Source organism: Constrictibacter sp. MBR-5, from assembly GCF_040549485.1.
Taxonomy (GTDB): domain Bacteria; phylum Pseudomonadota; class Alphaproteobacteria; order JAJUGE01; family JAJUGE01; genus Constrictibacter.
Genome location: NZ_JBEPTK010000024.1, coordinates 1 through 48,812 on the forward strand (window position 1 = coordinate 1; position 48,812 = coordinate 48,812).

General features: G+C 62.9%; 41 protein-coding genes and 5 pseudogenes. 29 read left to right on the forward strand and 17 right to left on the reverse strand.

Annotated features, from left to right (window positions below):
• Positions 1-472: 472 nt before the first annotated feature.
• Positions 473-679 carry a hypothetical protein gene (locus ABIE65_RS26000; protein ID WP_354081680.1) on the reverse strand — a complete coding sequence of 69 codons (207 nt, stop codon included), beginning with the start codon at positions 677-679 and terminating at the stop codon, positions 473-475.
• A 364-nt stretch (positions 680-1,043) separates the two neighbouring features.
• Here ABIE65_RS26000 and ABIE65_RS26005 point away from each other — a divergent pair, with 364 nt between their 5' ends.
• Together ABIE65_RS26005 and ABIE65_RS26010 are read left to right on the forward strand one after the other, a co-directional pair.
• Positions 1,044-1,343, forward strand: a complete 300-nt coding sequence (locus ABIE65_RS26005; protein WP_354081681.1) for an SWIB/MDM2 domain-containing protein — start codon at positions 1,044-1,046, stop codon at positions 1,341-1,343.
• Positions 1,344-1,468: 125 nt separating this feature from the next.
• Positions 1,469-1,912, forward strand: a complete 444-nt coding sequence (locus tag ABIE65_RS26010) for an SRPBCC family protein (RefSeq protein WP_354081682.1) — start codon at positions 1,469-1,471, stop codon at positions 1,910-1,912.
• A 98-nt stretch (positions 1,913-2,010) separates the two neighbouring features.
• Here the strand turns inward: ABIE65_RS26010 and ABIE65_RS26015 are convergent, their stop codons facing one another.
• On the reverse strand, positions 2,011-3,033 hold the full coding sequence (locus tag ABIE65_RS26015) for an eCIS core domain-containing protein (protein WP_354081683.1): 1,023 nt from the start codon (positions 3,031-3,033) through the stop codon (positions 2,011-2,013).
• 395 nt (positions 3,034-3,428) lie between these two features.
• Here ABIE65_RS26015 and ABIE65_RS26020 point away from each other — a divergent pair, with 395 nt between their 5' ends.
• The 3 genes from ABIE65_RS26020 to ABIE65_RS26030 all read left to right on the forward strand — a co-directional run bounded on the left by ABIE65_RS26020 (position 3,429) and on the right by ABIE65_RS26030 (position 4,582).
• The gene (locus ABIE65_RS26020) at positions 3,429-3,578 is read left to right on the forward strand and encodes a hypothetical protein (protein ID WP_354081684.1); all 150 of its coding nucleotides are present in this window, start codon (positions 3,429-3,431) and stop codon (positions 3,576-3,578) included.
• Between the two features lie 133 nt (positions 3,579-3,711).
• On the forward strand, positions 3,712-4,011 hold the full coding sequence (locus ABIE65_RS26025; protein ID WP_354081685.1) for an SWIB/MDM2 domain-containing protein: 300 nt from the start codon (positions 3,712-3,714) through the stop codon (positions 4,009-4,011).
• Between the two features lie 127 nt (positions 4,012-4,138).
• Positions 4,139-4,582 (forward strand): SRPBCC family protein, encoded by a 444-nt coding sequence (locus ABIE65_RS26030; RefSeq protein ID WP_354081686.1) that lies wholly within the window; start codon positions 4,139-4,141, stop codon positions 4,580-4,582.
• Positions 4,583-4,668: 86 nt separating this feature from the next.
• On the opposite strand, the pseudogene ABIE65_RS26035 reads toward ABIE65_RS26030, so the two are convergent.
• Positions 4,669-5,142: pseudogene (locus tag ABIE65_RS26035) on the reverse strand (IS630 family transposase); the annotation flags it as partial.
• Positions 5,143-5,217: 75 nt separating this feature from the next.
• Between ABIE65_RS26035 and ABIE65_RS26040 the strand changes: the two are divergent.
• Positions 5,218-6,237 carry an IS110 family RNA-guided transposase gene (locus ABIE65_RS26040; RefSeq protein ID WP_354081687.1) on the forward strand — a complete coding sequence of 340 codons (1,020 nt, stop codon included), beginning with the start codon at positions 5,218-5,220 and terminating at the stop codon, positions 6,235-6,237.
• Positions 6,238-6,487: 250 nt separating this feature from the next.
• Here ABIE65_RS26040 and ABIE65_RS26045 read toward each other — a convergent pair.
• Together ABIE65_RS26045 and ABIE65_RS26050 are read right to left on the reverse strand one after the other, a co-directional pair.
• A pseudogene (locus tag ABIE65_RS26045) lies at positions 6,488-7,096 on the reverse strand (IS630 family transposase); the annotation flags it as partial.
• Positions 7,097-7,152: 56 nt separating this feature from the next.
• The gene (locus tag ABIE65_RS26050) at positions 7,153-7,926 is read right to left on the reverse strand and encodes an alpha/beta fold hydrolase (RefSeq protein WP_354081688.1); all 774 of its coding nucleotides are present in this window, start codon (positions 7,924-7,926) and stop codon (positions 7,153-7,155) included.
• 160 nt (positions 7,927-8,086) lie between these two features.
• Here ABIE65_RS26050 and ABIE65_RS26055 point away from each other — a divergent pair, with 160 nt between their 5' ends.
• From ABIE65_RS26055 to ABIE65_RS26075, 5 genes are all read left to right on the forward strand, one after another.
• Complete coding sequence (locus tag ABIE65_RS26055) at positions 8,087-8,302, forward strand: hypothetical protein (protein ID WP_354081689.1); 216 nt, start codon at positions 8,087-8,089, stop codon at positions 8,300-8,302.
• Between the two features lie 452 nt (positions 8,303-8,754).
• Complete coding sequence (locus ABIE65_RS26060) at positions 8,755-8,943, forward strand: hypothetical protein (RefSeq protein WP_354081690.1); 189 nt, start codon at positions 8,755-8,757, stop codon at positions 8,941-8,943.
• A 52-nt stretch (positions 8,944-8,995) separates the two neighbouring features.
• Positions 8,996-11,866: an HsdM family class I SAM-dependent methyltransferase gene (locus ABIE65_RS26065; RefSeq protein ID WP_354081691.1), complete on the forward strand. Its 2,871-nt coding sequence runs from the start codon at positions 8,996-8,998 to the stop codon at positions 11,864-11,866.
• A gap of 1 nt (position 11,867) precedes the next feature.
• Entirely contained in the window at positions 11,868-12,590 is a 723-nt protein-coding gene (locus tag ABIE65_RS26070) for a hypothetical protein (RefSeq protein WP_354081692.1), read from the forward strand.
• Positions 12,591-12,683: 93 nt separating this feature from the next.
• A complete protein-coding gene (locus ABIE65_RS26075) occupies positions 12,684-15,518 on the forward strand; it encodes an SEC-C metal-binding domain-containing protein (protein WP_354081693.1) in 2,835 nt (944 codons plus the stop codon).
• A gap of 641 nt (positions 15,519-16,159) precedes the next feature.
• Here the strand turns inward: ABIE65_RS26075 and ABIE65_RS26080 are convergent.
• The 5 genes from ABIE65_RS26080 to ABIE65_RS26100 all read right to left on the reverse strand — a co-directional run bounded on the left by ABIE65_RS26080 (position 16,160) and on the right by ABIE65_RS26100 (position 18,926).
• Positions 16,160-16,468, reverse strand: coding sequence for a hypothetical protein (locus ABIE65_RS26080; protein WP_354081694.1), 309 nt, complete (start codon positions 16,466-16,468; stop codon positions 16,160-16,162).
• A 379-nt stretch (positions 16,469-16,847) separates the two neighbouring features.
• Entirely contained in the window at positions 16,848-17,309 is a 462-nt protein-coding gene (locus ABIE65_RS26085) for an SDR family NAD(P)-dependent oxidoreductase (RefSeq protein ID WP_354081719.1), read from the reverse strand.
• A 10-nt stretch (positions 17,310-17,319) separates the two neighbouring features.
• Entirely contained in the window at positions 17,320-17,814 is a 495-nt protein-coding gene (locus tag ABIE65_RS26090; RefSeq protein WP_354081695.1) for an SDR family NAD(P)-dependent oxidoreductase, read from the reverse strand.
• Between the two features lie 333 nt (positions 17,815-18,147).
• A complete protein-coding gene (locus ABIE65_RS26095; RefSeq protein WP_354081696.1) occupies positions 18,148-18,459 on the reverse strand; it encodes a hypothetical protein in 312 nt (103 codons plus the stop codon).
• 116 nt (positions 18,460-18,575) lie between these two features.
• Positions 18,576-18,926: a hypothetical protein gene (locus tag ABIE65_RS26100; protein ID WP_354081697.1), complete on the reverse strand. Its 351-nt coding sequence runs from the start codon at positions 18,924-18,926 to the stop codon at positions 18,576-18,578.
• 617 nt (positions 18,927-19,543) lie between these two features.
• On the opposite strand from ABIE65_RS26100, the gene ABIE65_RS26105 reads away from it, so the two are divergent.
• Both ABIE65_RS26105 and ABIE65_RS26110 read left to right on the forward strand, forming a co-directional pair.
• Positions 19,544-19,714 carry a hypothetical protein gene (locus tag ABIE65_RS26105; protein WP_354081698.1) on the forward strand — a complete coding sequence of 57 codons (171 nt, stop codon included), beginning with the start codon at positions 19,544-19,546 and terminating at the stop codon, positions 19,712-19,714.
• 146 nt (positions 19,715-19,860) lie between these two features.
• Positions 19,861-20,160 carry an SWIB/MDM2 domain-containing protein gene (locus ABIE65_RS26110; RefSeq protein ID WP_354081699.1) on the forward strand — a complete coding sequence of 100 codons (300 nt, stop codon included), beginning with the start codon at positions 19,861-19,863 and terminating at the stop codon, positions 20,158-20,160.
• Here the strand turns inward: ABIE65_RS26110 and ABIE65_RS26115 are convergent.
• A complete protein-coding gene (locus ABIE65_RS26115; protein ID WP_354081700.1) occupies positions 20,140-20,343 on the reverse strand; it encodes a hypothetical protein in 204 nt (67 codons plus the stop codon). The genes ABIE65_RS26110 and ABIE65_RS26115 overlap by 21 nt on opposite strands.
• A gap of 112 nt (positions 20,344-20,455) precedes the next feature.
• A complete protein-coding gene (locus ABIE65_RS26120; protein WP_354081701.1) occupies positions 20,456-21,349 on the reverse strand; it encodes a LysR family transcriptional regulator in 894 nt (297 codons plus the stop codon).
• Between the two features lie 114 nt (positions 21,350-21,463).
• Between ABIE65_RS26120 and ABIE65_RS26125 the strand changes: the two genes are divergently transcribed.
• From ABIE65_RS26125 to ABIE65_RS26145, 5 genes are all read left to right on the forward strand, one after another.
• A complete protein-coding gene (locus ABIE65_RS26125) occupies positions 21,464-22,558 on the forward strand; it encodes an NAD(P)H-dependent flavin oxidoreductase (protein ID WP_354081702.1) in 1,095 nt (364 codons plus the stop codon).
• Positions 22,559-22,802: 244 nt separating this feature from the next.
• Positions 22,803-23,030 (forward strand): hypothetical protein, encoded by a 228-nt coding sequence (locus ABIE65_RS26130; RefSeq protein ID WP_354081703.1) that lies wholly within the window; start codon positions 22,803-22,805, stop codon positions 23,028-23,030.
• 368 nt (positions 23,031-23,398) lie between these two features.
• Positions 23,399-24,310: a hypothetical protein gene (locus ABIE65_RS26135; protein ID WP_354081704.1), complete on the forward strand. Its 912-nt coding sequence runs from the start codon at positions 23,399-23,401 to the stop codon at positions 24,308-24,310.
• A gap of 248 nt (positions 24,311-24,558) precedes the next feature.
• Positions 24,559-29,778 carry a phosphorylase family protein gene (locus tag ABIE65_RS26140; RefSeq protein WP_354081705.1) on the forward strand — a complete coding sequence of 1,740 codons (5,220 nt, stop codon included), beginning with the start codon at positions 24,559-24,561 and terminating at the stop codon, positions 29,776-29,778.
• Between the two features lie 787 nt (positions 29,779-30,565).
• The gene (locus tag ABIE65_RS26145; RefSeq protein WP_354081706.1) at positions 30,566-30,853 is read left to right on the forward strand and encodes a hypothetical protein; all 288 of its coding nucleotides are present in this window, start codon (positions 30,566-30,568) and stop codon (positions 30,851-30,853) included.
• 354 nt (positions 30,854-31,207) lie between these two features.
• Here ABIE65_RS26145 and ABIE65_RS26150 read toward each other — a convergent pair whose 3' ends face one another.
• The gene (locus ABIE65_RS26150; RefSeq protein ID WP_354081707.1) at positions 31,208-32,296 is read right to left on the reverse strand and encodes a hypothetical protein; all 1,089 of its coding nucleotides are present in this window, start codon (positions 32,294-32,296) and stop codon (positions 31,208-31,210) included.
• A 424-nt stretch (positions 32,297-32,720) separates the two neighbouring features.
• Here ABIE65_RS26150 and ABIE65_RS26155 point away from each other — a divergent pair, with 424 nt between their 5' ends.
• The 5 genes and pseudogenes from ABIE65_RS26155 to ABIE65_RS26175 all read left to right on the forward strand — a co-directional run bounded on the left by ABIE65_RS26155 (position 32,721) and on the right by ABIE65_RS26175 (position 39,756).
• The gene (locus ABIE65_RS26155; RefSeq protein ID WP_354081720.1) at positions 32,721-33,386 is read left to right on the forward strand and encodes a carboxyl transferase domain-containing protein; all 666 of its coding nucleotides are present in this window, start codon (positions 32,721-32,723) and stop codon (positions 33,384-33,386) included.
• Between the two features lie 399 nt (positions 33,387-33,785).
• Positions 33,786-36,323 (forward strand): DEAD/DEAH box helicase family protein, encoded by a 2,538-nt coding sequence (locus tag ABIE65_RS26160; RefSeq protein WP_354081708.1) that lies wholly within the window; start codon positions 33,786-33,788, stop codon positions 36,321-36,323.
• A 1,366-nt stretch (positions 36,324-37,689) separates the two neighbouring features.
• Positions 37,690-38,151 carry a DUF1281 family ferredoxin-like fold protein gene (locus ABIE65_RS26165; RefSeq protein WP_354081709.1) on the forward strand — a complete coding sequence of 154 codons (462 nt, stop codon included), beginning with the start codon at positions 37,690-37,692 and terminating at the stop codon, positions 38,149-38,151.
• Between the two features lie 327 nt (positions 38,152-38,478).
• Positions 38,479-38,694: pseudogene (locus tag ABIE65_RS26170) on the forward strand (transposase); the annotation flags it as partial.
• A 498-nt stretch (positions 38,695-39,192) separates the two neighbouring features.
• Positions 39,193-39,756, forward strand: a complete 564-nt coding sequence (locus ABIE65_RS26175; RefSeq protein ID WP_354081710.1) for a recombinase family protein — start codon at positions 39,193-39,195, stop codon at positions 39,754-39,756.
• A 31-nt stretch (positions 39,757-39,787) separates the two neighbouring features.
• Here ABIE65_RS26175 and ABIE65_RS26180 read toward each other — a convergent pair.
• The 4 genes and pseudogenes from ABIE65_RS26180 to ABIE65_RS26195 form a co-directional block, all read right to left on the reverse strand.
• Positions 39,788-40,545: pseudogene (locus tag ABIE65_RS26180) on the reverse strand (IS5 family transposase).
• A 119-nt stretch (positions 40,546-40,664) separates the two neighbouring features.
• A pseudogene (locus ABIE65_RS26185) lies at positions 40,665-41,443 on the reverse strand (IS256 family transposase); the annotation flags it as partial.
• Positions 41,422-41,973, reverse strand: coding sequence for a transposase (locus ABIE65_RS26190; RefSeq protein WP_354081711.1), 552 nt, complete (start codon positions 41,971-41,973; stop codon positions 41,422-41,424). The pseudogene ABIE65_RS26185 and the gene ABIE65_RS26190, both read right to left, overlap by 22 nt.
• 278 nt (positions 41,974-42,251) lie before the next feature.
• Positions 42,252-43,201, reverse strand: a protein-coding gene (locus ABIE65_RS26195; RefSeq protein ID WP_502918579.1) for an IS630 family transposase whose coding sequence is annotated in 2 segments (ribosomal slippage) — positions 42,252-42,853 and positions 42,853-43,201 — 951 coding nt in all. Because the reading frame shifts where the segments join, the coding sequence is not laid out codon by codon here.
• 913 nt (positions 43,202-44,114) lie between these two features.
• Here ABIE65_RS26195 and ABIE65_RS26200 point away from each other — a divergent pair.
• The 6 genes from ABIE65_RS26200 to ABIE65_RS26225 all read left to right on the forward strand — a co-directional run.
• On the forward strand, positions 44,115-44,975 hold the full coding sequence (locus ABIE65_RS26200) for a hypothetical protein (RefSeq protein WP_354081713.1): 861 nt from the start codon (positions 44,115-44,117) through the stop codon (positions 44,973-44,975).
• Positions 44,976-45,022: 47 nt separating this feature from the next.
• Positions 45,023-45,988 carry a DNA adenine methylase gene (locus ABIE65_RS26205; RefSeq protein WP_354081714.1) on the forward strand — a complete coding sequence of 322 codons (966 nt, stop codon included), beginning with the start codon at positions 45,023-45,025 and terminating at the stop codon, positions 45,986-45,988.
• Between the two features lie 532 nt (positions 45,989-46,520).
• Positions 46,521-47,006 carry a hypothetical protein gene (locus tag ABIE65_RS26210; protein WP_354081715.1) on the forward strand — a complete coding sequence of 162 codons (486 nt, stop codon included), beginning with the start codon at positions 46,521-46,523 and terminating at the stop codon, positions 47,004-47,006.
• A gap of 189 nt (positions 47,007-47,195) precedes the next feature.
• Entirely contained in the window at positions 47,196-47,351 is a 156-nt protein-coding gene (locus ABIE65_RS26215; RefSeq protein ID WP_354081716.1) for a hypothetical protein, read from the forward strand.
• Positions 47,352-48,108: 757 nt separating this feature from the next.
• On the forward strand, positions 48,109-48,363 hold the full coding sequence (locus ABIE65_RS26220) for a hypothetical protein (RefSeq protein ID WP_354081717.1): 255 nt from the start codon (positions 48,109-48,111) through the stop codon (positions 48,361-48,363).
• 264 nt (positions 48,364-48,627) lie between these two features.
• Positions 48,628-48,812 (forward strand): hypothetical protein (locus ABIE65_RS26225; protein ID WP_354081718.1); only part of this gene is annotated, 185 nt, incomplete at its 3' end.

Here is a 48,812-nt window from a genome sequence, read left to right on the forward strand (position 1 = left end):
CCGCTGCGCGGCTGCTCCCGAGCTTCCGCGATGGTCCGCTTGCGCGGGGATCTCGTTCCGAAATGGGCGCAGCCGCGCCCCTCGGTCGAAGACCAAGTGGCGATCCTGGAACCTGAAGACGCTTCCAGCTTCGCAGCGTTCGAGGGCTTCTCATATCGGCCTGGAGTCGGCTCAGCAGCGCCGCCAGGCGCGTCGGGTAGGCTGGGGGTCACCTCGGATCAGTTCGGCTCCCAGCGTGGCTCCCAGTGCGTCCTATCTGGATAAGGAACCCGAAGGTTCGCGATCTATTTGAACGAGCAGCCCGAAACGTCGAGACCGGATCGTTTGAGCGCACTGCATTCCCTCGGACGATAGACGGTGCGAGCCGATAGGCGAGCAACCGTCTCAGTCACGAACGGACGCCCCGCCTCGAAATCCATCTGGCTCGCGTGTATCCTGGCCTCGTCATCTGGTCATCGCTGCACCTTGACCGTCACCCGGTCGAAGCCGACGGTAGCGACCGCTTCATCTGGCGGACCGCCGTTCGAGCAACCCTCGGCGACCTCTTCGAGCGGAAGGTGTCACGCTGGCTGACCATGAAGGCGGCACCTGAAGCAGAATAGTTGAGGGGCGCGTTGGCACGCTGGCGCTCTACCGTCACCTCGTAGCCGGCGAGGACGTGCTTGACGAAGAAGCCCATCCACTCGCCGACCGCGAGTTTCCACCAGCGTCGCCCCGGCGCCCCGTGGTCATGGTGCCGATCACCTGGCTACGCGCCGACTTGGGATTGAGTATGCGGCCGGCTGCGCAGACGGCCGGCACCCGGCACGGTCGGATCTCGGCGGGAATCGGACATCGAGGCAGGGAGGGCCGACGTTCGAGAGGTCGGTGCGTCTTGCTCAGGTCGGCGAACCCGATCGCATTCTCGCCTCCGATCCGTGATCTGATCGGCGAGGCGGCCGAGCCGCTTCGTGATGGTCTCCCCCGATTGCCCCCGTCCTTGTCCGCCTCGACCCGGCGCATAAATACGTTGCAGACGAGCAGCTTAGGTTTCTGGAGGAAACATGGCGAAGAAGCCGGCAGGCGCGAAGACTGGCGAGGCGGGTTTGACCGAGAAGAAGGTGAACCCGGCGCTGATGAAGCCGCTTCAGCCGTCGAAGGAACTTGCTGCGGTCGTGGGTTCCGACCCCCTGCCGCGCCCGCAGGTGGTCAAGAAGCTCTGGGAGTACATCAAGAAGAACGATCTGCAGAATCCGGAGAACCGCCGCGAGATCATGAACGACGAAAAGCTGCGGGCCGTGTTCGGAAAGGACAAGGTCACGATGTTCGAGATGAACAAGCATGTGGCCCAGCACCTGAAATAGGGTGCGGGTTCGGCCGCGTCTTCCCGGAAGTGCGAGGGCGTCAGCCAGAAAGGGAGACGACCAAAGCCGCTGCTCAACCCGGAGGCCACCGAGCGGTCGCACCGACCCAAACGAAAGAGTGCATCATGCCGAACACCGTCCGCCTGCACCGCGTTATCGCCGCCAAGCCGGAGAAGGTCTATCGAGCGTTCCTCGAACCGGATGCTGTGGCCAGCTGGCTTCCGCCGTTCGGCTTCACCTGCACCGTCCATGAACTGGAGGCCAAGGTGGGCGGGAGGCACAGAATGTCGTTCCGGAACTTCACCACCGGCGACAGCCATTCCTTCGGCGGCGAGTACCTGGAACTCGTGCCGGGCCAGCGGCTCATCTACACCGACAGGTTCGACGACGCCAACCTGCCCGGCGAAATGAGGGTGACGGTGACGTTGAAGGCCGTATCGGTCGGCACGGAGATGACCGTCGTCCAGGAAGGCATCCCGGATCTAATACCGTCCGAGGCCTGCTACCTCGGCTGGCAGGAAAGCCTTCGGAAGCTGACGAAGCTCGTGGAGCCCGAAATCAACCAGTAGCGTGGGGCTATAGGTGAGGCGGCCCGCGCAGATGCTTGAAGGTCATGCGTCTGCCGCGGCGTTTGATGTCGTCCTCCTGCGTCGGAGCATCATGCTATTCACGAGACGGTGGGTGGGCCGCAGGCGGCGGAGCGTTTGGCGGCTTCCTCGCAGCTTCGCCGAGCCCGTTCACAGGTCGCCTGCGCTGCTTCATCGTCACCGAGTTCGTCAGCGATCTGGCAGATCCGGCCTGCATTGTCGCAAATGGCATCGGTCAGTGTCTGGATTTCGACACACACCTCAGCGGACGGCGGCATTGGCTCCGGAGGCTGAACTTGTGGTGTCGGAGCTGGCGTCTCGGGAACCCGCTCCTGGACCGGCTGCTGATCCTCTTCCTCAGATCCGGCAGCGTCCGTGTCCCAACGGCGCGTGACCACATCGCCCTTCGGGTGCACCCACCATTCATGCACCGAGTCACGTTGTGCCAGACGGTAGCCGCGACCGGTCAGCTTCCGTGGCGTCACCCAGTCTATTCCCGGTCCATAGTAGTAGTTCACGGACTCGGCGCGCTTCTTCTGCTCCGTCGTCGCCTTGAAGGTGCCGGCGAACTCGGTGCCGTACCGCGCCGCGATCGCCAGCACGATCAGCATCCGCTCTGTGCCGTTGAGCATCGGCCAAGCCCGTAGCGCCTGATCCGGCCACTTGGCCAGTTCGTCAAGATCGAAGTCCTTCGGCTTATCCGGGCTGGGCGTCCTCTTGAATTGCAGCACACCGTGCCCGGGGCCGACGCCCGCCCTCGGACTATGCAGCAGATCCACGGCAGATAGACCATGAACCACCCTGGTCGCTACGGCGTCGGCATGCCGCTCCTGTGCGGCCTCGCTCCCGATAATGTCGACGCCCGCACGTTGCTGCACGACGTGCGCCGCCTCGTGCGCGGCCAGATGCAGGCTCGGAAACCCACGGAAGACAATATGGCGACCGAACGTGAATGCCTGCGCTTCCAGCGTCTCTGCGGCGAAGTCGGCAGAGGGGCCGAGGTGAGCGCGCACATCGCCGAGATCGTGATGCGCGCCGAACGCCCTTTGAATCCGGTCCAAATACGGCAATGGCCGCGCCGAATGTGCGAAGACCTCCTGCACGGCGTGCCGATGCGAATGCGTCAACCCCGGACTACACGAGGAACACCGTCCGCCGCATGCGCAAGGACTGGATGATCTCGGGCCGAGAGGGAGTGATCTTCGGGCCGTTCCAGCAGGCTCAGTGAGCGAGGCGAGCGCTGCCTGATTGCCGGCAGAACGCAGCGCTGGCCGAGCGAGACTCCCCTCGCCGTTGGCTCGGTACCCTGCTTCAGACGCGGTTACGGGATGGCGGGTCTTACTGGTCGTTCGGCTGCTCGCCACAGGCTCGGGCCGGGCCGGAGCTAACGCACTGGCTACTGCGTGGGACATGGCGACACCGTTGCCTGACTGCCGCTACACTGGAGAATGCTGCGCTTGTTCATGGCCCAAGGTCAACGGCGCACCGCTGGCGGCGCATGCTGGAGACGGGCGTTCACGCCACGATCGGCCAGATTGCCGCGGCGGAGCGGATCAATCCGTCCTACGCCAGCCGGGTGCTGCGGCTGACGCTGCTGGCGCCGGATATCGTCGAGGCGTCCTTGATGGGCGGCAGGGGCCGGAGGTGACGCTGGACAGGCTGCTCAGGCCGTTCCCGGTGGGGTGGGAGGGGCAGCGCCGCGAACTGGGCAGTCGCGCTTGCCCTTCTGGCTAGCGGGCATAGTGTGACGGCGCCACGAAACGCAGGATACCGGAGGAACCATGGCGAAGAAGCAGACTGCCGCGAAGGCAGGTGAGGCGGGTTCGACCGAGAAGAAGGTGAACCCGGCACTGATGAAGCCGCTTCAGCCGTCCAAGGAACTGGCGGCCGTCGTCGGTTCCGACTCCCTGCCGCGGCCGCAGGTGGTCAAGAAGCTCTGGGACTACATCAAGAAGCATGACCTCCAGAACCCGGAGAACCGTCGGGAGATCATCAGCGACGACAAGCTGCGGGCGGTGTTCGGGAAGGACAAGGTCACGATGTTCGAGATGAACAAGCATGTGGCCCAGCACCTGAAATAGGGTGCGGGTTCGGCCGCGTCTTCCCGGAAGTGCGAGGGCGTCAGCCAGAAAGGGCGGCGACCGAAGCCGCTGCTCAACCCGGAGGCAACAGAGCGGTCGCACTGACCCCCAGACGAAAGGCTACATCATGCCGAACACCGTCCGCCTGCACCGCGTTATCGCCGCCAAGCCGGGGAAGGTCTATCGGGCATTTCTCGAACCGGATGCTGTTGCCAGCTGGCTTCCGCCGTTCGGCTTCACCTGCACGGTCCATGAACTGGAGGCCAGGGTGCGCGGGCGGCACAGGATGTCGTTCCGGAACTTCACGACCGGCGACAGCCATTCCTTCGGCGGCGAGTACCTGGAACTCGTGCCGGGCGAGCGGCTCATCTACACGGACAGGTTCGACGACGCCAACCTGCCCGGCGAAATGAAGGTGACCGTGACGTTGAAGCCCGTATCGGTCGGCACGGAGATGACTGTCGTCCAGGAGGGCATCCCGGATCTGATCCCATCCGCGGCCTGCTACCTCGGTTGGCAGGAGAGCCTGCGGAAGCTGGCGAAGCTCGTGGAGCCGGAAATCAACCAGTAGCGTGGCATCTCGTGGACGCGAATCCTTGTCGGGCGGCACTCGCGGAAGTCCGCCGGCAGGCTGCTGAGCATTATGGATGTCAGCGTCTAGTGGTCTGAATCCAACGTTTGATGCCCGCGCCTGACGGCGGCGATGATGGCGTCGGGATCTGCGGTCCAGGTGAAGGGCTTGGGTTCGGTGTTGTGCTCGCGCACGAAGCGGTTGATGGCGGCCTGAAGGTCGACGACGGAGTGGAAGACGCCACATTGGAGCCTTCGCCTGGAGAGTTTTGCGAAGAAGCCCTCGACGGCATTGAGCCACGAGCAGGAGGTCGGCACGAAGTGGAAGGACCAGCGCGGATGGCGGTCGAGCCAAGCGCGGACCTTCGGATGCTTGTGCGCGGCGTAGTTGTCGAGGATGGCGTGAACGCTCCTGTCCGCCGGGACGGAGGCCTCGACGGCGTTGAGGAAGCGAATGAACTCCTGGTGGCGATGGCGCTGCATGTTGCGGCCGATGACCGTTCCATCGAGGACGTTCAGCGCGGCGAAGAGCGTCGTCGTCCCATGCCGCTTGTAGTCGTGTTGGGGTGGACGGCCCCACGGCATCGAGTGCCAAAATGTTTGGTCTTCACAGCACAAACAAGAGGGCCGTCCGCCATGGAGATTAAGCGCGTCGCCATCGACACGTCCAAGCATGTCTTCACTCTGCACGGCGTCGATGAACGAGACCATCCGGTTCTGCGCCGCGAGGTCAAGCGCACTCAGGTTGAGCCATTCTTCAGCAAGCTGCGGCCGACGGAGGTGGTCCTTGAAGCCTGCGGCGGCTCGCACCACTGGGGGCGGATGCTGACGGCGATGGGCCACCGGGTGCGGCTGATCCCGCCACAGTATGTCAAGCCGTTCGTCAAGCGAGGCAAGAACGACCGCAACGACGCGGAGGCGATCAGCGAGGCGGCGGCGCGGCCGTCGATGCGCTCGGTTCCAGTCAAATCGGCCGAAGCACAGGCCGAGGCGATGACGCTGTCCGTGCGCGAGCAACTGGTCAAGCAGCGCACGCAGCTGATCAATGCCTTGCGCGGCCATGCATGCGAGTTCGGCGTGATCTCCGCCAAGGGAGCGGCCAACGCCGGCAAGCTGGTCGAACGCATCGAGGCCGATGTCACGCTGCCAGCGGCGGCTCGGGAGATGTTTGCCGTGCTTGGGCGGGAGATTGTGCGTCTGGACGAGGCGCTGGGCGACATCGACCGCAAGCTCGCGGTGCAGCACAAGGCCAATCCGATCAGCCAACTGCTTGTGGAGGTTCCGGGGGTCGGGCCGATTGGCGCGCTCACCCTCGCGCTGACAGTGGATGCGACGCAATTCAAGTCGGGTCGGCACTTCGCCGCTTGGATTGGATTAACGCCGAAGGACAAGTCGACCGGCGGCAAGCAGCGGCTGGGCGGGATTAGCCGACAAGGCAATGAACGGCTACGGCAGTTGCTGGTGCTGGGTGCGACATCGGTGATCAGGGTTGCCAAGCCAGGCAGCAAGCATGCGACGCCATGGCTTTTGGGATTGCTGGGGCGCCGGCCGCGCATGGTCGCGGCGGTGGCTTTGGCTAACAAGATGGCCCGCATCGTGTGGGCCATGATGACGAGCGGGGAAGCCTACCGGCTTGCGCCGGTGGCTGCTGGCTGAACCGTTCGTCGGCGCCGAGGGCAAAAGGGCGACAGCAGAAGATGGCGATCGGTCGAACCGACGAACAAGACACCCCGAATGACTCACAGGCACGCTCGATGCCGCAGTCGTGTTGTGGGCTTGTTCGCGGACCCCATCTGGGCCTGCGGTCAAGTGCTGGCCGCACTATCGAGGCCGGACACATGACCGCACTCGCACCGTCCGCCAATTCTCTGCGGCAGACCCCTTGTGTTCAAGGGGCCGTCCACACATGGGTCATGGTGCCGGCGCGGCCCTTCTTCATGGGCAGGCCGGGCTGGGTGCGGTCGAGGGCCTGGATCTGGCTCTTCTCGTCGACCGAGAGGACGATGGCGTGGGCCGGCGGGTCTACGTAAAGCCCCACCACGTCGCGCAGCTTCTCCACGAACTGCGGGTCGTTGGAGAGCTTGAATCGTTCGACCCGGTGCGGCCGCAGGCCGTGCGAGCGCCAGATGCGCTGCACCGAGGAAACGCTGATGCCGGCGGCCTGCGCCATCATCGCGCCGGTCCAGTGGGTCGCCTCGGCCGGCGGATCGGCCAGGGTGAGCGCCACCACACGCTCCGCCACATCCGGCCCGAGTGGCGGGATGCGCGACGGTCGCGTCCTGTCCCGCAGCAGGCCCTCCACGCCTTCGGCCATGAATCGTGCCTGCCAGCGCCAGACACAGGGCTTGGACTTGCCCGTGCGACGCATGATCTCGTTGGTCCCCGCGCCGTCGGCCGTCGCCAGGATGATGCCTGCCCGCCAGACATGCTTCTGCGGGCTGTTCCGGTCCGCGACGACCGCTTCCAATCGGGCACGGTCTGCGGCGCTTACCTCGACGGTGATACCTTCGCGCATCCGCCGAGACTCGCACAGGCTGATCCGCCTGGGAATCGTTTGTTAGGTTCTAACCGCTAGGTCTGGCTGAGCATCTCGACGAGTGCAGCGTTGACGGTGTCGGCCGCCTCATACGGGCTCCAGTGACCTGCATCGGGAATGACGCGGAAGTCGATGTCCTGTTGGAACTGCCGGAGACGCCGCTCGCGTTCGCGGACATCACCGGTCATCGCATCGCGCCCGCCCCAGATGCCGTAGAGGCGGCTCCGTACGCGAGGAAGTGCCCGCACGAGTATATCCGTGGACGGAATGGCGCCAGCCCTGATGCGGGCTTTCCGCGCGTTGCTCATTTGAAGTTCGACCGCCAGATCATCTGCCTTGGTCGGATCGGCGATCATCAGCGCTGCGAGGTTATGCCGATGCACTTCCGCCAGCTCTTGCGGGGTCATGTCTTTAGCGGGGCGCCGAAGATCCGGCAGTGCTCCCGGAGGGCACCCGAAACCGCCGGGGCCGAGCAGGACCAGCTTCGGGATCCTGCCCCTCTCCTGGGCGGCCAGATGCGCAGCGATGATGCCGCCGAAAGAGAAGCCGGCCACGTGATACGTCTGGCCCGCCGATAGCAGCGACGTCAGTCCGCCGGCCAGCAGCGCCGCAAGGCTGTCGGGCGACCACGGTTCCGGTGGGAGATCGGAATCGCCATAGCCGGGCATGTCGGGTGCAAACACCCGAAAACGCTCCGACAGCGGTCCGATGTTCCGGATCCAATGCGTCCACGACCCGAAGTCGCCATGGATCAGGACGAGCGGGTCGCCGTGTCCCCAGATCCGCCAGACCATCTGCCCCGTCGGCATGGAGGTCGTCCGCCTCTCGGCGACCAAGTCGGGATCGGAAGTGCTCTCATGATGCCTTCGCACGTGTACAACCCTTTGGCTCCGGACCGATCTAGGTCGCCGCAAGAGCCAGACGCAGTCAACCCGACAGGCACTGGCGCGGGCGCACCGCTGGCGGCGCATGCTGGAGACGGGCGTTCACGCCACGATCGGCCAGATTGCCGCGGCGGAGCGGATCAATCCGTCCTACGCCAGCCGGGTGCTGCGGCTGACGCTGCTGGCGCCGGATATCGTCGAGGCGATCCTCGACGGGCGGCAGGGGCAGGAGATCACGCTCGACAGGCAGCTCTGGCCGTTCCCGGTGGAGTGGGGCGGGCAGCATTCGTGCCCCAGCTAAGCAGATGCGACAAAGAATACACGTCAAGTCGCGGAACAAATCACTTCAAATCCGGTTCGAGTGGGACTGTAACCCGCCTCCCTGCAAAGGCAGGATGAAGTCGGCGGGTATGGTGACAACCCATAGTTCAGCTGGATCGAGCGCCACCCTCCGAAGCTGTGAAGCGCGCGTTTTTCTCAGGTGAAGCAGCAGTTTAGGTCCAGTTGGGGCGCTCTTTGGCACGTGTTGCAACCATATTGCAGCGAACTCCGGGGCATTGGCTGTAGCGCTTGGGCGTACAGGGTCGCGCTCGGCGTCACCGGATATCGAAAGTCGCTAGCGGAGGCGCGCCCAGCCTCAGCATTCCCAGAAATCTGTATTTCGTTAATTCCGGCTTTCGGGATTGTAAGAAATCCAGAAATCGGTATTTTCTGAAGGAAGGGCGCGGAGCGCCGACGACGGGAGGCGCGCCAGTGGTCAGCCGGAAAGCGGAAGTACGCCAAGGCGACCAGGCGGAAGCGGACAAGGGCGTCTCTCTCAATTTCAAGGTCAGCCCCGAGTTCAAGAAGGCCTTTAAGGGCTTCGCGGTCGCACAGGGGATCAGCATGACCGACCTCCTCAAGGAAGGCTTCGACCTCTCCAAGACCCGGCCCCGCAAATGATCACCCTCAACAGAGTGCGAAGCGGCGCTGCTGCCAGCATGCAGGGCGGCCGGTGACCTTCGGCGTCGCCGACTCCATACAAGACGGCCCGGATTGGCTGTTCGCCATCGGTAAAGGCCATCAGCTTCCCGCGCTCGATGGCCTGGTTGCTACGGCGAGCTTCACCCCTGACGGCCAGCCCCCCGAGCAGGTCGCAGTCATGGAGAAAGCTAAGGCCTACGGCGCGCGTGCCGTCTTCTTCGAGGCAGGAAGACATGGCCGAGCACCTGTCGCACAAGCCTTCATCTTCGGCGCCAACGACTTCGCCGACGATTTGGCGTTCGCCGAGCTTCATAAGCGCTTGTGGAGCTGGGGCGGCGTTCCGATCGTCTACCGCACTGCGCCCGGAGTCATCCAGCTCTTCCGTTGCGCCCACGAACCCGACTTCATGGGCGCGGACGGAGTGCCGGTGTGCAACCCCATACGCACCCTGCGGTTGGGCGCGGAAATCGCCTCGCGGGATGTCTGGTGGGACGCGGCGCGCATCCGCAACGGGACGATATGGGACCATCCCGAGGCCTGCCGGGTCCTGCTTTCGACTACCAAGTCGGCGCACCGCAAGCTCGTCGAAGAGGTCAGTCATCTCGCGGAGCAACTGGCTGCGAGCAGGTTGCTCCCTGCATCGCTCCGGCGCCGCCTGCTCATCCTGTCGCTGCTGATCGCCTATCTCGAGGAGCGCTCCGTTCTGCTCCCGAGCGACTTTTCTGCCGCGCTTCCCGGTGCCGAGCATTTCTTTCAGGTGCTGGCAAACGGACCAGCGCTCGTCGCGCTCCTCGATAGATTGGAGGAGCGGTTCAACGGCCATGTCTTCCGCCTTTCCGCCTCAGACCGAACCGTCCTCATCGAGACAACCGAACTCTCGCGCTATGCGCGTCTGGTCGAAGGCTATGAGGACTCGACGGGTCAGCTCAACCTTTGGCGGCTCTATTCCTTCCGCGATCTCCCCGTCGAGCTGATCAGCAACATCTACCAGCTGTTCGTGAAGGACGCCGGGAGCTCGATCTACACGCCGCCCGCGCTGGTGCGGCTGATGTTCGACGAGGTCCTCAGTTGGAGCCGTCTTGACGAGATAATGGCGAGTGACGGAGTGATTCTCGACCCAGCTTGCGGTTCGGGCGTGTTCCTCGTCGAAGCCTATAAGCGGATCGTCCTTCATTGGCGCTCGCACCACGGTTGGGCTCGACCCAACGTGGACGATCTACGTCCGCTGCTCGGCAAGATCTGGGGTGTGGACGTTGAGGAAGGCGCGGTGGAACTTGCCGCGTTCAGCCTCTGCCTCAGTCTTTGCGATGCCCTCGAGCCACAGGAGATCCGGGCAAGCGTGCAGCTGTTCCCGCCGCTCGCCGGGACAACACTTCATTGGAGCTGCTTCTTCGAGGCCAAGGAGCAGGGCCGCCTGCAGGCGCCCGTCGCGGCGATCATCGGTAACCCGCCATTCGAGTCAAAGCTGACCACCGATGGCGCTCGGCGCGCCTATACGCGCTACCGCAAGCAACACGGCACGCTCGCGGACAATCAACTCGCCTATCTCTTCCTGCACGAAGCGGCTGCGCTCCTCCGCGAGGGATGTGTCCTAGCGATGATCGAGCCTGCGGGCTTCCTCTACAACCAGAATGCAGCCGCGGTTCGACAGAGCTTCTTCGCGCGCTGGACTGTTCGCGAGATCCTGGACTTCGTGTCAGTTCGGGGCCTGTTCAAGAGGGGCGAAGCCGATCCTAAGATCGTCGTCGTCATCGCGGAGGCGAGCCCGCCGAAGCCCGACGGCCGCCTGCTCCATGCCGTCTTTCGCCGCAATGGCCGAGCTACCGCCGAGCAGGGTTTCGACATCGACTACTATGATCTGCACTGGCTAAAGAACGCGGACGCGCGCGAGGAGCGCGACGTATGGCGCGCCAACCTTCTGGGCGGTGGGCGGATGCGCGATTTCCTAGCCCGCTTGCGCGGCTTTCCGACGCTCGGGGAATATGCAGAGAGGGCCGGCTGGGATGCCGGCGAGGGCTACTTCGGCGGGCAGAAAAACGCATCTAAAAACGTCGAGCATCTGATCGGCAAGCCGCTGCTTCCAACCCACGCGCTGGGTCCCCACGGAATTGAAGAGCTGGAGATCGGCGTCGTGCCAGATCTCCCAATTAAAGACCCGAAGGCTGCCCGGCGCTTCACGGGCCCGCTCCTCCTGATCAAAGAGCATCAGGACCTCTACAGCGACATCTGGCGCGGTGACTACCTCGTGTACAAAAACGAGATTGTCGGCTTCTCAGCGCCTGGCGATCTCGCCCGGCTGGAGCAGCTTGCCGCTTGGCTGCGGCGGGAATCCGTCACCTTGCGGGCCTACGTTGCCGGCATCAGCTCGAGGCTCTTCACACAACGCGCGACATCGGTGTTCAACGCGGATGTCTTCGCTCTGCCATTCCCGGAGGATGGCGACCTCGACATGAGCGCTAACGAGCGCATCCTTGCCGAGGACGTCGTTGAGTATCAGCGCGATTTCATCCGTCTCGGCACCCGCGCGAAGCTGATGCAGCAGGCATCGGCGCCAGTGCTCGACATGTTCGATGAGATTTTTACCGCTCAGATCAACACGGTCTATGATCGCAAGCCGCTCGTCGCACTCCAGGAACAGAGCTGGTCAGGCGCGATCTGCAAGGCCTATGCGTTCGGTGACGGGCAGGTCGACTGGGCCGGCGCTGACGCGTTACGCACTCGACTTGATGCGCTCCTGAAGGAACGGCGGGGCGCCAACCTAAATGTCACTCGTATCGCACGGCTCTACGACCGGAACTTCCTTTTCCTCCTGAAACCAGATCGACATCGGTTCTGGACCCGCTCCGTGGCGCTGCGCGATGCAGACGACGTGCTGGCTGATTTGCGATCGCAGGGGTTCTGACGTGCTTGCCGATGAAGTCGGCGAGGTCGCGACCGCCGGAACGCTAGAGGCGACGCTGCATCTACCCGGCGAGTTGATGAGCCGCATCATCAGCTTCATCGCCTCGACGCTGCCGGGGTGGCGTGATGACCCGAAGCGACCGGTGGAGACGTCGGAGACCAAGCTTACCGCCCAGCTCTGCGCACGGCTGAATAGCGCCAGCCGCCATTCAGCCTGGGACTTCCTGCAGTTCAAGCAGGAAGAGCCTGATGCGGTCGCCGGCGGTCGGACGGTCGACCTTGCAGTCGCGCCAAGGGGGCACATCATTTCGATCAGGGGTCGGCGTTACTCGGAATACGAAACGATGCTGCCGATCGAGTGCAAGCGACTACCAACCCCTTCTGCGAAGGATCGGGATCCTCGCGAGTACCTGTATAGCCAGTTCCATACGGCCGGCGGTGTCGACCGGTTCAAGCGCGGTCACCATGGCGCTAATCACACGCAAGCGGCCATGATCGGCTATATTCAAGTGCACGATGTCGCGCATTGGCGCGCCGAGCTCGACGCCTGGGTCGACGGACTCGAGAAGGACGGAACGACCGGATGGGCGGCGGCCGACAAGCTCGGCCTCGTCTCCCATGACTTGGTGGGCCGCGCAGCGCGGATGCGGTCAACCAACAGCAGGGTCTCGCCGCTGGACCCGATCGTCATCGAGCACCTCTGGATCGAGATGGCATCAAACTGATGCCGCTTCACGCGCGCCTGCTTTAGGTCAATGCTATTCTTCTGCCCGGAAGTGCTCGAATAGGCGAGTTGAGAACGCATGACAGACAGTCGAGTGACAGAGAACGAGGAAGGCGCGAGCCGAGAGGCGGACACGGCTTTCGAACTGCCGCCTGTGCTCGACCCGGCGCAACTGGTCCGCATCGAAGCCGTTCACCGCGGCTTCCTCTACCAGCATCTCTACGCTGTCGGGGTCATCCTGCTGCTCGGCCGCGCGTCAGGCGCTACGATCGTTGTCGAGCGGGACGAAGACATCGAGTTCCGCACAGCGACGCAGACAACCTACATCCAAGTGAAGACCCGGCTGGAGGCTCTCCGACGGGGCGACATCGTTGAGGCGCTGGAACGGCTTGATGCGCTGCGTGCTGCGCACGCGGAGGGCGGTGGTCGAGCGGGAGACGCGAGTTTCGCCATCGTCTCCAACGCCGAGCCAGGAGCGGGGCTCGCCGCTGAGGTCAACGGCGCCGACTGGCCCGCGGATGTTGCTCTTGTAACGCCCTTACGGGCGTCAACGAATGGATTGCCGGGCGCGGGCTCGACGGTCGAGTCGATGTTGACCATCTGCCGCGAAGCAGCAGCGGCGGTGCCGTTCGGAGGGCTACGGGCAGATACGCTCGTCCTAAAGCTTGCGAGCCTCGTTCAACGCGCCGCCAGTGGCGCTCAGGACCACACATTTACGGCCGCGGGCATGCCGGAGCTGCTTGAGCAACTCGTTATCCAGCTCCAGGATTTCCCGAACCCGCCCGCACCGTATCGTCCCCAGCGGCACGAGCCACCTCTGGTCAGCGACAACCGAGCCCGGCTGATCATCGGGTTCTCAGGGGCCGGGAAAACCGCTTGGGCGGCCGAAGGCGCTCGACTGGTCTCCGAGCCGACGCTCTACTTCGACATTGGCGATCTGCCCTCGGCCGCGGTTCCGACGAACCTCGCCCGCGAGATTGTCGCCCGTTTCATCGGTGGCGGCACGGGCGGGATGCAACTCCCACCAGGTGGCGGCCTCGACGTTCTTCGCGCGAGTGATCGCATGCTCGACCAGTCGGGTCAGAGCGTCGTCATCGTGCTCGACAACGTCCACCGGCTCAGGCCGGACGATTTTCGTCAGATCATCGAGAGCGCGCCGCACCAGCGCTTCGTTGGCCTCGCACAGCCTTGGCCGGAGCGCGCTCTCCTCGAGGCCACCTTGCAGATCGAGGGCGAGACCTTGAGCGGCCTCGATGAGGACGGAATCGCGTCCTTCTTCCGTGCCGACGACGTTGCCATGGACTACGACCGATCACGTCAGGTGGGGAGGCTGACCGGAGGCCTGCCGCTGTTCGTGATCAACGCGGCGAAACTCACCGCCAGTCGCTACGGCGGCGATGTCTCCGCATTCTGCGCCGCGATCGAGGCGCGGGCTCAGGATCAGGATACCGCCCAGGATCTGATCCTTGAAACGATCTTTGAGGCCTTGCCCGCGCCCGCCCGAGATGCCGCGGCTCTTCTGGGTCAATGCGACGTGCCCCTTCTGCGAGACGAGATCGACGCTTTCCTTACTCCCATCGGTACGCAGGCCATTGTTGCCGGCGCGCTTAGAGCGCTCCGGCGAGCATCGCTTCTCACGGAGTTTGCACGAGGGGGGCTTGGCCTGCACGATGCTGTGCGGCCGCTCGCGGCGGGACATTCTGCGATGCTGGCGCCCGAAATTGTCTCGAACGCCCTTGAGGCGCTGCACCTTCGGCTGATCGCCTCGTTGCATGCGCATCGCGACATCCCTCGCTTGACCTTTCTTGTGCGCTTGCTGCCTCGCGTCGGGCGTACCGATGTGTTGGTCGACCTCGCCACCAGCGAGATGTTCTACGAGCAGGGCAACATGGCGATGATGTGGGACACCCTCGTCACCGCAGCCGACAATCCTGATTTCAGCCCACGCGACCGGTTCTGGGCCTTGGACGCGCTCGCATATTGGGAAAGTCGTGACGGCGGTACGCCCAACCCAGACCGCATCGCGCAAATGGCGACGCTCGTCGCGGAGCATCAACTCGAAGCCCGCGAAGCTCTCAACCTGATCTTCAAGCAGCTGATCATCGCCGGCACCAACCAGAATCGTACCGCGATCGAGCGGTTCGCGGCCGCTGGCAGGAAGCTCGCGACCGATCCAATAATGCGGCGGATCCTGCGGTACAACCGCGCTGTCGCGCTGTTCCGGATCGGCGCCTACTCGGCGGTACGCACGGCCTTGGAGCCGCTGATCGACGAGAGTTTTACTGCGATAGGCGTCCGCGAGCAGCAGATGCTTGGAGCCAACGGCGAGGCGCTTGTGCGTCTCTTCGCAGACGTGCCGGACCGCGAAGAGATCAAGCGGACCGCCGATGCGCTCAATCTCTGGGCCACGACGATGACCAATCTCGATCAACCGCCCATGCTGCGGCGCGTTCAGGCATCGAAGCTTTACGCCCTAGCGGGCGCTGGCCGATCCGCAGCCGCCGCCGCCTGCGACACCGCGGACGACATGCTCGCCTTCGTGGGCAGTCCGGAGGGCGCCCGCGAAGCGATGGAGCAGCATGCGCTGCCCCTGATCCGCCGTTATCAGCTCACGGATCTCTTACTCCCGGCGCGTGGCCAATACGCGGTGATTCTCGCCTATTGTGGCGACTTCGCCGCTGCCGACCGGGAAATCGAGCAGCTGCTGAACTATGGCGGTGAATCAGCGCGAGAACACGAGCTGGCGAACCAGATCATGCTGATCGAGGGAATTCGCGCTGGCGTCGTGCCTCCGCCAGTGCCCCGTCGTCCTCCTGGCGGTGCTGCGATCTTGTTGAACCCGAACCAGGTGGGCCGACAGCAGCGCGCCGATGACCCTTGCCGCTGCGGTTCGGGCCGAAAATACAAGCGCTGCCATGGCAAACGATGAGGCTGATCCCGGCGCTGTGGCCGAGATCGACGTCAGCGCGATGTGTGACCCGTCGATCTAGCTTTACAGACTTACCGGTACGGGTGCGACGTACACATTCTACTATGACGACACGAATAATATCCGACGGCCGTCGGTGAGTACGGACGGTCTCAATGTATCAGAACCCAAGACCTTCGTCCTGGGAGGTGTCGTTCACACAGAGGGCGAGCGTAGCGTAGATTTAGCGGGCCTGCGTGTTGCATTGCCGCTTTAGCCAACCGTCAAGGAGTTAAAGTTCCAGTCCGTCGCACCCGCAGACTTACCCACCGTCCTAGGCTCGCGAAAACTAGCAGCATTTTTGGATTGGGTCGCGTCGCAGGACCTCAACCTCCATTAATTCGTGCTCGATCCGCTATTCTGGGCGACGGTGGACATCATCGACTCGATCGCCGCCCAGGACGCTCTGCAGCTCGGCTTGATTGCGCCCCAGCTAAACAACGATCTTCATCGGCTCCTCCGGAGCGATCTCACCGCGACCGTCGACCTCTTCCATTGCTATGCCTACCCCGACATAGATCCTTTATAGCGAGTGTCGTTCGTGCGCGAACTGATCGACTTCCTGGAGTGCGGGACTAGGACTAGCAAGCCGAATCGTTCAATCACCAGATGCTGAAGGGCGTGCTCCAGATGGGTGTGCGCGCGCCGGCGCTACCTTTCATTGAGGCGGAACGCCGCGGGTCCACGTAGAAGAGTTCAGAACGTTCTTCGTGCATCGAATTTGCCTGTTCAAAGCGAGCCGGCACATCCTTGATGAGGAGCTCCACGGTTTCCGCCCCTTCCAGGACCAGCCTGACCCCCGGCGGCAGCTTGAGAGCCGCGTCGTCACCCGAGCCCTCGCCGACAACTCTGACGCCCTGGTCGTCACGCTTCAGCGCACACGCCTCGAACCCGAAGCCCAATAAAATCAATGCACCGGTTAGAATCCTGCCCGCCCCCGGTTGCCAATTGTTCTCCCAAAAATACGAAGTTTAGACGGCAATAAAATGACGCGTTATCAGTAATTTACGAGTTCCATACTGATTGACAGAAGTCATGAGGTCCAGAGAGAGCCACCTCGATAGAGAGGAAAACGCCTGTTCGGCGGTGCTGCCCAGTCATCAGCTTTCGCCCGAAACAGCGCACTTCTGCGGGCTTTTCGGCCCCGCCACCGGCGACGAAGAGAGTCGCGCCGGGGCGCTTTGGCGGAGGGAGAGGGGATTCGAACCTGCGGTACTGAACGACCGCTGAACTCCGCGTCCCGCCAACGGAACCGGCTCGCCCAAACCTTCCAATCGGCGGAACCGGCTACTATGGTATGATGCCGCCATCCATGTTGTAGGACTGCCCCGGTATGGTCCGCGCACTGGGCGAGGCGAGAAGAAGCTGCCGTTGCGGCGATATCCGACGGTTCGCAGCGGCGCCCTCGGGGATCGCCTCGTCCCGGCGCTTTTCCATGACCTCGATGTTCACGCTGGCCTTTTCGGCGCGCGCCAGCAGGGTCGCATCCGACAGTTCCGTCCTGGTGACGCCGGGGCAGATGGCGTTGACGTTGATGTCATGTTTCGCCGGCTGCTGGGCGGCGGCTCGGGTGAGGCTGATTACGGCTCCCTTGCTCGCGGCGTAGGCGGCGTTCGACGTGCCGGCATTGGCCTTGCCGACGATCGACGCGATGTTGATGATGCGGCCGCTCCGTCGCGGGATCATGACCCCTGCTACGGTCTGAAGGCAGAAGATGACGCCTTTGCATTGACGTGGTGGATGCGATCCCAGTCGGCTTCAGTCAGGTCCATGATTCGGCGCGACGGGTAACCCCGCCATTGTTGCCCAGGATGTCCACTCGGCCGAAAGCCGCCATGACCGTGTCGACCATCGACCGGATCGCGGCGACGTCGCCGATATCCACCGCGAGCGCCAGCGAGCGGCCGCCCCGGCGGGCAATTGCATTGGAGGTGTGCGTGACGAGATCGCTCTCGATGCCCACCGCTGCCACGGTCACACCGGCGTCCGCGAGCGCCATGGCGGTCGCAGCGCCTATGCCGCGTCCGGCACCCGTGACGATGGCGACCGGATCTTTCAGGATCATGTTGAAGGCTTCTCTTAGGCGTCGGCCGTTGCGCCTTGAGCCCGGCTGCGCCCTGTCCACATGATGATCGTGCTCAATCCGCCACGTGACGCAAAGACCGGCGGATGGAGCGACGCCTTCGCCCGCCGTCGATCCGAAGCGACGAGCGCGTTCGGCTCGGGCGATCTCTATTTCGAGCAGTTCGTCCGGCATGCGCCAAAATATCGAGGCCCAGATGATCGGCGACGGCGCCAGTGTCGCCCATCTCTGGACCTGGTGGAGATGCACCTCCGGCTGGCGGGCGGCGCGACGCCCGGCGACCCGAGATGTTTCCCGGGAAACGTGAGGACGAGGAGGGGAACCCCGCGTTTCGGTTGCCGCCCTGCCAGGAGGCCCTTCGACGCACTATCGGCGGACCAGCCATTCAGTTGACAGAAGATCGAACCGGGTATGAACGCCTCTTGTGGGGCGGTGTCCCTTCAGGGCGACGCCGTCCGAATATCCCGCGACAGGGGGTTCGCTCAATCTCGTTTATGGGTTGGAAGCCTACGATGCCACGTCCCAATAATCGCGACCGCGCTTCAACGGCTCGCGCAGCGCGCCGACCGGCTGTAGCGTCCATTGACCGTCCGTCTCGGTGGCGATAAAGCCAAGACAGCAGTGTTGGTGCGCAAGTTGGCAAATCGGATCGCGGAGCCGCTGTCGCACGCGGTTCTCGTGCATTTCCGGCAATGCATCGAGTATCGCTTTGCGGAGAAATTCTAGCTCGGGATGGATGTAGGGCCGGCAACGCTGCCACTCGTAATGACGTGACTCCTGATTTTCGCCATGCACATCCAGCGTAACCAGATCATTCATTTCGTCCTCCTCGCTTCGGGTGGTGTTGATCGCGTCCCGGATGACATGTCCTGGGACGCAACCCAGCGTGCGGGACAGGGGACGTGAAAACGTCCATTTTTTGCAGCCTGTCAGCGTTAATCGGCAGCCGGAGCAGTGCGCCGTTTTAGGCTATGATAGATCTTGCTATAGGAGTCTTCGCCTGCTGCGGAAATCAACCAAGGCGGCTCGTTCGGTAAAATGGCACCGCCGAAGCGTGCCGCCCAGGCGCCGGCTTCATCGCGATCATTGAACGTAGCCATAACGTAGTACTGCAGTAAATCGTCGAATTCGTCCTGGCACAGTTCAAAGTCGACGCGGCGACCGTAATAGTGAGACAGCCAGCCGGCAATGTATCCGCCCGCAAAGGGCATTTCATCGCCTTCGACCATATCATCCACTTCTTGTTCCATGCCGAGAGGCAACTCGGCCAAGACACGGTATCTCATTTTCTATCTCCTCCTTGATCGTTCGCTCAACGCCCACAACCCGATAATCGCGGCGATCCGGATCACGCCATGGCCCTCTGCCGGGCCATGCGATTCAAGTGCCCAACCCGCTGAATCCTGCCCACGGGCATGTGGAGCTCTAGCGCTTCCATAGCAGCCGAGATCGATTTGGCAGGGTATCAGCATGCAGTATTTCTGAGCTCCCGTCACTATTTTTTCTCAGTGAACAGAAATTTTGTACTCGCCACATGCGTGTATATTGTTATTCAGGTAGAATGTGCCGTGGACAGAATCGGCTGTCGCCGTCTGTGGTATAAGAAACTTGATGGAAAAGCCCGATCTACAATTTATGTCGGCGGACGTGGAAAGGTATGCCACAGAGAATGTCGCTGCGAGCTGCTACATGCAAGGCGATATCAGCGACACGCTCGTCTCGAGTTCGCGCGTTTGCTTCGAGATTTTCGTATAGATTGCTGCCTAGGCCAATCTGTATGACACCGCGCGTCGCGCCAATGTTCGAAAATTCATTCCGCTTCATCCGTATCTTCCCTCTGCCAGCCGATATTTCTCCGCGATGCAATCCGAGCACTTTGTCGCTGCGGCGGCGACTTCCAAGGGTGTCGTTCGACGTTTCCGCGAAACATCGCCGGCGGCGGCTAAACTGCGTCCACGCCACCATCGGCGATATCGCGGCGGCAGAGCGGATCAATCCCTCCTACGCGAGCCGGGTGCTGCGGCTCACGTTGCTCGCGCCGGAGATCGTCGAGGCGATCCTCGATGGGCGGTAGGGGCCGGAGGTCACGCTCGACAGGCTGCTCAGGCCGTTTCCGGTGGCGTGGGAGGGGCAGCGCCGCGAACTGGGCAGTCGCGCTTGCCCTTCTGGCTAGCGGGCATAGTGTGACGGCGCCACGAAACGCAGGATACCGGAGGAACCATGGCGAAGAAGCAGACTGCCGCGAAGGCAGGTGAGGCGGGTTCGACCGAGAAGAAGGTGAACCCGGCACTGATGAAGCCGCTTCAGCCGTCCAAGGAGTTAGCCGCCGTCGTCGGTTCCGACTCCCTGCCGCGGCCGCAGGTGGTCAAGAAGCTCTGGGAGTACATCAAGAAGCATGACCTCCAGAACCCGGAGAACCGTCGGGAGATCATCAGCGACGACAAGCTGCGGGCGGTGTTCGGGAAGGACAAGGTCACGATGTTCGAGATGAACAAATACCTAGCCCAGCACCTGAAATAGCCGGTGCGCCCGGACTGTTACCGGCGTCCATGACGCCATCTTCCATCGTGTCGCAAGCGATATCTTCGATGCGCTCGTCGCGCTCGCGAGCAAGGCGGCGAGCCTTTGGTAGAGATAGTGACCCAGGCGGATCCGGATGATGCCGCGGGCCGTATCGGGGTCTGTGATTTCTTCGCCGTTCATTAGAGCGGCCTCCTTCTGTACACCTTTATTTATGCTGGCTTGGCGCGGAGTGAAGCGGAGACAAGCCTGAGGCTGACCCGAGCCCCGATCACGACACTGTCGACCGCTGTGCCTACCCGGGAGATGCCTGGTTATCCTCCGGCAGCCCCGGGAGAAGCGCGTCCAGAGCGTCGAGGTTGGCCGAACTGTAGCCCGGTCGGCGGGCAAGCATCGTGCGTATGGCCGCATGCTTGCCCGACAGCGGATAGCGGCGCACCTCGTCGCCGCACCGCACGGTAGCCAACACCGACTGCGGAACGACGGCGTAGCCTGCGCCGGCCGACACACAGGCGATCATCGCGAGATAGGAGCCGACCGAGAGTGTGCCGCCCGGCGCAATCCGCTGTTCCAGCAGCCATTCGTGCAGATAGCGCCGATAGGCGCAGCCTTCCTCGAAGGCGATGATGGTGCGGCCGTTCAGATCCTCGTTACGATAGGTGGAGGGACCAGTGGCCGGTCCGATCAGGATGAGGCTCTCGAGGAACACCGGCCGCTGATCGAATGCTGCGTCGGGAACGGGTTCGGCGATGAACGCCGCGTCGATGTCACCGCGGGCCAGGCAGTCCATCAGCCCTCCGGCGGTATCGGTGTGGAGGTGCACCGTCACCTCCGGGAACTGCGCATGGTAGCCGGCGAGGATTGTCGGCAGCCGCGCAGCCGCCGTGCTTTCCATCGTGCCCAGGCGCAGCACGCCGCGCGGCCGGCCGTCACGCAGCGCGTCCGACGCTTCGCGCGACAGCGCCAGCAGTCGCTCCGCATAGTCCAGCAGGGTCCGCCCCGCCTCCGTCAGGGTCAACCCGCGCCGCGTGCGCAGGAACAGCGCTGCTCCCAGCGTCTCCTCCAGCTGCTTCAACCGCGTGCTGACGTTGGACTGGACCCGGCCGAGCCGGGCGGCGGCGCCGGAGATGCTGCGCTCCTGCGCGACGCAGCGGAAGATCTCAAGGGCACCGAGATCGAGCGAGGCCATATCTTCTCCAAATGAGATGCTTGGTATCGTATTAATTCATTATTGATGATTCTGGTGCCGCCGTACACTCCGATGTCCGAACCGCTTCTGAACACGAGACGAAGGAGGGCAACCATGGCACCAAGGGCAATCTTCGATCGAACGCGGGCATTCATGGATGCGTACCGGCTGCGCATTCCCGTCCTGCTCGCGCCGATGGCGGGAGCTTGCCCGCCGGGGCTCTCGGTCGCAGTCGGCCGTGCCGGCGGCATGGGGGCATGCGGCGCCTTGCTGATGCAGCCGACCGAGATCGCGGCCTGGGCGCAGGAGGTCTCGGCCGGAACTGACGGAGCCTTCCAGATGAACCTCTGGATCCCGGACCCGCCACCGGCGCGCGATCCCTCGGCCGAGGCTGCCGTTCGGGCCTTCCTTGGCCAATGGGGGCCGGAGGTCCCAGCCGACGCGGGCGACGGCGCGCCGCTGAACTTCGCCGCCCAGCGCCAGGCGCTGCTGGACGCGCGGCCCGCGGCGATCTCCTCGATCATGGGAGTCTATCCGGCTGACTTCATCGCGGCGATGAAGGCGCGCGGCATCCGCTGGTTCGCTACCGCCACCACGGTGGAGGAGGCGCGCGTGGCTGAGCGGGCCGGCGCCGACGTCATCGTCGCCCAGGGGATGGAGGCGGGGGGCCATCGCGGCGCCTTTGAAGTCGCCTCGGCCGAGGCGGCAATGGTCGGCCTGTTCGCTCTTCTGCCGGCGATCGTCGACGCGGTGTCCGTGCCGGTCGTCGCCACGGGCGGCATCGCCGACGCGCGCGGCGTGGCGGCGGCACTGCTGCTCGGCGCCTCAGCTGTACAGATCGGGACCGGCTTCCTGCGCAGCCCGGAGGCGGCACTCCCGTCGGCCTGGGCCGACGCGATCGGCCGCACCCTGCCGGAGCACACTCTCATCACCCGCGCCTTCTCCGGCCGCCCGGGCCGCAGCGTCGCCACCCGCTACGCCCGCGCCGCGGCGGCCCCCGAGACGCCGCCTCCAGCTCCGTATCCGGTGCAGCGCGGCCTGACCCAGCCTATGCGCAGTGCCGGGATGCGTGCAGACGACATTGATCGGATCCAGGCATGGGCCGGCCAGTCCGCCGCCCTCGCACGCGCCGTTCCGGCCGAGGAGATCGCGCGTGAGGTTTGGGAGGAGGCGCGAGCGATGCTTGGGGGTGACGAGCTGCTCCACTGACATGGGTGACAGGGCTGAAGTCCCATTATCCCATGATGACACGCCCCGGGCCGTTTGGAGGACAGTTCGCATCCGGTGGACGTGACCGCTGGAACGTTTGCAGCAACGTCGGCGCGTTCCGGTCGAACGCCGAAGCCGCCGGGAGCCCCTCATCGAACGAGACGCAAAATCAGGGCTGGCCGCGGAGTAGGCGGCATCTGGACATGAGCCCCGCCTGTAGTTGCGGCGCATGCTGGAGACGGGCGTGCACGCCACCATCGGCGAGATTGCGGCGGCGGAGCGGATCAACCCCTCCTACGCCAGCCGGGTGCTGCGGCTGACGCTGCTGGCACCGGACATAGTCGAGGCGATCCTTGACGGGCGGCAGGGGGCGGAGTTGACGCTCGACAGGCTGCTCAGGCCGTTCCCGGTGGAGTGGGAGAGGCAAGCAGAGGCGATCAAAGACCATCCTGCGTGTTGTAGGCCTGTCTGAGCGGGTGCGCCTGTTCGTTCATTAGCAGTCGATCCGTGCCCATCCCGATCATCCGAAGGTTGCTGGTCACATCTCAGAAGCGGAGCAGCCTCTTATGCTCACATCCGGCCCTCTGGGGCGCTCGCCACACAACAGAGGGCCCCAAGAAAACCACCGCCCGGCTCCACCGAGGTGCAAGTCGGCAACAATTTAAGGGAGACTTCGATTTAGCGATTGGCGGATCATACTTGGCCATGGCTGCTGGTCAGGGCATCTGCCTCTGCAGGAGCCAGGATCAAGAGAATCGGAAGTTGCACCTCGATGCACCGAAGGGAAGCCAACGTCTGTATGATCCAGCGCTTCACAACGCTGTTCCCGAGTCGCTAACGATGGCCGTCTCTGTCGACTTCGGCTGGTATCCCGAACCGCTCGATGGTGGCGTCGGGCCAGTCACGCTTGCCACCCTGCCCGACCTGGGGAAGGCTGTCTCCGGGGTGCGCGACGGTCCTGGGGTGGAAGGTGACTGGGTTTATGCACCGCTGGCCCGTACTCACATCATGGGCCACGGCATAGTTGAGCGCGCCTTTCCTAGCCGGGTGTTCGGGCTGCCCATGACGTATCGGCTAAGTCACGCAGCGACCGACGGGCGCGAGCATCTGGACTTTCTGGTCTGGGGGTTGAGCTTTTTCGTTGGCATGAGATTGACTACGACCGAAGCGGGATTCCTGGACGCCGCAGCGATCAAGCCGCGAAAGCTGGTGGACTTTGTGCTCAGCCCACGCGAGACGATGAAGGCGCTCGGACTGGCCGAGGCCTTTTGGCAAGCCAACAAGTTCGCACCCTTGCGTGCCCGCCGCTGGATCGCGGCCTTGCATGCACTCTACATCGCCCAGGCTCCTCAGGCGCTGCAGTTTGAGCGATTCCTCTATCTCTATGGCGCGCTGGACGCATGTTTCGCTCTGGCGAAGGATTTCCATCCGCTGCCCAGAGGCGGGGTGAGACACCACAGTCGGGTGCGGTGGCTCTGCGACCTGTTCAAGATCCCGGTCCCCGCCTGGGCGGAAGACACTGCCGGCGCTTCGCCGGTCTCCGTGATTCGCAATGCTACGGTCCATGAGAGTTTGTTCATGGACGCGCCGCTCGGCTTTGCCGTGCACGGTGTCGGCACGAACCAGAACTTGCCGCTGGAGATGCAAGCCTTGGCCTGTCGGCTCTTGGTCGCACTGCTCGGCGATCCAGGCACCGACTACGTCCGTTCCCGGGTGGATACCCGCCAAATGCACCGTTGGTTGCCACCGTGAGTTTGGGGCATTCAAATGAACGAACGGACGTGCACCCGCTGAGCCGGGTGATGGCGGAGCACGCGATGTAGCGGGCGGGACACCCAATCGCTATCCTCAGCGGGGGCCGGTCGCTGCGTGGAGGGCGCCCGCCGCAAGCGATTGACCAAAATTTTGAGATTCGTGATCGGATCGCGCCGGGGGCAAAGTTCTGATCCATGTTGTATCGCAGTGCGGCGGAGGTGCTGGAGGAAGCTAGAGCGCTCGGGATGCGACGCGCTTTCTTCGTGACTGCGCTGCTCCTCGAAATGAAGGCCGTCCGCGCGCATCTCGCGGATTTGGGCTCGGTGCAGGGCCACCACGGCACGATCTACGAGTGCGGTAGCTTCTCTGATCGAGGTCAGGAATGGCTGGTCGTGGTCGCCGAGACCGGCGCCGGAACCCATAACGCCCACAGCGTGGTCGCCGAGGCTCATAACCTGTTCGACGCCTTCGACGTGCAGATCCTGGTCGGCGTGGGCGGTTCGCGCAAGAAGGATGCGCCGCTTGGTTCGGTCGTCGCTTCCGAAAAGCTTTATTGGCCCTATGGGGGCAAGGCAGGAGCCGGCGGATTCTCCCACCGGCCAGCCGCCTATCCGCCCGATCTGCGGCTTGTCGGTATCGCCAAGAAGATCCGCCGCGAAGATGACTGGCTAACCCGCATAAGACCGCCGCGCGGCGGCACCTTACCCGCCTTCGATGCCTATCCGGTGGGCTATCCGCCGCTGGGCCTGGTCGCACCCATCGCCTCCATCGAAGCGATCCTCGACAATCCCAAGAGCGAGCTCGAAGCCCTGCTCGCCCATGGCTATGGCGACACGCATGTCGTCGAGATGGAAGGCTATGGCGCGGTCTATGCTGCGTTCGCCGAGCGGACGCCGAGCATTGTCATACGAGGCGTCTCGGACATGACGCAGAAGAAGTCCGCGCGCAAAGACGCACTGCTTCAGCCGATAGCCGCCAGCCATGCGGCCGCCTTTGGCTTCGAAATGCTGAGTCATTGGGGGCAGCTCGAACCGGCGCCCGCGCCGATGCGCGTTGATGGTTCGCCGACTGGATCGTTCGAGCCGATCACGCCGCACGCTGACACGGATAAGGCAGCCGCCGAGCCAGGGGACGAGCCCAAGTCCGGGACGCCGGCTCAGCCGCGCTTGTCGCTGGTGATGAGCCTCTCGGCCGATTTCGGCCCGGGCGACCGCGAACGGATCGTGCGGTTCGAGGCATCCTTGCGTGCGATCGCGGCCGACGCCGACATCGCGATTGTCAAGGCAGAATTCGGCTCGCCCCACCTTTTCATTGCCGACTCGAACGGCGCTCTCGCCAGGGCCGACACGGGTCGCTTGCGTAAGGAGCTGGCCGAGCGCGAGGGCGTCGAGCTGCTTGGTCTTGTGCCGCTCGCCCGGTTCGAGACTTTAGAGCCGATCCGCAAGGCGCTCCAGGCCGCTTCCGGCGACTTGCTACACTGGCCGGCGACGCTGCCCGGCGGCGAGCGCATCGCTCGTCCCGAGCATGACCAGCTTCGTGCGCGGCTCGACGGCTATACGTCGACGACCACCGCGCTGCTCGGCGAGCCCGGCGCGGGAAAGTCGGCGCTGTTGGCGACGCTGGGCAGCGAATATACGGCGCGGGGCTGGCCTGTCCTCGCCATCAAGGCCGATCTCCTCGAAGCCGACATTCAGACCGAGGCGGACTTTCAGGCCTGGCTCGGGCTCGACGACCTGCCCAGCACATTGATTCGCAATCTCGCCGGCATCGGGCCCGTGCTGCTGCTGATCGATCAGCTCGACGCGCTCGCCCAACATCTCGATCTCCGCGTCGGCCGGCTCAACACCTTGCTCAACCTCGTCCGCAAGCTCGGCGGAACCGACAATGTCCATATCGTCCTCTCGTCGCGGACGTTCGAGTTCCGGCACGATGTCCGCCTGAAAGCGGTCACCGCGGAAAGCGTGGTCCTGCACCTCCCGGCCTGGAGCGACATCCTGGCGCTGCTGGAGGCACGCGGCGTCAATGCGGCGGGCTGGCCGGCCGACGCGCAGGACGTGATGCGGCGCCCGCAGGCGCTCTCCATCTACCTGCAGCTCAACGGCCGCTACAGCTCGGAACCCTTCACCAGCTATCAGGCGATGCTCGAACGCCTATGGTCGGAACGCGTGCTGGTCGGCGAAGGCGCCGCAGCGCGCGAACAGCTCGCGGCCGACATCGCCGATCAGATGGCGGCGAAGGAAAGCCTGTGGCTGCCGGCCGCGCGGTTCGCCGAGCGCATCGCCGATCTTCGCAGCCTCGAAGGCGCCGGCGTACTGACCAGCTTCGATGGGACGGTTGGCTTTTCCCACCAGACCCTGTTCGAGTTCGCGCTCGCCCGCGGCTTCGCGCGCGAGCCGGGTCGGCTGTCCCGGTTCGTGCTGGAACGCCAGAGTTCGCTGTTCCTGCGTCCCAAGCTCTGGTCGGGCCTGACCTATCTGAGAGCGGTGGACCGCGACGGCTATCATGACGAGATCGAGACCATCTGGCGCACCGACACACTGCGTCCGCACCTGCGCGTGCTTCTGATCGACTTCCTAGGCGCGCAGCACGAGCCAACGGATCGCGAAGCGATGCTGATGGATGACGCGCTGGCGCACGACAAGACTAGGCTGCGCGGCTTCCGGGCGCTAAGCGGCAGCGAAGGATGGTTCGGCCGCTTTCACGCCAGCTTCATCGCGCACGCTATGACGGCCTCGGAGGAAACCGCAAATCTTCAGATCGAGGTCCTGTCGCGGGCGATGACGTTCGCCCCGGAGGAAGTGTTGCGACTGCTCCGGGCGAATTGGCTGCCTGACGCGCGCCACGACAGCCGCGCCTGGTGGGTGCTCCAATCGGTCCAGCGCTGGACACCCGACGTGCTCGACATCGCGCTCGTCATCGTCGGGCGCAGCGACATCGGTCCGCACATGATTGACCATGTCGCCGGCACGATTGGGGTCGCGCAGCCCGACGTGGCGTTGAAGCTCGTCCGCGCCCGGCTGAACGGCGATCTCTCGGCCGCCATAGAGGCAGCAGAGGCCCGCGCCGCCAAGCCCAAGCCGGCCTTCGCTACCTCAGAGGACGAGATGGCGTGGCGCATACGCGAGGATCCGCGCGAACCGATAAAGCGCCTGATCGAATATGGCGACGACTGGGACAGCCTGCCGGCGCTCGCCGAGGAAGCGCCGGTAACTTTCTTGGACGAACTCTGGCCCTGGTATGTCGAGGCGTTCGAGGCGCTGGCCCGCGTCGCGGGCGATCGCGACTTCCGTGTCGGCTACGCGCTGACCTACGATGCCGACTATCGGTTCGAAGGCGAATCTGACTTGGAGTTGCGCGAGCATGCCCTGCTCAGCGCGGCGCGCATCGCGGTCGAAGAGGCAGCCGAGCACGAACCGGATCGCTTTGCTCTGTGGGCGGCGGAGAATGACGCGATCCCGTTGACTCCCGTGCAGCGCCTGATCGCGCATGGCTTGGCCCATCAGCCGGAACGCTTCGCCGATGCCGCACTTGACTTCATCTTGGGCGACGAGCGTCGCTATTATCTCGGCTCGATCCACGATCTGCGCGGCACCGCCAAAGCGCTGGTCGCTGCCGTCGCGCCCTATTGGCTCGCCGAGCGGGTCAAGCGCTTCGAGGAACGGATCCGCGCCTACGGCCCGCCAGCGCCCGCGGATATCAGCGACCCCAAGGGCAAGATGGTCTGGCGCCATTCCGCCCGGCGGACCCAGCTGGATCTGCTGCGCTCGCTTCCCGCCAATCGGTTGTCCCCGGCGGCCCGGCGCCAGGTCGACGAGGACCAGCGTCGCTTCGGCACGCGCCGTTCGGGTGCGACCTTCACCGGCCCGCAGTGGATCGGCTCGCCGCTTGAAGCCGACGCGATGGCCAAGGCGTCTGATGCCGACATCGTCAACGCGTTCCGCGAGCTGCCCGACGCCACCGGCTGGGATCACCCGCGCAACTGGATGACCGGTGGCAACATCCAACTAGCGCGCGCGTTCGCGACCTTCGCCAAGGGCCATGCCGAGCGGGCTATTGGCATCCTTGCCAAACTGGACAAAGACAACGGAACTCGCGCGGCAGCGTATACGCTCGACTCGCTCGCCGAGGAGGGCGACCCTGAGGTGGTCTTCGGTCTGCTCAGCGACGTCGTTATGCGTGGGTTCGATGGCATTGAGTTCCGCCAATCGGCCGCGCGCACGCTGGAGCGCCTCCAGCGGCGCGATGTCCCAATCCCCGACGCGTTCCTGGCGCTGCTCGAACAATGGATTGCCACGCCGCTCGAAGACCCGGACCCCGGCGACGATGCCGAAGACGGGAGTGTCGGCGAATCGGTCGTCGAAGCCGCTGAAGCGCCCGGGACAGGGGAGGAGCACGAAAGCACATTGGAGCGCAGCCTGCTCTGGGGCTATGGCGGCTACGCTGTCGTTCCCGGCGGCGAATATCCGGTCGTGGAGGCGCTGGTCCACTTCAGGCTGGTGCGCGGGGAACCGCTCGAGGCGCTCGCCACCCTCTCCGCTTATCTCGCGCGTGAGAAGAGCCTGGAGATCTGGGACGGCCTTGCTCGATTCCTCCCCTATCTGCGCGACGACGAGTTGGGCGACCGGGACACCTTTCTCGATCGACTCTTCGCCGAAGTGCCAGAACTGGTCGGCAGCCGCTCAGTGTCGCACTATCTCGCCAACGCCCGAAAGCAGGATCGCGCGCTGGTCAATCGGCATCTCGAGGCATGGCGGACGGCCCCGCGCCGCCAAGCGCGGCAGGCCTATGGCGAGATCGTCGGCCTCGCCGCGATCGCCGATTCCGACCTACCATGGGCGCAGCGGCGTCTTGACGGCATTCTCGGAGATGAAGCCGCAAGCGACGCGCGAGCCGGCGTGGCGCTGTCGGCGGCCAATCTGTTCGCCAACGGCCCCGATCGCACCCGCGCCGCGCATCTGCTCATCCGTCTGCTCGAATTCGGCGGCAAGGGGGTGTGGCAGGCGACGTTCGACATCTTCCGCATGGTCGACAAGCTCGCGCCCGACGAGCCCATGGTCTCGCTGCTTCGCGCGATCTCGGAGAGGATCGCGGAGGCGCCCCGCCTCGATGCAACCTTCGTGGTCGAGCGCCTATCGACGATGCTGCCGCACCAGGCGCCGCTCATCGCCGAGCTGGCGCTGCGCCTGGTAGGCAAATGGCGGTCCGAGCTTGGCGATGTCCACACCGCGACCGCGATGGCGACCGCGCAGCTCATCGACTTGGCGATCACGCTTCACCGGCTCGGCCCGGACACTCGCGAGATCGGGACCGAGCTGATCGAGGCGCTGATCGACACCGATGCCTATGAGGCGCGGCAGATGCTCAACGACATCGACAGCCGCTTCCACGAGACCGCGCCGGTCATGAACCGGCGGCGGCTTCGCCGCCGCCGCGACGTCTCCCCGCGCAGGAAGCGCCGCTCATGAGACGCCAACGGCTGACCGCGCATTCGCGCAAAGATGACGAACGACTTCGTCGACCATGTCCACAAGCTGCCCTCGACGTAACCACTTCTGGTCGACGGCGAGCGACGTGGACCGCCAGGCCAATCGTCCCGTCTTGCGCCTCGGCTGTGTGCGCCGTTTCGGGACGTACACACATTGAATCTGCCTGTCTGATCACGGCCAAATGCAGTCACCGCGACGAGATATCTCGAATCGCCTCAGCCGCGTGATGCTGCGCCTCAACCGGCGGCGACACGTTCCTCCTACCGTGGCGCGAAAAGTTGCTAACTCTATGGACGGTTGAATCCCAGGCGTTCTCCGTTTGCCAGTATCTCCTTCGGAAAGTACGGAGCTTCAGCGGCAATAAAATGACGCCGTATCAGTAGCTTACAAGTTTCGTACTAAATGGCCGAAGTCATGAGGTCCGGAGAGAACCGCCCCGAGAGAGAGGAAAACGCCCCTCCGGCTGGGCCCCGCAGTCATGAGCTTTCGGCCGAAACGGCGCAGTTCTGCGGGCTTTTCGGCCCTGCAACCGGCGACGGAGAGAGTCGCGCTGGGGCGCATTGGCGGAGGGTCGAGGCGATGTTGACGATGCGCTCACTCTGCCGCGGCATCATGACCCTCGCTACGCGGTCTGAAGACAGAAGAAGACGCCCTTCGCACTGATACGGTGGCTCCGATCCCACTCGGCTTCCGCCAGGTCCATGATGTCGCCCATAGGGTGACGCCGGCGTTGTTGACCAGGATGTCCACCCGGCGGAAAGCCGCCATGCCCCTGTCGACCATCGACCCGATCGCCGCGACGTCGCCAACGTCGACCGCCAGGGCCAGCGAAGGGCGCCCGGCGGGCGATGGCATCGGCGGTCTGCGCGGCGAGATCGCCGTCGATGTCCCCCGTGACCACGGCTGCACCGGCGTCCGCCGGCTCAGCGGCACCTATGCCGCGTCCAGCACCTGTGACGATGGCGACCTGAACTTTCAGGAATATACGAGGTGCTCCCTCAGGTGTGGGCAGTCGTCATGCCTCGCCCCTGGCCTCGCCCCGTCCGCAAGGTGATCGTGCACAATCCGCCACCCCACGGAAAGGTGGGCGGATGCAGCGCACACGGGAGCGCCGCCACAAGACGGGTCGGCCTTGCACGGATCCGCAAGCTGTCCAAGGATCCTCCCCGCCCCGATCGGGCGGCATCCCAGCCGGGACTATGATACTGCCGAAGGCGCCGCCCTACCCTCGCTACTTTCCAGAGCATCCCAATATGACCGGACAGAAGCTGCTCGTCGCCAATCGCGGCCCCGTAGGGAGCCGGATTGATGCGCCTCAGGAGGGTGGCAGCGAGTGCTCGGCTGCCAGCGCGTTGCACCGGGACCGCCCGCCACCTTCGCGACACACACCTCGACCGGCAAGCCCCCACTATGCAGCGACCGCCTGCGATAATAAGTCGGCCCATCCGGGTGACAAATCCCGTTTACGCAGCATCCCACGAAGCTTCTCCACCGGAGTCCTGGCAAGCTGACTCCAGCGCGCAACCCATTTCTCCTTTTGGGCTGGCAACGCGGTCCCCTGGGCAAGGCCGAGCAGCATGCAGATGTGTCCGTCCTGGATGCCGTACCCCTCGCTGAGGACCAGCCAAAGCTCGCGATCGACAGGGGAAGGAGCGCGATCAGTCTGCCGGATGCGTTCTTGAATAGTAGCCGGGTCCAGCTGGAGTTCGCGCAACGCCTCGATCTCCGCGTCATCAAATACCCCCAACGCCTGCGCATGCGTGGCGGCAGGTCGAGAAGCATTCTTCCTCGGCAGCCTTGCCTCCTCAGGAACCACGTGCCCGTGTTGGGCGACATACCGCTCGAGTTTGTTCACCACCTCCATCGGCAGCGGATCGCGGAGTTCGGAGAAGCGGTTGAGCTGTTGCTCGGAGATGCCAGCGATCGCAGCGACAGCGCGGCGCCAGCAATTGCGTGAAAATCCGGCCGTGACGTTCATGATGAGATTCCAGCGATCAAGGGCCGCATCATCGATCGGTAGCAGCCGAGACCTCTTTGTCCGCGCGACGCGGTCAGCCAAAGCCGTCCGGTACTTTTCGGCTTCGCCGACGGCGGCTTCCCGGGCAGCGTTCTCTGACGCGAGAGCAGCTTGGTACCGCTTTTCCGCCCGTGAGAGTTCCTGCTGGTGGCGCCTCGCCTCAGCCTCAGCTTCCTTGATGGCGATCGCGCGCTGCCGCGCAAGCCGATTATTCTCCGCCTGCAGCGACGCATACCGCTCTTCCAGCGCTTCGAGGCGAGACTCCAGCTCCTGCGCTATCAGTTCATAATCATCATCCTCTTCGTCCGAGGGTAACCCAAACTGCACTTCGCTGGGATGAAGTTCGGCCGCTTTCAGATGCCTGTCGAGCCGATCGAGTGCGATCAGGCGCTCCTGATCGGTGCCGGCGGCAAGCGCCATGGTGAATAATTTTCCCGTCTTGTTAGTGAAACTTCGGGCGGCAGCAGGGTTCGAGGCCATCGCGGACTCCTCTCGATCAGGCATACGGACAGGCTAATCCGGTGTGATCGGGAATGTCGAAATTGAAATTATGGCAGACTCACTGCCATATGCTTTCGCCCGCAGGAGCGTACGAGAAGGAGTGCCGGCGCGGTGCGCTGGGTCGAGCAACTGGTCAAGCGATTCCAGCGACTTATCGCACCTGATTGGACAAGCGCGGCAAGCAGCGGCACTCCTGCCGCGCTTGTGGACACGCGCGTTGTGCAATCGCCTCAACGAGATCAGCCGTCTTGTCGCCGCCGCGCCGAGGTGGCGGAGGATCTATCGATCTGCAGGTGCTGATCGCCGACAAGAGCCATGATTCCAGGCGAACCGGCTGCGCCCCCTCTGGGGTGCGCGGCGTGACCCGTATCCTCGCCAAACGCTCGCTGCCGAAGGCGTCGTCCTGGAGCTGCGCCGGGATTTCGGGCGCACGATGGTGACGGCGTTGACCCGGCTGGAGGAATGCACGGTCGGCGTGCTGGCCAACGGTCCGAAATATCTCGGCGGCGCGGTCGATTCCGACGGGTCGGACCAGGGCGCGATTCATGCAGCTCTGCGACGGATTCGACATCCCCGTCGTCAATTTCTGCGACACGCCCGGCATCATGGTGGGGACCGGAGGCGTAGAAGACCGCCCTGGTCAGGCATGCGGCCCCGCATGTTCCTGACCAGCAGCAACATGACCGTGCCGTATTTCACGATCGTCCTGCGCAAGGCCTACGGCCTCGGGCAAAGCGCTATGGCCGGCGGCAACTACCGCGCGCCTTACTTCTACGTCTCCTGGTCGACCGGCGAGCTCGCGCCGATGGGCATCGAGGGACAGGTCAAGCTCGGCTTTCGCGCCGAACTCGCGGCGATCGAGAACCCGGAGGAGCGCCTGCGGTTCTTCGAAGAGATGGTCGCGAAAGCCTATGAGACCGGCAAAGCTCTGCACCGCTCGACCAATCTCATGGTCGACGACGTGATCGACCCGGCCGAGACGCGGACATGGGTGGTGAACCGGCTCGCCGCGATCCGGCCGGCGCCGGCACGTACGGGCAAGAAGCGCCCGATGATCGACGCTTTGTGACGCCTCCCTGCGGCGCATCGTCCGCGCCGAGGATCGTCTTCACTTTAACACGACAGGAAGTCGCCGTTGAGCGGCCGAGAGCATTGAGCGCGCGGCAAGGACGTTGGAGGTAGCCTGCGCAGAACCATTGGCCGAACGGTGCCGGGCAGACGTCGGCCAAGGCGCCACTGCTGAGCGACAAAAAGATTTGAACTCAGCGCGCAGACTGGCGGTCACCAAGGGCAGCGTCGTTTGATAAATATCCCGTCCGCAACTTGCCGGTTGCTATGGGGTCGGAATGAAATATCGACAACGCATAAATAGCTTCGTAGCGAAGATTTACGACTGCGATGTCCAAGAGGAAACCGTCCGCGTGCCCCCGGCAAGTTCGCGCGGGCGGTTTTCATTTAAGGACATCGCATGCAATTTTACAAAGTCAGCGCCGTAGCCAGCGCTGGGAAAACCCATATTGCCGAAGACGTCGCGCTCGAGAACGCCATTAGAGCAGACCAGAAATCCATTATCGCACCACCGACAAGACGATGCGCCGCTCAGATTGAAGCGTCGCTGAAGCAGAAGCTGGCCGACCGGTCGAAACGCAGTATCAACGTTACACGCATTGACCGCGATACGACCGGTCACGTCGGCCGTACTGTCATGGACCACCTCAAGCAAGCGGCAGGTGCTGAGCGCCATGACAAAGGCGAGATCCTCATCGTCACCCAGGCCGGTTTACAGCAGTGTCCACACTTCATCGGGGCAGGGCAGTGGGATCTGTACATCGACGAGATCCCCGCAGCCCATGCGAATTGGTCAAAAAACCTTCCTCATACCCACGGGTTGCTCACCGACCTGTGTCAGCTATCACAGTCAGACGGCGCGTATGCTCGGGTAGAGGCCAAGCCGGGATGCGCCGCCGCCTTGCAAAGAATGGCGGATAACCGCGAGCGCGACGAGGTCTACCATTTGTACCGCGACATCGTCGGCAAAATCACCTCCCCCCACTGGGCGGTGTCGGCACTCGTCGAGAACTGGTACCGCACGATTTCCGCCGACGTTGAGCCATACCCGGTCAATGATCCCATGCCGGCTCGGTATCCCTTATGGCTATTCGCCCAGATGCTTCCCTCGATTTTCGACCAAGGGTTTCACTCGGTCACGATCATGGGAGCGGCTTTCGACGAAAGCGTGCTCGCCAAGACTTGGTCGGCAATGGGTGTGGGATTCCGCGATCAGCCACGCATTTGCGCTCGCCTTGCTCGACAGAGTCGTTGCGCAGGTTGGACCAACAGCGATCGTGAACACCCGAACGGACATCGGCTTCGCATCTCCTACTGCACCGACGGCGCTTGGTCGAAGACCGCAGGGTCGAAGCAAGTCAGTCCCACCGATGAGCGTCCATGGCGCGCCGCGATCATGGATACGGCCGAACGCGAATGGTCGGGTCCGGACTATCTGTATCTCGTCAATCTCGCGGACAGTGAGTTGGCCAGTGAGCGGATGCCCCACGGCACAGCGCTTCCGCACAGTCCCCACGGCCTGAACTGCTTTGTGCACATTGACCGAGTGGTAGTGCCGGCGGCCTGCCTTCCCAGCCCTGAACAAGCCCGCTTCATGGCAAATGGGGGCATCAGTCATGAGGAACTGGTCACGGCCCAGCATCGCCAGACCGTCTATCAAGCTGTCTGCCGGTCGAGCATCCGTGACCTTGGGTGCGATCGCCCGGTCGAGTTCATCGTGCCGGACAAGGAGACGGCCGAATGGCTGGCCGACTTCTGGCCCGGCTGCACCGTTGGCGCCGCCGGCTTCTTCGGCCAGATCTGGCGGCGAAACCGGCGACACGCCGAGCTCACCTCGACGGCGCGCATGCGGCAGGTGCGGGCCATCCGAGCCGAGTTGGCCCAAGAGGTCGGAGATCAAGCGGTGTGCGACTTACTCGACCAGATGAGCGAAATCCGTCCCGGTTCCGGCGTGACGGATGCTCTTTATATTAAGAGCATCCGTCACGCCAATTATGGGACGGATGACGACCTGATTTTCGCCGGTACCGCCTTCGAGACGCGGCACGACTCCGATATTGCCCGGTACCGGCAAGTGCCAGTCCGCAAATGTGATTTCATCGCGACCTTGGCCGAGCTGGCCCAGCAGGGGGAGGTGGAGAAGCACCAACAAGTACTAATCAGTCCGGCTTACTTCATGGACCGGCCCGATCCCGATCGGCCTGACAAACCCCGTCGCCGAGGCCGACATAACGTCGTGGTAGTCGGCTCCATCGTCATGATCGACGTCGACAAGGGAGCGCTATCCTGGCGCGAGTGGGGCAAGTTCTTCCCGAACGTCGAATTTCTGCTGCACCCGTCTAACTCAGCGACCGACGAGTACTCCTACCACGTCATCTTCTTCTTAGACGGGCCATGCACGGCGACGCAGTACCAGCACATCGCCCGTCGCATCAAGCGGCTCATCGAGCGGCGCGGCTACGGTGCGAAGCGACGACCGAATGGGAAGCCCTTCCACGGAATCGATGCAACGAAGCTCTCGCCCGAAAATCTGATGTACCTCCCGTCAAGACCGAAATCGATCGACCCATACTTCTTCCACCATAAGGGCGATCCAATCAACGTTGCTGCGTGGTGCGCTGTCGATGTCGTAGTATCGATGACCGTGACCGAACCGGAACCACAGCCGAACGTCAGCGTGAGCAGCCTCTGTTCAACCGATACCGCTTTGCTCGAACAGGCGAAGCAGGAGTATCGGGCGCTCGCTGACGGGGAGGGGCGGCACCAAGCATTTTACCGATTAGGTTGCCAGCTATATGGGCTGGGACTGGCTGCGGCAGAAGTCCGACAACATCTTGCCCATGCGGATTACGACGGCCACCAGCGGCGCAAAGGGGAGGTAGACCAAGTGGTGAACCGGGCTGGACGGCATGCCTATCGCCCCAAAGCGGTCGCCTGAGCGTCAGGATCATCGATCCACGCCAATCTATGTCGCAGCAGCCTCCGGCTCCCATCCCATGGAAATGTCCATCCATTATGCGTTATGGAGTTGGACGATGCGGACCCTATAGCGTCGGTACCGCCGTGCTGTTTCGATTTTAGCGGCGGCAGAATAACTTTTTTTGCAGACAATTAATGAGAAGTTTAATTTTTGCATTAGTCGCTAGGAGGCGTAAGGTAAGGAGGTCGCGCTAAACATGGTCAGCAACACACCAAACCTCGCCTAGATGCGCGGCGGCTATTTACGATGACGGATAAGTTATTATCAATCAAAACGATGGTGAAAAATGCAAAAGTTGAATTCTTGGTCGCCTACGAGGCCCGCGTTGTCAATAAATACGGAAAATTTGAGCACGGCGAAGACGTCAGAATTGAGTGAACGATATCCTGGCGCCTTCGATTATGCAACCGATCCGGAGTGGACGACGCCAAAAGCGGTCGGATATGACATGTTCCATCTCATCAATCCGATGCCCGGTGATTCGGAATTGGAGGAGCACAAGGCTGCAATAAAGCGCTTCCCCGTCCTTGTTGCATTTCCTGCGCCTTTGCGGACGTACCGATATGATCCCTTCGCTGATCAGTCACTGCCGCCGACGAGTTGGTGTCCGCTCGAGGAGAGGCGAGAAATGCTCATCCTTGTCGCTTCTGAGGTACCAGTTGTCTCTGATGACAACGGGTTACGTTTCCGAACGACGGAGGACGCCGAGGCGGCGCAGGTACTTATCGATCGCGAGTGGCCAGCCCTGCGGAGCGCGTTTCGGGCATCGGTACCGCGTCTTCTGAAACGGTATCACGATTAGCCAGAAGATCGACGATGCATAACAATGTTTGTCCGTGAGGCGGCGTGAGATCGGTTGGACGGTTTGCGAAACCGCCGACCTCCCGCGCCTCGATTTGATTCCCTCACGTGATCGGCGAGGGAGGCGTTGGGATGGCGGGGCAGGCTGGTTTCTTTGACCTGGACGATCGCTATGCGGGCCTGAGCGCCAGCGGCGATCCGCTGGAGCGGCTGTCGCGGGTGGTTGCGGTTGATCGTCGTCCCCTCTGGTCATCTGGGCCGTAGTCTCTTTGTGCAGAGAATGTACCCTTCATTTCCGACACTGCGGTCTGCATCATTCAGGCAATGAGGGCTGCTCGTTCAAGGCAGCGGCTGACAGAACCCGATCGGCAATTGTCTATATAAAGGTAAAAGGCAATCGGGGCCGACGCATGTATTTGAGATATTAGCGTGCGAAAAACAGAAGGAATATCGTATTATGTCTAACTAATGTTTCAACACAATTAACATTGAAACCGATGGATCAATTGCGGGTGACGGCTTTTTGGCGATACTTCGGGGTCGATCGCAATGCCCATCGAGATCGTTTAGCCTTACGAGCTGCGCGCCGGTACCCGGAGACCTTTCTGAAGAGCTGTTCGGCCCGCGCGGAGTATGGAATTGGAAGCTGCTCAACTGGGGTACAATCTGGGATATTGCGTTTCAGACACGTGAACCACGTGTCGATTGCTCCGCAGACGGAATCACCATCATCGGCGAGACACCATGGACTCCACCATCCGCAGCTCTTGACGGGCTAGCAGCGGCGTTTCCACACATATCAATAACACTATTGTGGGAAATGGTGGACATCGAGGGTGGTATAACTTGGCGAGACGCCCTGCGCATCCACGATTGGGAGACTTCGTCTACACATGATGTCGAACGGGAACATGCCGACTTATTGCAGCAGGAAGGCGCTGCGCGGCTGTCGCGCTACTTCCGGATTCCCGGCGGAGGTTTTTGAACTTCACTGCAGGTTTCCGAGTGCTCACAAGGTCACGTCTATTCGGGTCGCGCCTGGTCAACGCGAATGGATCAATACTCGTGTCAGCTGAGGAAGTCGGTTCGACGCCTTCCGCGGCATTGGCTCCGGTGGGCGCCCGTGACGAATTTTTCTTGGGAACATCAAACCAATTGTGCCTAACCCGGATTTTTCACGAGCAGTAGGCATGCAGTGGCGGGCGCGACTTAACCGGCTGATTTCGTGTATGATTCTGGTGCTGACGCAGTCTCATCACGGATCGACGGAGTTCGCGCCCGCCATGGAGAATAATAGCCGGAGTTTCCGGGGCTGTCAGCGGTCGCAGGCAAGCTGGTGCGTGCCGCCTTCGACGGCGGGAGCCTGACCTCGGACCCCGGCGTCCTAGTGCTGGCGGAGATCGTGCGGCGGCTCGGGATCGCCGATCGCCTGGCCGGCTGCTTGTCGGACCTGCGCGATCCCGACCGCATTCGGCACACGCTGGCGGAGATCATCCGCTTCCGCACGTTGATGATCGCCGCCGGCTACGTCACCAAAATGGTCGCCCTCATCAAGGTCTCGCTTCCCGCGGGCTTCGTCTACCGCGACAGCCTCGTCATGCTCGCCGCCCGCGCCGGCAAGCTCCCGCTCTGCCCGCCGGGGCAGCGTGCCCCAGAACGAACCTGTCCCGGCAACTTTCAAATCCCGACTGCATGGGCCCAAGGCGCCACACGCCCACGCGCCTGAATAGGCTGCTCCGGACACCTCATGAATGATCCGGGCTAGGCGGCATTTGCTCATACGCATTCCTGGCGGTCTCGGAGCGTCATGGGAGCAAGGAGCCCATGGTTGGTCATCGCGGCCGCTCCGGCCTGTGTAAAGAAAACGGCACTTTGTTTGCCAGGGTCTACCGGTACCTGCCGGTGTTGCCAAGGTCCGCCTCTGCGGGTAAAATTACTCGGTAAAGAAAACTAAGGCAGGATAACACCGTCGTATGATGAGTTTTCTGACGAATTGCCGTCATCTGCGTACCAGGACTTGTCCATCATGAGGATCGGATACGCGCGGGTTTCGACAAACGACCAGAACGTAGACCTCCAAAAGGATGCGCTGCTGGAGGCAGGATGCGAGAAGGTCATCACCGATAAGGCGTCTGGAGCGACGGCTAGCAGGCCGGGGCTAGAGAAGGTGAGGGAGCAACTTCGTCCCGGCGATACGCTAGTCGTCTGGCGGCTCGACCGCCTCGGTCGATCGCTACGCGACTTGATCGGCTGGATGACGTACCTCGAAGAGCATTCGGTCGGGCTGCTGAGCCTCCATGAGGCGATCGATTCAACTACAACCTCGGGCCGGCTCACGTTCCATCTGTTCGGCGCTTTGGCGGAATTCGAGCGTAATCTAATCCGCGAGCGGACCCAGGCGGGTCTCACTGCGGCCCGGGCTCGCGGCAAGAAGGGCGGACGGCCGCCCGTGCTGAACAAGGATAAGCGCGACTTGGCTGTCCGACTTTACCACGAGAACACTATGTCGATCGCTAAGATTTGCACAATGCTGGGTATCTCAAAGCCTACTCTGTACTCCTACGTGCGCTCGGCTGAAGCAGCTAGTTAGGTTCAGTCTCGGAATTAGGGTCCAGAATCATTCATAGCCAGAACGCGACGGCTGCGGCGAGTGCGACGGCCGAGAGGAAGTTCTTCGCGAGCTTGTCGTAGCGGGTGGCGATGCGCCTGAAGTCTTTCAGCCGGCAGAACACGGCCTCGATCCGCCAGCGGTCCCGGTATCGGCGCCGGTCGTGCCGGATCGGCCGCTTGCGGTTGGCGCGGCCCGGGATGACCGGCGTCGTCCCCGCCTCTCTGAGGGTGGCGCGGAAGTAGTTCGCGTCGTAGCCGCGGTCTGCCACCAGGCGCTTGAAGCGGGTCGCTTCCTCGACCAGTTCGCCGGCCGCCTTGATGTCGGAGGTGTTGCCGGGTGTCAGCCGGAGTGCGACGGGCCGCCCGAGGAGGTCGCAGATCGCGTGGATCTTGGTCGTCCGGCCGCCGCGCGAGACGCCGATCGCCTGGGCCTTCGCCCCCCTTTTCCCCCGTGCGCCGACCGGTGCGCCTTCACGTAGGTGCTGTCCAGGTAGCCGACATCCTCGACCGGGCTCTGCTCCGCGAGTGCCGCCAGCAGGCGCCGGAACACGCCGCGCCGGCTCCAGCGGTTCCACCTGTTGTAGACGGTCGTCGCCGGGCCGTAGGCCGCCGGCACGTCCTGCCAGCGTCCGCCGCACTTCAGCATGTGAATGATGCCCGAGATCACCCGGCGGTCGTCGACCCGACGCGCGCCGGGCTGGTTCTTCGGCAGGTGCGGCTCGATCGCCGACCACGCTTCATCCGACAACCAGAACAACGATCCCGACATCGCCACCTCCCTTGCCTCCGGGAAACTACGAATCACGCCAGCGACGTCATTTCAAGAGGATGATTGGGTTTGGAGCCTATAGTCACTGGATCGGCAATGGCGTTTTGAACCGCCCCGGGCTGGTCGGCGACGCGGCGCCACTGCTGGCTGGCACTGTCGGCGCCGTTCTGCGCGAAGGCGGTGGCGATGAAGGCGGAGACAACGCGGCGGCCGCTCCGGCCGGCGTGGGCCAGGGCGTTGCGCATGAAGTGGACGCGGCAACGCTGCCAGGTCGCCCGAAACATCTTGACGACGGCGGTCTTGATGCCCTCGTGGGCGTCGGAGATCACCAGCCGGACCACGGCCAGGCCGCGCCGCTTCAGCTTGCGCAGGAACTCCACCTGAAGGTCTCGGCCTCGGAAGCACCGATGTTGATGCCGAGCGCCTCGCGCCGGCCGTCGTTGTTGACACCGACCGTGCCGATCACCGGTACCGAGACGATGCGACCGTCGCTGCGCACCTTCACGTAGGTGGCATCGAGCCACAGATACGGCCACTCGCCGTCGATCGGCCGCTGCAGGAAGGCCTGCACGCGCTCGTCGATCTCCGCACACAGCCGGCTCATCAGGCTCTAAGGGATGCCGCTCATGCCGAGCGATTTGACCAGATCGTCGACGGAGCGCGTGGAGATGCCCTGGATATAAGCTTCCTGAATCACCGACGTGAGTGATCGGTCGGCGATCCGGCGCGGTTCCAGGAAGCCGGGAAAGTAGCTGCCCGTGCGCAGCTTCGGGATACGCAACTCAACGGTGCCGGCACGGGGCTCCCAGTCGCGCTCACAATAGCCGTGACGCTGGGCCAGCCGGTCGGCGCTCTTCTTGCCATAGCCGGCGCCGGTCAGCCTACCGACCTCCAAGTCTGATCGCGCCGGTGTCCAGGTCCACCGCGTGATCCGGCTTGTTGGCGAGGTGCGTCGTGCCGTTCTTCGTGCGCGCGATCCGCGTGCCCAGATCTCGGTCGGGCTCTCCCAGTCTTTGTTGGAGAACTTCTTGCCCTTGCCCTTGCGGTCGAGACGGACGAGGTCCTCGGCACTCGGCGTCGCGATGCCGCTCTGCACCGCCATGCGCTCCAGCATCTCGCGGTACGTCTCGCCACTCGCCCGGCGCATGATCGTGCGCGGGGCGGCACTGGCCTCCATGGTCGAGACGTTGACGCCGATCCGCCCCCGCGCAAAAGCCCATGCTCCGACAGGTGTTTCAGAATCCAGGAGAACACCGCCGGGTGCACCTCGACCGGCAGGCGTGCGCGCGTCCTGCTCGGCCAGGAATGATCCGGCACCCGCTCCGTCCGCCCGATCCGCAGGAACTCACGCAGGGACAGGCTGTCGGCGCAGCGCCACTCGATCCCGCGCTCGCTGGCGGTCCCCTCGAAATACCGACCCAGATGCATACCGCCCCTGCCGCGCCGCGTAATACGGCGCGCACGCCGCCTCGGCGAAGGCGTCGAACCCGTCCTCGATCAGTACGTCACCCAATTTCGTCAACGGCCTTTAGGCGCAGAGTGAACTTCATGAGGTGCCCACGTTTCGCGGAAACGTCTATCGGCGTTCGAGGATCACTCCGGCAAAAATCTGCCGACCGTCGACGCCGCCACCGGCGTGGTGTGCGCGGCCGAGATCTTCGTCGGCGTGCTCCGCGCCTCCCAACTACACCTAGAGCGGATTCCCATCATTCCGGCTCATAGCCGCATGCAGTGAAGAAACTGGTGCAGTCGTTTGGCGTGACGGCGTCGATAGCGTCGCGGATGGCGTTCCAGAGGTCGGCCAGGGTCCTTGCGGCGGCCTTCTTGAGGGCGGCCTTGATCTTGGCGAAGGCGAGTTCGATCGGGTTGAAGTCGGGACTGTACGGCGGCAGGAGGCGAAGTTCGGCACCGGCAGCCTCGATAGCCTTTTTGACTGCAAGCGGCTTGTGGGCGGGCAGGTTGTCCATGACGACGATGTCTCCGGGTCTGAGCGTCGGCACCAGGACCTGCTCGACATAGGCGAGGAAGGCGACCTTGTTCATCGCACCGTCGAGGGTCATCGGGGCGGTGACGCCGCCGAGACGCAGGGCGCCGACGAAGGTGGTGGTCTTCCAGTGGCCGTGCGGGACCGGTGCACGGCAGCGTTCGCCCCGGAGCGCCCGGCCGTACATCCGCGCCATCTTGGTCGACGCTCCGGTCTCGTCGATGAAGACCAGCCGCTCGGGATCGAGATCGGGCTGGGCCTCGAACCAGGCTTCGCGCTCCGCGGCTACGTCTGCCCGGTCTTGCTCGGCCGCGTGCGCCGTCTTTTTTTGCGCGTCACGCCGTGACGCTCGAAGAACCGATGCACCACACTCACCGGCGGCCGGTACCCGACCGCGTCGGCGAGCCGCGCCGACAGCTCCGCCAGCGTCAGGTCCGGCTCCGCCTCGACCCACCCCAGGATCAGCGCCCGGTGCGCGTCGATGCGATGGGACCGATGGTTGCCGCCCTGCTTCTTCGGCAGGCAGTCGCCAACTTCGCGTACCCGCGCAACCCACCGGATCGCGGAGGACACGCCGACACCAAAGCGAGCCGCCGCCGACCGGCAGGACGAACCCGCCGACACCGCTTCCACCACTCGGCACCGCAGATCGAGGGAAAGAGCTCGGGCCATAAGAACTGGCCTCCTTCACCAGCTCTCACGGTGAATCAGAAAACCCCCTCGATGGGAATCCCAAACCCGATTCAGCTACCGAGGAATATGCTCTAGGCCGAGGCGAGTTGTACCCAGTGGGTGGCGGACTGGATCGGCGCCTCTGTCCGTATGTTCCGGGAAAGAAGCGGCCGCCGGATATCGCCTCGGTTGCCACCGGGACCGCAGCAACTTGAACGTCCGACACCACCCGAAGATCATCGACTGCGACCCAGAGGACCGCGCCTCAGATGGCCGGGATCAAATCGGAACGCCGGCCGGCAGCGATCGGAATAGGCGGCCGGTTCTGTCGGAATCCGCAGTTTGAAGGGCCCAGTCCGCCGGCATGAAGCCGCGAACGCCGACTATACCCTCCATCCGGTGGCATCCGCACCCGCGGAGCAACCGGTAGCTATCGACTTCTCCGCCTCAAACCCGGACCACATTCACAACCCGGGCGCAAAGGCAGCTTTCCGGACGTGTCAACGTGCGGTCCGAAGATATGACGCTGCACCTCGCCCATACCGCTGCCACCGCGCCCACCTGCCGGCGGATCGCCAGCAGTAACCGAACCCCTCAAAATTTTGGAGAGTTCGCCGAAAAGGTGCTCGGCAAGGAGCCGTGATCGGGATCGCGCACCTGGGGCTTTAGGCTGCTACGGGCTTAACTCGTTGATACGCCACCAGAAAAAATCCAAGTCGCGGCCAAGAGGGACGGATCACGGCCCCGGAAAAATGTCAAAATTAAAATGACCACTCCATGAAAATAATTCTTGACACCGACCTATTGTACGGAACGGAAGGCTGACTATTATATCATCTATGGCCATCGCGAGCCGTCGTTTTTGCTCGCTGGTTCTAACATCTGAGTATTTCTTCTTGATGGAGATCCTGCGGTGACGAATACTAATGAACTACTGTGTCTGCCCGCGCCTGGTCGCGAGGCGGCGACCGCGTCCGCCGGTGGAGTAGATCCCGGCGCCGCCGGCAATGTGGAAGGCTTTTCCCGGTCGCTGGGCATCGCTGGTGATGATGATGAAGCCGAAGAGGTGATGTGGTCGGACGCCGCCCGGCAGAATCCGGAACGGCTTAAGAATATGCAGTCGCTGTTCGATGACCTGCGCGCGCGCCTGGCTGCGTTCGATCGCCAGTCCTTGGCCAGCGAAAAGGGCAACACCGAGGAAATCAAGAACATCGCTCTCGACACATTCCCGGTCGTGCAGTGGCTGGTCGAGAGCCCTCCGGACGCTGAAGCGATGGGGTGTAGTAATATCAAGGTTGCGGCTCAGGCACGGCCTATGATCGGCGACAAAGTGTTTGAGTTTGTGTGGCGCGACATTAAATCAAAACTTGGTCGATCCACGAAAAGCAAGATCCGAACAGTCATCTTGGTCGCAATCGCCATCGGTACGACGACGGAGCAGTTCGTGGCCGCCTTCGATAGTCTGGAACGTGCTTATACACGCGCCTTGCCGATCAAAGAGAAGCTGACGGCCGAAGGCGATCTTCCAGACATGGAACTGCCTGAGGCAACTTTGGAGGCGCTGGTGTCAGGGCTTCCGCCTAGGAAGCGCGACCTTGTTGACGCGGCGTTCACCGTTAAGCCGCTTTGCCCGGTCCCTGATGAGGTCCCTATCGGCGAGGAAGTTGAACTCTTGATCCGCTTGGGTGGTCACATCCAAGGCCCGTTAGGGGCGTCAGTCAAAGAGGTCCTCGCCTTGATTGGGAAGTTTGGGGTCGATCTGAGCCGCGTATAGATAAATGGGCGCGCATATATTGCGCGCCTCTCTTTTAGGGCGAAATTATGGAACATAAAATTCTCGGCGTAACCTGCAAATATGTATTGCCCGCGCTGCACGCGGGGAACGTTACGGTGATCCCGTATCCGGGCGGTAAATCTTATGTTGCCTCTGATATTTTCATGGCGGCACCAGACGATGTCGATGCGATCGCCGTACCGTTCTTGGGTGGTGGAAGTCTGTTATTCGCTGCAATCGAGAAGTATGCGAATAGAGAATGCCGAATCATAGCCTCAGACACCTGCGATGTGTTGTATTCATTGTTTGTTGGGTTGCAGAAACACGGGAGGTGTGTGGCGGAGTACCTGAATGGTATCAGGCAACACTATGGTTATGTGACCCGTGAGCTATTTGACCGATGTGTAGTTCTGATTGGCAGCAGCAGCGACATCGTAGAAAAGGCCGTGGCTGCGTATATTTACTTTCGTTCAGTATGGGTATCGGCGGCACGATTTTTTCGAAACTCCGGATATTCTGAGAAGCGCGGACAACGAGCCCTCAGCGATGATCTCATTCGGCGGCTTCCCGTCATGGCGGAGAAGTTTTGTTCAGTAGAATTTCACAATGAAAACTATCAAAACACGCTAAAGCGCGTCCAGATATATGGACATAGAGCGCTCGTGATTGCTGACCCGCCTTACGTTGGGCGAGACATGACGTTGTATAACTGCAACTTCTCGCAGGATCAATTTGCTAGCGATATAGACAGTGGAGCCAGCCAGTTCATGGTTACGCTAGACGTGTCGCCAGAGTCACTGGAGCGATATTCTGCACACAAAAAGGTTTATTACCGCATGAATTATAGTGGCACCGACCCGTTGACCCGTCGCCGAAAAACCGGTGTGGAGCAGCTCATTTACCGTGGCGCTATCTCGGCCGAAAAGATAATGCAGCTTGGCTCCCGGTGGATGATCGAGTGTCCTGAATTGGGCGACGGCGTGGCGAATGATAACGCGGCTTCAGCGGGATAAGGTATTTGGGTGACCGAACGGCGCCCGTGTAGATCGACATCCAATCGGCCGCGGCCGCGTAGGCTTTCGTCTGGATCACGGGGCGTCGCCAAGAGTTTGGTAGAGGCGGTGGGGGGCTGCAATCGGTTTCCCGCCGCCTTGATAGAGAACGTCGCCGCAATCGCGGCTATCCCGATCACGTTTGACGGATACTAGTTGTACTGCGAAAATAGAAGGACGATCAGGACATATGACCGGCATTATACCCGATTTCTGTAGCATTATACGACGCCTAACAGGACAACATCCCAATCGTGGGTCTGTCTGCCGCAGCACAGCCGTACGCTTGAGAATCAGTTCAACCCACGGCACTTTTGAAGTGGCCGAATGTTGCTACAACACCTTCGACGCGATGCCGCCGGAGCATTCATACCGCAACCCTGACGATAGTCGACCGCTGCAAGTCGAGCGTCTTACACGCGTTGAGGTAGAGGTTTCGGGTCCGGATGGCCGCTCAGCGTCCTGTGAGTTACTTGAATTCGGATCGCTACAGATGTGCTATGACTGGCCGATGATCTGCCGAGCGCCAGGAGAGAATTCTGACATCTTTGAGGCACTACACATTGCTCTCGCGAAAAGCGAAGCACCTGTTCACCTTGAGGTGCTAGAAGTCCGGGTGACGCCGGCCTCCGAAAGTGAGATTGCGGCGTGGCAGCGTCACAACGAGCGATGTCGTGCCATCGGACTGGCCATTGAGGCAGCGCAAAACGGTCAGCGCGAATATACAGTGAGAACGGTGCTGATCCAAGAGCGGTCTCGCAGCTTCCACGTGACTGCGGATTCTTGGGCAGAGGCTGCGCAAAAGGTGAGGGAAGCTCATGGGTACCGCTTCTTGGATGAACTGCGCTCATCAGACGAAAGGATAGAGGATATCGATGGCGATGCTTTAGAAATTCTGGAATTTACGCCATCAAATGAATTCATCGAAGAGGTCGTCCGGCAGGCGTCTGAGTCGGACGCGTCACCGCCGCTGACCTGACCCCCAGCTCTCCTCCAGCTCGGATTAGAGCTGGGCGGTTACTTTACGCTGGAGCCCGGTTGAGGCAATGGCCTGCGCAGCGGAGCACGGCAGCTTGCTCAGGTTACTGGCGTGGGGTGGTAGCGGGTAGCACCGTAGGCGGTAGCGTGATTCTTTGGCGGCTGGGTTTCGCGATGAGAGCCTGGCGCCATGGAAGAGCTGTTCGTCAAGGACCGCCTGCGTCTTCTCCTGGATCACTTCGGCGATGTCGGCGATCCGCGGGAGCCGGCGAAGGTGAAGTATCCTCTGCGTCCCGCCCAAGGCTGCCCCAAAGCGGGCGCGCAAGGCTGCGAAGGCGAAGACTGAGGACGCACCAGCTGCGGCCGAATAGGCCCCCGACGGGCCAAAGCCGTCTTCGTATCAGGGCGATGCTGCGGGGGACACTCAAACAGCCTGTCGCTGCGGGTCGGCTTGGTTCCATCGCAGGGCGACCGTTCGATAAGGTGTTGATCTGGGATCAACGTCTCTGCGGCATCGGCCATGGCAGGCATGGGGCGGCCATGCATCATGGTCATCCCGTTTCAGGCGTCTACCCTGCCACCGACACGTCGGGCGGCTGCCAAGGAGCGCCGCAAGTCCGTCAGTGCTCGCTCTGCCGCGACTCGTGCCCGATCTGGCCCAGTGGCAGCGCCTTCGCCGAATACGGCCCTTCCTCCACCATGCAGTACGGTTCTGACATCGCCAAAGTCGAGCCCGATGAGTCCTCGCTGCGAGACGAGTTTCGAGATCGCCTCAATCGAGGTTGTGGCGGACGCGATTGCAGGGTCGAAGAGCGGGGGAGGGGGCGCCGCTCTGGCGCGGTCGAAAGGGAACCCGAGCAGTGCGGCCGTGGAGGCGCCGCAAAGCAGAAATGAACGCCTTGTGATTCGCATCGGGTCTCCTCGGGGCAGGGGCAGCAATCATCATCGCCGGAAGGTCGCATCTGTCGACCGCGCTGGCGTTGCCTCACGCTCGGCGGCGGGACCAGGCCAGAGAGCGGCGTGCTCCGATCCCACTATCGGGCATGCGGCTTGCGCACCTAGCCGGTCCGCTGGAAAGTGCGACCGGCATAGGGGAGACGCGAATGACGGTCGAGCCAGACGCGGCGATCGTGCTGCTCGGCCGCTTTGGCAAAGCCTTCAATTCCGGTGATGTCGGCGGCATCCCCGCATCCGTCACCCGGACTTCGAATGGTGGCCGCCGCAGGGGCGGGACACGCCCGGTGGCCGGAGTGCGCTCGGCAAGGAAGTTGCTCGCAGGCGACCGGATCATCGGTCGGTACCGCTTGACGGGCGAATGGAAGACACACGCGCCGATCGGTTTTCTCGGTATGGCTTAGCGAATGCGGCAATGCCTGTGGCCTTCCTCTTGGTTGCCCGCAACGCGTCACAGAACGGTGCAGACATCTATGGCGCGCGGAAGGACCGGAAGCGTTAGAAAATCGTCCGCCACAACCTTCACAGATTCGAGAAACGTGAGACCCTGATGAACAGAGCGCTGGCCCTCGGCCCGCGCAGTACAACCTCAGGGGATCTGATTGGGACGGACGACAAGGTGGAGTTGGCGCGCCTCGAAGGGGCTGGAGCCAATCGTTCGAGTATGGTTGCTGCGCTTACTGGTCGAACTCGGCGCGGAGAGTGGACTGGTCGGCGACGGCGGGGTGAGCGACAGCCATCTGGCGGAACTGCTGGGGCTGGAGGTGGATGTTTCCGGGAAACATCGCGGCCAAGCGACGGCGCGGCAGCAGCTTCAGTCACTCCTCTCCGCATGTGAAAACGATCAGGCCGC

Bases quoted from the DNA above. Each gene is read 5' to 3' on its own strand.
- ABIE65_RS26025 (WP_354081685.1), top strand. From the start codon at position 3,712: ATGGCGAAGAAGCAGACTGCCGCGAAGGCAGGTGAGGCGGGTTCGACC.
- ABIE65_RS26020 (WP_354081684.1), top strand. From the start codon at position 3,429: ATGCTGGAGACGGGCGTTCACGCCACGATCGGCCAGATTGCCGCGGCG.
- ABIE65_RS26090 (WP_354081695.1), bottom strand. From the start codon at position 17,814: ATGCCGGACGAACTGCTCGAAATAGAGATCGCCCGAGCCGAACGCGCT.
- ABIE65_RS26040 (WP_354081687.1), top strand. From the start codon at position 5,218: ATGGAGATTAAGCGCGTCGCCATCGACACGTCCAAGCATGTCTTCACT.
- ABIE65_RS26000 (WP_354081680.1), bottom strand. From the start codon at position 679: ATGGGCTTCTTCGTCAAGCACGTCCTCGCCGGCTACGAGGTGACGGTA.
- ABIE65_RS26145 (WP_354081706.1), top strand. From the start codon at position 30,566: ATGCCCCTGTCGACCATCGACCCGATCGCCGCGACGTCGCCAACGTCG.
- ABIE65_RS26205 (WP_354081714.1), top strand. From the start codon at position 45,023: ATGGAACATAAAATTCTCGGCGTAACCTGCAAATATGTATTGCCCGCG.
- ABIE65_RS26125 (WP_354081702.1), top strand. From the start codon at position 21,464: ATGGCACCAAGGGCAATCTTCGATCGAACGCGGGCATTCATGGATGCG.
- ABIE65_RS26190 (WP_354081711.1), bottom strand. From the start codon at position 41,973: ATGCATCTGGGTCGGTATTTCGAGGGGACCGCCAGCGAGCGCGGGATC.
- ABIE65_RS26215 (WP_354081716.1), top strand. From the start codon at position 47,196: ATGGAAGAGCTGTTCGTCAAGGACCGCCTGCGTCTTCTCCTGGATCAC.
- ABIE65_RS26120 (WP_354081701.1), bottom strand. From the start codon at position 21,349: ATGGCCTCGCTCGATCTCGGTGCCCTTGAGATCTTCCGCTGCGTCGCG.
- ABIE65_RS26050 (WP_354081688.1), bottom strand. From the start codon at position 7,926: ATGCCGACGGGGCAGATGGTCTGGCGGATCTGGGGACACGGCGACCCG.
- ABIE65_RS26140 (WP_354081705.1), top strand. From the start codon at position 24,559: ATGCGACGCGCTTTCTTCGTGACTGCGCTGCTCCTCGAAATGAAGGCC.
- ABIE65_RS26005 (WP_354081681.1), top strand. From the start codon at position 1,044: ATGGCGAAGAAGCCGGCAGGCGCGAAGACTGGCGAGGCGGGTTTGACC.
- ABIE65_RS26220 (WP_354081717.1), top strand. From the start codon at position 48,109: ATGACGGTCGAGCCAGACGCGGCGATCGTGCTGCTCGGCCGCTTTGGC.
- ABIE65_RS26010 (WP_354081682.1), top strand. From the start codon at position 1,469: ATGCCGAACACCGTCCGCCTGCACCGCGTTATCGCCGCCAAGCCGGAG.
- ABIE65_RS26100 (WP_354081697.1), bottom strand. From the start codon at position 18,926: ATGAGATACCGTGTCTTGGCCGAGTTGCCTCTCGGCATGGAACAAGAA.
- ABIE65_RS26110 (WP_354081699.1), top strand. From the start codon at position 19,861: ATGGCGAAGAAGCAGACTGCCGCGAAGGCAGGTGAGGCGGGTTCGACC.
- ABIE65_RS26115 (WP_354081700.1), bottom strand. From the start codon at position 20,343: ATGAACGGCGAAGAAATCACAGACCCCGATACGGCCCGCGGCATCATC.
- ABIE65_RS26055 (WP_354081689.1), top strand. From the start codon at position 8,087: ATGCTGGAGACGGGCGTTCACGCCACGATCGGCCAGATTGCCGCGGCG.
- ABIE65_RS26160 (WP_354081708.1), top strand. From the start codon at position 33,786: ATGCAATTTTACAAAGTCAGCGCCGTAGCCAGCGCTGGGAAAACCCAT.
- ABIE65_RS26095 (WP_354081696.1), bottom strand. From the start codon at position 18,459: ATGAATGATCTGGTTACGCTGGATGTGCATGGCGAAAATCAGGAGTCA.
- ABIE65_RS26030 (WP_354081686.1), top strand. From the start codon at position 4,139: ATGCCGAACACCGTCCGCCTGCACCGCGTTATCGCCGCCAAGCCGGGG.
- ABIE65_RS26150 (WP_354081707.1), bottom strand. From the start codon at position 32,296: ATGGCCTCGAACCCTGCTGCCGCCCGAAGTTTCACTAACAAGACGGGA.
- ABIE65_RS26175 (WP_354081710.1), top strand. From the start codon at position 39,193: ATGAGGATCGGATACGCGCGGGTTTCGACAAACGACCAGAACGTAGAC.
- ABIE65_RS26210 (WP_354081715.1), top strand. From the start codon at position 46,521: ATGTGCTATGACTGGCCGATGATCTGCCGAGCGCCAGGAGAGAATTCT.
- ABIE65_RS26135 (WP_354081704.1), top strand. From the start codon at position 23,399: ATGGCCGTCTCTGTCGACTTCGGCTGGTATCCCGAACCGCTCGATGGT.